The 55201-nt window shown below is 60.7% G+C and carries 60 protein-coding genes and 3 tRNA genes (2 of these 63 cut by a window edge); 21 read left to right on the top strand and 42 right to left on the bottom strand.

The genetic code is table 11. The annotated features are described in order from the left end of the window. Window positions 1–682: the 3' portion of a LysM peptidoglycan-binding domain-containing protein gene (locus BLV09_RS02740; protein ID WP_146686232.1), read on the top strand. It extends 206 nt beyond the left edge of the window; the window shows 682 of its 888 coding nt (coding positions 207–888); the start codon falls outside the window, past its left edge; the stop codon is at window positions 680–682. 538 nt (window positions 683–1220) lie between these two features. Here the strand turns inward: BLV09_RS02740 and BLV09_RS02735 are convergent. The 4 genes from BLV09_RS02735 to BLV09_RS02720 form a co-directional block, all read right to left on the bottom strand. After that, window positions 1221–1514 carry a GYD domain-containing protein gene (locus tag BLV09_RS02735; protein ID WP_100382514.1) on the bottom strand — a complete coding sequence of 98 codons (294 nt, stop codon included), beginning with the start codon at window positions 1512–1514 and terminating at the stop codon, window positions 1221–1223. 65 nt (window positions 1515–1579) lie between these two features. After that, window positions 1580–3010, bottom strand: coding sequence for a type I glutamate--ammonia ligase (gene glnA, locus BLV09_RS02730; RefSeq protein ID WP_146686231.1), 1431 nt, complete (start codon window positions 3008–3010; stop codon window positions 1580–1582). A 137-nt stretch (window positions 3011–3147) separates the two neighbouring features. Then, complete coding sequence (locus tag BLV09_RS02725; protein ID WP_100382515.1) at window positions 3148–3330, bottom strand: hypothetical protein; 183 nt, start codon at window positions 3328–3330, stop codon at window positions 3148–3150. Window positions 3331–3617: 287 nt separating this feature from the next. Then, on the bottom strand, window positions 3618–6401 hold the full coding sequence (locus BLV09_RS02720) for a UPF0182 family membrane protein (protein WP_146686230.1): 2784 nt from the start codon (window positions 6399–6401) through the stop codon (window positions 3618–3620). Window positions 6402–7163: 762 nt separating this feature from the next. Here BLV09_RS02720 and BLV09_RS02710 point away from each other — a divergent pair. Next, on the top strand, window positions 7164–8405 hold the full coding sequence (locus tag BLV09_RS02710; protein WP_244548949.1) for a complex I NDUFA9 subunit family protein: 1242 nt from the start codon (window positions 7164–7166) through the stop codon (window positions 8403–8405). A gap of 55 nt (window positions 8406–8460) precedes the next feature. Here the strand turns inward: BLV09_RS02710 and BLV09_RS02705 are convergent, their stop codons facing one another. From BLV09_RS02705 to BLV09_RS02690, 4 genes are all read right to left on the bottom strand, one after another. Beyond that, window positions 8461–10215 carry a hydantoinase B/oxoprolinase family protein gene (locus tag BLV09_RS02705; protein WP_146686229.1) on the bottom strand — a complete coding sequence of 585 codons (1755 nt, stop codon included), beginning with the start codon at window positions 10213–10215 and terminating at the stop codon, window positions 8461–8463. Beyond that, a complete protein-coding gene (locus tag BLV09_RS02700) occupies window positions 10212–12347 on the bottom strand; it encodes a hydantoinase/oxoprolinase family protein (protein ID WP_146686228.1) in 2136 nt (711 codons plus the stop codon). Before BLV09_RS02700 ends, BLV09_RS02705 begins: the two co-directional genes overlap by 4 nt. Before the next feature lie 86 nt (window positions 12348–12433). Beyond that, window positions 12434–13309 carry a fumarylacetoacetate hydrolase family protein gene (locus BLV09_RS02695; protein ID WP_146686227.1) on the bottom strand — a complete coding sequence of 292 codons (876 nt, stop codon included), beginning with the start codon at window positions 13307–13309 and terminating at the stop codon, window positions 12434–12436. Window positions 13310–13431: 122 nt separating this feature from the next. Then, the gene (locus tag BLV09_RS02690) at window positions 13432–14400 is read right to left on the bottom strand and encodes a Bug family tripartite tricarboxylate transporter substrate binding protein (RefSeq protein ID WP_146686226.1); all 969 of its coding nucleotides are present in this window, start codon (window positions 14398–14400) and stop codon (window positions 13432–13434) included. Window positions 14401–14539: 139 nt separating this feature from the next. Here BLV09_RS02690 and BLV09_RS02685 point away from each other — a divergent pair, with 139 nt between their 5' ends. Beyond that, window positions 14540–15472 carry a LysR family transcriptional regulator gene (locus tag BLV09_RS02685; RefSeq protein WP_100382521.1) on the top strand — a complete coding sequence of 311 codons (933 nt, stop codon included), beginning with the start codon at window positions 14540–14542 and terminating at the stop codon, window positions 15470–15472. Between the two features lie 185 nt (window positions 15473–15657). Here BLV09_RS02685 and BLV09_RS02680 read toward each other — a convergent pair. After that, window positions 15658–15731, bottom strand: a tRNA-Gly gene (locus tag BLV09_RS02680). 656 nt (window positions 15732–16387) lie between these two features. Between BLV09_RS02680 and BLV09_RS02675 the strand changes: the two genes are divergently transcribed. After that, window positions 16388–16591 (top strand): cold-shock protein, encoded by a 204-nt coding sequence (locus tag BLV09_RS02675; RefSeq protein ID WP_100386944.1) that lies wholly within the window; start codon window positions 16388–16390, stop codon window positions 16589–16591. 183 nt (window positions 16592–16774) lie between these two features. On the opposite strand, the gene BLV09_RS02670 is transcribed toward BLV09_RS02675, so the two are convergent. From BLV09_RS02670 to BLV09_RS02655, 3 genes are all read right to left on the bottom strand, one after another. After that, the gene (locus BLV09_RS02670; RefSeq protein ID WP_100386945.1) at window positions 16775–17026 is read right to left on the bottom strand and encodes a PilZ domain-containing protein; all 252 of its coding nucleotides are present in this window, start codon (window positions 17024–17026) and stop codon (window positions 16775–16777) included. A gap of 63 nt (window positions 17027–17089) precedes the next feature. Next, a complete protein-coding gene (locus tag BLV09_RS02665) occupies window positions 17090–17278 on the bottom strand; it encodes a hypothetical protein (protein ID WP_100382526.1) in 189 nt (62 codons plus the stop codon). Window positions 17279–18007: 729 nt separating this feature from the next. Further along, on the bottom strand, window positions 18008–18220 hold the full coding sequence (locus tag BLV09_RS02655) for a PRC-barrel domain-containing protein (RefSeq protein ID WP_146686224.1): 213 nt from the start codon (window positions 18218–18220) through the stop codon (window positions 18008–18010). 480 nt (window positions 18221–18700) lie between these two features. Here BLV09_RS02655 and BLV09_RS36945 point away from each other — a divergent pair, with 480 nt between their 5' ends. Then, complete coding sequence (locus BLV09_RS36945; protein ID WP_167558602.1) at window positions 18701–19165, top strand: hypothetical protein; 465 nt, start codon at window positions 18701–18703, stop codon at window positions 19163–19165. A 494-nt stretch (window positions 19166–19659) separates the two neighbouring features. Here the strand turns inward: BLV09_RS36945 and BLV09_RS02645 are convergent, their stop codons facing one another. Together BLV09_RS02645 and BLV09_RS02635 are read right to left on the bottom strand one after the other, a co-directional pair. Then, on the bottom strand, window positions 19660–20001 hold the full coding sequence (locus tag BLV09_RS02645; RefSeq protein ID WP_146686223.1) for a hypothetical protein: 342 nt from the start codon (window positions 19999–20001) through the stop codon (window positions 19660–19662). A 472-nt stretch (window positions 20002–20473) separates the two neighbouring features. Then, window positions 20474–20559: transfer RNA gene (locus tag BLV09_RS02635), tRNA-Tyr, on the bottom strand. Window positions 20560–20762: 203 nt separating this feature from the next. Here BLV09_RS02635 and rlmB point away from each other — a divergent pair. Further along, window positions 20763–21587 (top strand): 23S rRNA (guanosine(2251)-2'-O)-methyltransferase RlmB, encoded by an 825-nt coding sequence (rlmB, locus tag BLV09_RS02630; RefSeq protein WP_146686221.1) that lies wholly within the window; start codon window positions 20763–20765, stop codon window positions 21585–21587. 134 nt (window positions 21588–21721) lie between these two features. Here rlmB and BLV09_RS02625 read toward each other — a convergent pair whose 3' ends face one another. Together BLV09_RS02625 and BLV09_RS02620 are read right to left on the bottom strand one after the other, a co-directional pair. Next, window positions 21722–22267 (bottom strand): hypothetical protein, encoded by a 546-nt coding sequence (locus BLV09_RS02625; RefSeq protein WP_146686220.1) that lies wholly within the window; start codon window positions 22265–22267, stop codon window positions 21722–21724. 37 nt (window positions 22268–22304) lie between these two features. Beyond that, complete coding sequence (locus BLV09_RS02620) at window positions 22305–22811, bottom strand: hypothetical protein (protein WP_244548948.1); 507 nt, start codon at window positions 22809–22811, stop codon at window positions 22305–22307. Between the two features lie 420 nt (window positions 22812–23231). Here BLV09_RS02620 and BLV09_RS02615 point away from each other — a divergent pair, with 420 nt between their 5' ends. After that, a complete protein-coding gene (locus BLV09_RS02615; protein WP_146686219.1) occupies window positions 23232–23783 on the top strand; it encodes a hypothetical protein in 552 nt (183 codons plus the stop codon). Between the two features lie 110 nt (window positions 23784–23893). Here the strand turns inward: BLV09_RS02615 and BLV09_RS02610 are convergent, their stop codons facing one another. Then, window positions 23894–24181, bottom strand: coding sequence for a hypothetical protein (locus tag BLV09_RS02610; RefSeq protein ID WP_146686218.1), 288 nt, complete (start codon window positions 24179–24181; stop codon window positions 23894–23896). A gap of 211 nt (window positions 24182–24392) precedes the next feature. On the opposite strand from BLV09_RS02610, the gene BLV09_RS02605 reads away from it, so the two are divergent. The 3 genes from BLV09_RS02605 (at window position 24393) to BLV09_RS02595 (ending at window position 25365) form a co-directional block, all read left to right on the top strand. Then, window positions 24393–24467, top strand: a tRNA-Thr gene (locus tag BLV09_RS02605). A 125-nt stretch (window positions 24468–24592) separates the two neighbouring features. Next, window positions 24593–24787 (top strand): hypothetical protein, encoded by a 195-nt coding sequence (locus BLV09_RS02600; protein WP_146686217.1) that lies wholly within the window; start codon window positions 24593–24595, stop codon window positions 24785–24787. Window positions 24788–25137: 350 nt separating this feature from the next. Beyond that, window positions 25138–25365 carry a hypothetical protein gene (locus BLV09_RS02595; protein WP_146686216.1) on the top strand — a complete coding sequence of 76 codons (228 nt, stop codon included), beginning with the start codon at window positions 25138–25140 and terminating at the stop codon, window positions 25363–25365. A 141-nt stretch (window positions 25366–25506) separates the two neighbouring features. On the opposite strand, the gene BLV09_RS36940 is transcribed toward BLV09_RS02595, so the two are convergent. Together BLV09_RS36940 and BLV09_RS02590 are read right to left on the bottom strand one after the other, a co-directional pair. Next, window positions 25507–25671 carry a hypothetical protein gene (locus BLV09_RS36940; RefSeq protein WP_167558601.1) on the bottom strand — a complete coding sequence of 55 codons (165 nt, stop codon included), beginning with the start codon at window positions 25669–25671 and terminating at the stop codon, window positions 25507–25509. Window positions 25672–25844: 173 nt separating this feature from the next. After that, window positions 25845–26552, bottom strand: a complete 708-nt coding sequence (locus tag BLV09_RS02590) for a TetR/AcrR family transcriptional regulator (RefSeq protein WP_146686215.1) — start codon at window positions 26550–26552, stop codon at window positions 25845–25847. A gap of 237 nt (window positions 26553–26789) precedes the next feature. Between BLV09_RS02590 and BLV09_RS02585 the strand changes: the two genes are divergently transcribed. Beyond that, entirely contained in the window at window positions 26790–27794 is a 1005-nt protein-coding gene (locus BLV09_RS02585) for an FAD-dependent oxidoreductase (protein ID WP_349536714.1), read from the top strand. 51 nt (window positions 27795–27845) lie between these two features. On the opposite strand, the gene minE is transcribed toward BLV09_RS02585, so the two are convergent. Genes minE through minC form a run of 3 tightly spaced genes read right to left on the bottom strand, consistent with a single transcriptional unit; the run spans window position 27846 to window position 29653 of the window. After that, the gene (minE, locus tag BLV09_RS02580; protein ID WP_174556519.1) at window positions 27846–28139 is read right to left on the bottom strand and encodes a cell division topological specificity factor MinE; all 294 of its coding nucleotides are present in this window, start codon (window positions 28137–28139) and stop codon (window positions 27846–27848) included. Beyond that, window positions 28136–28951 (bottom strand): septum site-determining protein MinD, encoded by an 816-nt coding sequence (minD, locus tag BLV09_RS02575; RefSeq protein ID WP_100382543.1) that lies wholly within the window; start codon window positions 28949–28951, stop codon window positions 28136–28138. The genes minE and minD overlap by 4 nt, the downstream gene beginning before the upstream one ends. Before the next feature lie 18 nt (window positions 28952–28969). Then, complete coding sequence (minC, locus tag BLV09_RS02570; RefSeq protein WP_100382544.1) at window positions 28970–29653, bottom strand: septum site-determining protein MinC; 684 nt, start codon at window positions 29651–29653, stop codon at window positions 28970–28972. 666 nt (window positions 29654–30319) lie between these two features. Between minC and BLV09_RS02565 the strand changes: the two genes are divergently transcribed. Continuing rightward, on the top strand, window positions 30320–31324 hold the full coding sequence (locus BLV09_RS02565) for a hypothetical protein (RefSeq protein WP_146686214.1): 1005 nt from the start codon (window positions 30320–30322) through the stop codon (window positions 31322–31324). A gap of 171 nt (window positions 31325–31495) precedes the next feature. Here the strand turns inward: BLV09_RS02565 and BLV09_RS02560 are convergent, their stop codons facing one another. Next, entirely contained in the window at window positions 31496–32341 is an 846-nt protein-coding gene (locus BLV09_RS02560; protein ID WP_146686213.1) for an alpha/beta fold hydrolase, read from the bottom strand. After that, window positions 32338–32706 (bottom strand): hypothetical protein, encoded by a 369-nt coding sequence (locus BLV09_RS02555; protein WP_100382548.1) that lies wholly within the window; start codon window positions 32704–32706, stop codon window positions 32338–32340. Before BLV09_RS02555 ends, BLV09_RS02560 begins: the two co-directional genes overlap by 4 nt. 396 nt (window positions 32707–33102) lie before the next feature. On the opposite strand from BLV09_RS02555, the gene BLV09_RS02550 reads away from it, so the two are divergent. Further along, on the top strand, window positions 33103–33357 hold the full coding sequence (locus BLV09_RS02550) for a hypothetical protein (protein ID WP_146686212.1): 255 nt from the start codon (window positions 33103–33105) through the stop codon (window positions 33355–33357). Window positions 33358–33497: 140 nt separating this feature from the next. Here the strand turns inward: BLV09_RS02550 and BLV09_RS02545 are convergent, their stop codons facing one another. The 4 genes from BLV09_RS02545 to BLV09_RS02530 all read right to left on the bottom strand — a co-directional run bounded on the left by BLV09_RS02545 (window position 33498) and on the right by BLV09_RS02530 (window position 35777). After that, entirely contained in the window at window positions 33498–33737 is a 240-nt protein-coding gene (locus BLV09_RS02545; protein ID WP_146686211.1) for a DUF6719 family protein, read from the bottom strand. A gap of 185 nt (window positions 33738–33922) precedes the next feature. After that, window positions 33923–34636, bottom strand: coding sequence for an outer membrane protein (locus BLV09_RS02540; protein WP_100386946.1), 714 nt, complete (start codon window positions 34634–34636; stop codon window positions 33923–33925). A gap of 262 nt (window positions 34637–34898) precedes the next feature. Beyond that, window positions 34899–35321: a hypothetical protein gene (locus BLV09_RS02535; RefSeq protein ID WP_100382551.1), complete on the bottom strand. Its 423-nt coding sequence runs from the start codon at window positions 35319–35321 to the stop codon at window positions 34899–34901. A gap of 186 nt (window positions 35322–35507) precedes the next feature. Beyond that, window positions 35508–35777: a His-rich protein BRANT gene (locus BLV09_RS02530; RefSeq protein ID WP_174556518.1), complete on the bottom strand. Its 270-nt coding sequence runs from the start codon at window positions 35775–35777 to the stop codon at window positions 35508–35510. A gap of 278 nt (window positions 35778–36055) precedes the next feature. Here BLV09_RS02530 and BLV09_RS02525 point away from each other — a divergent pair, with 278 nt between their 5' ends. Then, window positions 36056–36604, top strand: a complete 549-nt coding sequence (locus tag BLV09_RS02525; RefSeq protein WP_100382552.1) for a tetratricopeptide repeat protein — start codon at window positions 36056–36058, stop codon at window positions 36602–36604. Between the two features lie 139 nt (window positions 36605–36743). After that, a complete protein-coding gene (locus tag BLV09_RS02520) occupies window positions 36744–38132 on the top strand; it encodes a serine hydrolase domain-containing protein (protein WP_146686209.1) in 1389 nt (462 codons plus the stop codon). A gap of 46 nt (window positions 38133–38178) precedes the next feature. Here the strand turns inward: BLV09_RS02520 and BLV09_RS02515 are convergent, their stop codons facing one another. Further along, a complete protein-coding gene (locus BLV09_RS02515) occupies window positions 38179–39750 on the bottom strand; it encodes a S10 family peptidase (protein WP_146686208.1) in 1572 nt (523 codons plus the stop codon). 273 nt (window positions 39751–40023) lie between these two features. Between BLV09_RS02515 and BLV09_RS02510 the strand changes: the two genes are divergently transcribed. From BLV09_RS02510 to BLV09_RS02500, 3 genes are all read left to right on the top strand, one after another. Then, entirely contained in the window at window positions 40024–40803 is a 780-nt protein-coding gene (locus BLV09_RS02510; RefSeq protein ID WP_146686207.1) for an NAD kinase, read from the top strand. Window positions 40804–41034: 231 nt separating this feature from the next. Further along, complete coding sequence (locus BLV09_RS02505; RefSeq protein WP_100382556.1) at window positions 41035–41580, top strand: response regulator; 546 nt, start codon at window positions 41035–41037, stop codon at window positions 41578–41580. 23 nt (window positions 41581–41603) lie between these two features. Continuing rightward, window positions 41604–42182: an Hpt domain-containing protein gene (locus BLV09_RS02500; RefSeq protein WP_100382557.1), complete on the top strand. Its 579-nt coding sequence runs from the start codon at window positions 41604–41606 to the stop codon at window positions 42180–42182. A 94-nt stretch (window positions 42183–42276) separates the two neighbouring features. Here BLV09_RS02500 and BLV09_RS02495 read toward each other — a convergent pair whose 3' ends face one another. The 10 genes from BLV09_RS02495 to folE form a co-directional block, all read right to left on the bottom strand. Then, complete coding sequence (locus BLV09_RS02495; protein WP_146686206.1) at window positions 42277–43452, bottom strand: DUF2336 domain-containing protein; 1176 nt, start codon at window positions 43450–43452, stop codon at window positions 42277–42279. 216 nt (window positions 43453–43668) lie between these two features. Then, a complete protein-coding gene (locus BLV09_RS02490) occupies window positions 43669–44697 on the bottom strand; it encodes a transglycosylase SLT domain-containing protein (RefSeq protein ID WP_146686205.1) in 1029 nt (342 codons plus the stop codon). Between the two features lie 139 nt (window positions 44698–44836). Beyond that, the gene (locus tag BLV09_RS02485; RefSeq protein ID WP_146686204.1) at window positions 44837–45628 is read right to left on the bottom strand and encodes a c-type cytochrome; all 792 of its coding nucleotides are present in this window, start codon (window positions 45626–45628) and stop codon (window positions 44837–44839) included. Continuing rightward, window positions 45625–47250, bottom strand: a complete 1626-nt coding sequence (locus BLV09_RS02480; RefSeq protein WP_146686203.1) for a b(o/a)3-type cytochrome-c oxidase subunit 1 — start codon at window positions 47248–47250, stop codon at window positions 45625–45627. The genes BLV09_RS02485 and BLV09_RS02480 overlap by 4 nt, the downstream gene beginning before the upstream one ends. After that, window positions 47240–47803, bottom strand: coding sequence for a cytochrome C oxidase subunit II (locus BLV09_RS02475; RefSeq protein WP_100382562.1), 564 nt, complete (start codon window positions 47801–47803; stop codon window positions 47240–47242). The genes BLV09_RS02480 and BLV09_RS02475 overlap by 11 nt, the downstream gene beginning before the upstream one ends. 2 nt (window positions 47804–47805) lie before the next feature. Further along, complete coding sequence (locus BLV09_RS36935) at window positions 47806–47982, bottom strand: hypothetical protein (RefSeq protein ID WP_167558600.1); 177 nt, start codon at window positions 47980–47982, stop codon at window positions 47806–47808. A gap of 8 nt (window positions 47983–47990) precedes the next feature. Beyond that, on the bottom strand, window positions 47991–49181 hold the full coding sequence (locus BLV09_RS02470) for a cytochrome c (protein WP_146686202.1): 1191 nt from the start codon (window positions 49179–49181) through the stop codon (window positions 47991–47993). An 85-nt stretch (window positions 49182–49266) separates the two neighbouring features. Next, window positions 49267–49878, bottom strand: a complete 612-nt coding sequence (locus BLV09_RS02465) for a c-type cytochrome (RefSeq protein ID WP_146690960.1) — start codon at window positions 49876–49878, stop codon at window positions 49267–49269. 219 nt (window positions 49879–50097) lie between these two features. Continuing rightward, window positions 50098–50526, bottom strand: coding sequence for a phosphoribosyl-AMP cyclohydrolase (hisI, locus tag BLV09_RS02460; protein ID WP_167558598.1), 429 nt, complete (start codon window positions 50524–50526; stop codon window positions 50098–50100). A gap of 33 nt (window positions 50527–50559) precedes the next feature. Then, window positions 50560–51300, bottom strand: coding sequence for a GTP cyclohydrolase I FolE (gene folE / locus BLV09_RS02455; protein WP_100382563.1), 741 nt, complete (start codon window positions 51298–51300; stop codon window positions 50560–50562). Window positions 51301–51533: 233 nt separating this feature from the next. Here folE and BLV09_RS02450 point away from each other — a divergent pair, with 233 nt between their 5' ends. Next, window positions 51534–52013: an iron-sulfur cluster assembly scaffold protein gene (locus BLV09_RS02450; protein WP_100382564.1), complete on the top strand. Its 480-nt coding sequence runs from the start codon at window positions 51534–51536 to the stop codon at window positions 52011–52013. Window positions 52014–52031: 18 nt separating this feature from the next. Here the strand turns inward: BLV09_RS02450 and BLV09_RS02445 are convergent, their stop codons facing one another. Then, window positions 52032–52952 (bottom strand): hypothetical protein, encoded by a 921-nt coding sequence (locus BLV09_RS02445; protein ID WP_146686201.1) that lies wholly within the window; start codon window positions 52950–52952, stop codon window positions 52032–52034. Window positions 52953–53198: 246 nt separating this feature from the next. Here BLV09_RS02445 and yidD point away from each other — a divergent pair, with 246 nt between their 5' ends. Beyond that, window positions 53199–53543, top strand: a complete 345-nt coding sequence (gene yidD, locus BLV09_RS02440; RefSeq protein WP_146690958.1) for a membrane protein insertion efficiency factor YidD — start codon at window positions 53199–53201, stop codon at window positions 53541–53543. Between the two features lie 152 nt (window positions 53544–53695). Further along, window positions 53696–53863 (top strand): hypothetical protein, encoded by a 168-nt coding sequence (locus tag BLV09_RS36930; protein WP_167558597.1) that lies wholly within the window; start codon window positions 53696–53698, stop codon window positions 53861–53863. A 33-nt stretch (window positions 53864–53896) separates the two neighbouring features. Here the strand turns inward: BLV09_RS36930 and BLV09_RS02435 are convergent, their stop codons facing one another. Both BLV09_RS02435 and BLV09_RS02430 read right to left on the bottom strand, forming a co-directional pair. Then, a complete protein-coding gene (locus tag BLV09_RS02435; RefSeq protein WP_146686200.1) occupies window positions 53897–55123 on the bottom strand; it encodes a hypothetical protein in 1227 nt (408 codons plus the stop codon). Between the two features lie 2 nt (window positions 55124–55125). Further along, window positions 55126–55201, bottom strand: partial view of an APC family permease gene (locus BLV09_RS02430; protein WP_146686199.1) — the final stretch only. Its footprint extends 1292 nt past the window's final position; 76 of the gene's 1368 nt are visible here — the last part of the coding sequence; its start codon lies beyond the right edge, outside the window; it ends in the stop codon at window positions 55126–55128.

Below are 55201 nucleotides of genomic sequence, written 5' to 3'. Positions count from 1 at the left end.
GCCGGACACCGATGAGTCCGTGCCCGTCTTCGACATTGCCCGCATTGAGCGAACGGGTGACGCGGTCATCGCCGGCAGGGCTGCGCCGGGCGCGGTCGTGGAACTGTTGCGCAACGGCGAGCGCCATGATCAAGCGGTCGCAGATCAAACCGGGCAATTCGTCATGGTCCCTCCCCGGCTTCCTCCCGGAGACTATGAGCTGACATTGAGGTCCAGACAGCCGGACGGCAAGCAGGCAACATCCAAACAGAGCGTGGTAGTTGCGCTAGGCGAGTCTAGCTCCGGCGCGATCCGATCGAGCGCCGAGGCGCCTTTCAATGTTCCGGAAGCGGTGGTGGCAAACCCTTCCGTGCTGGATCAGACCGTTGGGTCTTCTCAAGCGCACCAATCTTCCCAGCCTCCTTTTCAAATTGCAAAGCGGCAGGACACAGCCATTTCACAGGTGCCGCACGCGACTGCCACCAACCCCCTGCCAGGCGGAAGCTCACCGTCCGCCGTGGTCGTGCCCAGGACGGCAACCACAATCGTATCCCGTGGCGACAGCCTCTGGCGCATCAGCCGTGTCATCTACGGTACGGGCTTGCGATACGCCGCCGTTTACAAAGCGAACCGGGAGCTGATTCGAAATCCAAATCGTATTTATCCCGGCCAGCTCTTTGTCCTTCCTATGAAAGCGCGCTGAAAAGTGGCGACAATTCCAGCGCCTGCATGAGGGATGGTTACGCACCTTTTTACGCGCGGTCGACCATCGCGGCTCGCCATCGCCACGCGACGGCGTCGCTGGATCGGGCGCGGAACACAACGAAGAGGGGCCGCTCTCAAATAGATCATCCGGCGCTTGCGGGGGCGACCCTTTCGATGCCGTAGGGGCGTACGGTGAGAGTTCACGGAAATTAGCATCATAACTCTTCCGGGTTTGATCCCGGCTGTGTAAAAACTCAAAAATTCAAAAGACGACGAGAATAATTTCCGAAACAATCGCATCCGAACAAGCCCGCGAAGTTTCGCAGACCAGAAGCGAAACTTGGTGGAATGCTCATTCTACCATTATCGCGGCGCCGCTGCGTTTTTACACAGCCAAGACCTTCACCGGACATTCGACCAGTTAGACCCGTGCCGTAAAATCGCTTACGCTCGGGCGATAGCTTCGGCCGGCCGGTCCACTCGGACAGCCGTTCCGACCCGACCGAATCCTCGCTGCAATTGTGTGCGTGAGCCGACTAGCCCAGCGAGTTGATGATTTCCCGATAAGCCGCCTCGGGAAACGCTTTCAGCGTGCGCGTCCGGATATTTCCCAGCATGCCCATCTGCAGGCTGAAACGTGCCGCCACAGCGTCGTCCGGAGCTTCGAAGATCGCGACCATGTCATAGTCGCCCATAGTCAGGTAGAAGGATTTGAACTCGCCGCTCATATCCTTGAGGGCTTTCTTCGCAGCATCCAGACGACGTGGCGAGTCCTTCGCCTTCAGGATCCCTTGCTCGGTCCAATTTGCAAGCATGACGTATGTGGTCATGATCGTCCTCCTTCCGGGGTCCTGCCCCGGATAATCTCCGGGGCAGGCTTGCCCCGGAACACGCGCTAGATGTCGTAATAGAGATGAAACTCGTGAGGATGCGGACGCAGCCGGATGGCATCGACCTCCTTTGTTCGCTTGTAGTCGAGCCAGGTTTCGATCACGTCGCGGGTGAACACATCGCCGCGCAGCAGGAACGCGTGATCGCGTTCGAGTGCGTCAAGCGCCTGATCCAGCGATCCAGGCGTCGACTTCACGTCCTTCGCCTCGGCAGGCGGGAGATCATAAAGATTCTTGTCGATCGGCCTGCCCGGGTCGATCTTGTTGTCGATGCCGTCAAGGCCCGCCATCAGCATAGCGGAGAAGGCAAGGTACGGATTGCAGGAAGGATCCGGCGAACGAAACTCGACGCGCTTTGCCCGCGGGTTCGGCGAATACATCGGAATCCGGCAGCAGGCCGAGCGATTGCGCTGGGAATAGACCAGGTTGATCGGCGCTTCGTAGCCCGGCACCAGACGGCGATAGGAGTTGGTGGTCGGGGCGCAAAAGCCGCATAACGCCCAAGCGTGGCTCAACAGCCCGCCGATGTAATAGCGACCAAGTTCGCTCAGTTGGGCGTAGTCCGCCTCACCGTAGAACAGATTGGTCTCGCCGTTCCACAGACTCTGATGAACGTGCATTCCCGAGGCGTTGTCCTCGAACAGCGGTTTGGGCATGAACGTCGCCGTCATGCCGTTTTGGCGGGCGGTATTCTTCACCACGTATTTGTAAATCATCAGGTTATCGGCCATCCGGGTGAGCGTGGTGAAGCGCATGTCGATTTCGTTTTGGCCGCCGGTCGCGACTTCATGATGATGGGCTTCGATCGCAATTCCGAGCGACTCCATCGTCAGCACCATCTCGGTGCGGAGATCCTGCATGCTGTCGGTCGGAGGAACCGGAAAATATCCTTCTTTCGGACGCGGCTTGTGGCCCAGATTCGGCGCTTCCTTCGTGCCGGTGTTCCAACTGCCCTCGCCGGAATCGATTTCGTGGAAGGCGTAGTTGATGCCCTGTCCGTAGCGCACGTCGTTGAACACGAAGAACTCCGCCTCCGGGCCGAACTGGCTGGTATTGGCGCGGCCAGTGCTCTTCAGGTGAGTCTCGGCCTTCTGCGCGATGTAGCGGGCGTCACGGCTATAGGATTGACCGGTAACGGGATCCCTGATGTTGCAAATCAGGACCAACGTCTTCGTCGGGGTGAATGGGTCGACAAAGGCGGTCGTCGGGTCCGGAACGACCAGCATGTCGCTTTCCTGGATCTCCTGGAATCCGCGGATCGATGAGCCGTCGAACCCGATACCTGCATCGAGAGCATCGATATTAGCTGCACTCGGCGGCACGGAAAAATGCTGCCAGACCCCCGGCAAGTCGGTGAACCGCAGATCAATCATCTCGACCTTCTCGTCTTTTATCGCCTTCAGGAGATCTTCGGCTGTCGCACAATTCGGAACCATGGCTTCGCTCCTGTATCCGAGAGGGCGCGCGCCGCGGCCAAGCTGCTGGGGACGAATTTGGCCATGTCCCACCCTCGGCGCCGCCGTTGGCGGCGCCCGCACGCAGACACGCCTTCGTCACGCGCGATCCGTCAGCTTCAGCTTTGGTGAGGCCCGCGCATGATTTTCATGGCGTCTTCGACATGCCTCCAGGTTCTGGCCAATTCCACCTCGCCCTTTGCTTCAAGGTCGATGGCGTTCTGGGCGGCTTCCGCAATGGCCTTCGCGCCGTGTGCTTCCAGCAACTGTCGCGCAAAGCTTTGGATTTCGATTTCTCGCATGGCGCCATGCTCCTCACTTCTGCACGACCGTCAATTCCAGCCGGGCAGCAGAACCGTAGACGTCCATCAAGCGTATACAGTCTGCATCCTGACGCGGCACGTTTGCAAGAGCTCTCTTCCAGGTCTTTGCCGCAAGAAACCGGACGCCGGCAACCATACCGCGACCAGGATGTCGTAAGTCCTTTGCGCCAGATCGAGCGCAGACGCTGCTGGCATGCACTCATTGCCGTGTCCGCAATTTGCACTCCTCAGGTTCAGAGGTGTCGCAAGAATGCATATTCCGGGTCTTAGTGGCCGGTGGATTGCCGGCTCATTTTTTCCAAGATGTCGCGCAGTGCGTCGAACTGGTTGCCGAAGCCTTGCCAATCTCCGGCCTTTAATCGCTCCACCGCCTGATTGTAGCGATCGAGCGCCTGCTGTGGCTGACTTCCCGCCGGGCTCGCGAGGCGCATCTCCTCTGCGGTGCTTGATATCGCCGGCCCAGCACCGGATTCTGTGAACAGTGCCGCCAAGGCCTCGGCAAGCGTCTCCTTCATCACGACATGTTCACCGTAGGCCGCGATCACGCGTTTCAGCTCCGGCAGGTGCCCTTGCTGCGCTCGCAAATAGAGTGGCGATACGTAAAGGATCGAGTTCTCGATCGGGATCACAAGCAGGTTCCCGCGTATCACCCGCGAACCCATCTGATTCCACAGCGTGAGTTGCTGCGAAATCTCCGTATTCTGATTGATCCGCGCCTCGATCTGGAACGGCCCGTAGACGAGTTTCTCCTTGGGAAATTCGTAGACGATCAGCTTGCCGTAGTCGGGCGGGTCGCAGCGCGCGGCGAGCCACGCAATCATGTTGTCGCGGCGGCTGGGTACCATGGGAAGCATGAGGAAGAATTCGGCCTGCGGTTCGCCGGGAAGCCGCATGATGATGTAATAAGGGGTCATCGGTGAGATGCCGTCGTCGCCCGGCTGACGCGGGAATTGCCAGAGATCCTCGCGGTTGTAGAAAACGTCGGCGGCTTCCATGTGATAGGTTTGATACAGCCGCGCCTGAATCAGGAACAGATCCTCTGGATACCGAATGTGCTTCTGCAAGTCCGACGGCATAGCCGTGAACGGTTTGAACAAGGTTGGAAAGATGCGCTGGTAGGTCGCCGCAATCGGGTCGCCGGGGTCAATCAGATAGAAGTCGATGGTCCCGTTATAGGCATCGACGGTAACCTTCACAGAATTGCGAATGTAGTTGAGGTCGAGATCTTGCGCAGGCTGCGCAGAGGGAAAATAGGAGCTCGTCGTGTAGGCGTCCTGCATCCAGAACATCCGCCCATTGCTGATAACCAGATAGGGGTCATGATCAAGCCTGAGGAACGGAGCGATCGTGCGCACCCGTTCCAGGATATTGCGCCGGATCATGATTCGGCTGTCGGTCGTGATGTAGCTTGAGAGAAGCACGTTTGGGTCATTGAAGTAGTAGGCGAACAGCATTCTCGAAGCCGCCGTTCCGATCGGAACGCCGCCGGCGCCGTCATAGGTCGCGTAGACGTTGTCTTTCCCTTTCGGATAATCGAACTCTGGTGTGCTTCCCTTGACGATGACGTAGTCGTCACTCTCTTCGCCAAAGTAGATGCGTGGTTCGTCGATTTTGGGACCTCCGTCTGCAACAGGAGGAATATCCCGCAAATAGAAGAACGGAAGTCCTTCAGTGCTCTTGCGGGTGACCGGGCTCATCACCGCGCCATTGCCGTGAGTGAACAGCAGGTGGCGGTTGACCCAGGTCTGGGCGTTCGGCGGCAGCAAGGAGGGCCGCAGTTCGCGAGCCGACAGCATCACGCTTTGGTAGGAACCGTCGAGCCAGTAGCGATCGACGTCAAGATCATGGAATTTGTAGTAGGTGCGGATCTCTTGCAGTTGGGCGTAGGTATCCGACAAGGGCTGCCAATCCCACAGCCTGATATTTTCGATTGTCGCCTTGTTGGCCTCCAGCGTCTTGAAGGTAAGCTTCTGTTCGGCAGCAAACGGCTTGGCCACGATCTGATCGAGATTGTAGGCCTGTCTAGTGAGCGCGATGTTGCGTTCGATGTAGGGCTTTTCCAGCTGCAACTCGGTTGGTTTGACGAACAACTGCCGGAACAGCACAGGGATTGCGCCGGACAGCACAAAAGATCCGATGCCAACGAGTAAGAACGCCGCGGTAGGAAGCCGGTAAGTTCGCACCCGGAGGTTTGCCCACGCGGCGAACGCAGCGATGATCGAAAGCCCGATCATCAGCCACAGACCCGGTAGCCCCACATGTACATCAGTGTAGCTTGCGCCGACGACTACGCCGTTGTCGCCGTAGAGCAGCAGATAGCGGTCGAGACCATAGGACCACGCCTTCACCGCGAAGAGAAGACCGACCAGCGCTGAGCCGTGAGCGATCACTGTCGGCGACATCGATCGGTGGTGAACGGAGTATTCGATGTCGCCGTGCACCCAGTAGATCGTTCCGGCGAAAAGAGCGCTCAGAACGAGTGTGAGCAGCATCCAGTTCTTGATGAGGATATAGGCTGGCAGCGAGAAGATATAGAAGCCGATGTCCTTGTTGTAGAGCGGATCGTCTGCGCCATATGGCACGTGATAGAGAAACTGCAGGAAGATGCCCCAATTGCCGGCTTCTGCTGCGGCGACCAGCAGAGCGAGTAAACCTGCACCACCTGCGATAACCCGGGGCCACGGCAGTCGATCACGCATCAGCGTGAATAGATTGGGCGGCGGCGCAAAGCGCGCGGGTTGCCACCCGGAGGCGGCGACGGCTTGTGCCGGCTGCCACCGGGCAAAGCGCACCGCGACCAATCCGTTCAGCCAAAGGATGACGGCAGTCGCGGTCAAAACGGCGAAAAAGATGGCGGCTTTGGCGCCGATCGTCGTCAAAAAAACCTGCAGATAACCGATAGAGGAAAACCACAGCCAATCGATCAGGAAGTTGCTCGCGAACCCGAGCAGGATCAGGCAAATCCCGGCGACGAGGGCCGCAATGATCGACCCGACCACGGCGTTTTGCCTTGGTGCCGTCCGCCCGAGTCCGGTGATCCCGATCGTCATGGTTTGATGATAGCGGAAATGAGGGACGCTTGCCGTTTGATTCGTGGTGGGGGGTCGTGCGTCAAGGCAGTGGATGCGCGGGCTCGAAGTCCCGTCGCCGCGACGGCGGAACTCATGAAGCTGTTTCCACCTCGCGGCCGTCAGCAATCGAGCGAGATGCAGAACGGAAACAGGAGTAACGCGGCAACGACCGTCACCTGCACGGCGGAGACGCCGGCATTTTTACCCGGTTCCGTCGCGCGGCCAGTTATGCCGCACAACAGCACGTGACCCGACCGGAAGCGACCGCCTCGTGATTGCCCTGCAGGACCGGCTGGTGAAGGAGATGCGGCTATCCGGCATCGGTACGATACCATCCCGGCGGGCAACGCGTTGCTTCCGGCATTCCTGGACAAGTACAACGAGCGCTTTGCCAAAGCGCCTCTTGAGGATCGCGATGTTCACCGTCCCAGCTGACCGGGCATGACGACCTCGACGACGCCTTTGCCCGGAAGGAAGAGCGCACGGTCTCAATGAACCTAACGCTGCAATACGATCAGGTGCAGTTCATTCTTGAACCAAATTGAGGATTTTCGTTGCCGCGCTCTGTCGCAGTTCGCGCGTGAGTGATTGTTCAACCACGGGGGAGCATGGGATGGGCTTTTCTCAAGCAATCATTTGACGATTTCGAACCATCTTGCCCTCTCGCGCCGAAGCTTTGGGCGGGTTATCAATATCAAGCCGCAACGCAATCACCCATAAAACCACCAGCAAGGTAGGATCATGTTCAAGCACCTGCTCATTGAGCTCCTTGGTCACGTATCCGGTCTCAGCGATGCACAACTGAGGCAAATGGAGAAATCGTTGCCGGCGAGCAAGGCGCTGATCGATCTTCTCATTAGGGCACAGCCATTCATCGAACAGGCGCAAAAGCTGTACGCGGAAGCTGAGCCGCTGATCGATGAAGCAAGGAAAGAGTTGCAGACTGTCGGCCCCGCGGTACAAATTTTGATCGATGCTATCGGGCATCATGTCAACAAAGGTAGTTCGCCGGCGGAGGCCGCAGAGGCAGTCCGCACCGCACTTAACGGCTCGATCAAGAGCGTCACCCAGGATCCTTGGATCGATCCGCAAATGAGCTGCGTGACTGTGTTCGGGGGAACTGGCTTTGTCGGCCGTCGCATTGTGCGCTATTTGCGTGAGTCCGGCGCCACGGTGCGCGTCGCCTCGCGGCATCCTAGGCCGGCTGAGGGCGACGGCGTCGAACAGATCGCCGCCGACGCACATGACGAGCGCTCGGTAGAGGCCGCCGTTGCGGGCGCCGATGGCGTGGTCAACGCGATTAGCCTGTACGTCGAGCACGGAAGCGACACATTCCATTCTGTGCACGTCGAAACGGCCGCTAGGATCGCGAGCGCAGCGCGGCGGGTCGGGGCCAAACGGCTAGTTCACCTATCGGGAATCGGCGCCGATGCGGCCTCGTCTTCGCCCTATATTCGCAGTCGCGGCGAAGGCGAGATGGCCGTGCAGGCCGCATTCCCTAGCGCTGTCATCATCCGCCCGGCGGTGATGTTTGCGTCGGACGACGGCTTTCTCACGACGATTCTCAGGCTGCTTCGGGTCCTGCCGGCTTATCCGATATTCGGCGACGGCAGGACGAGGCTCCAGCCGGCGTACGCGGATGACGTTGCTGCGGCGATTACCCAAGTTCTGCGGCAGAGCAGAAAGCCGTACCCTATCTATGAACTGGCCGGCCCGCGCGTCTATTCATACGAGGAGTTGTTGCGGACCATTGCCCGTCGCTCAGGTTTGCGGCCAGTGCTGATGCGGATGCCGTTTGCCTTGTGGGAAGCACTTGCCGGCGTCGCTGAGAGGTTGCCGCATCCGCCCCTCACCCGCAATCAGGTCGAGCTTATGTTGATAGACACCACGGCCTCGGACAACTTGCCGGGGTTTGGCGTGCTCGGCATTTCGCCGCGATCGCTCGAAGAAGAACTCGAAGCGATGCTCAAGCAAACCAACTGAGGAAACTCAGCAAACTGCGCAACAGTTCTGGCGAAGCGAGCAGCCATCGGTTGATTTACGGCCGGGCTCCACGGCGTTCCGCAGTGGCTTGCTCGTCGAGCCTCCCTGCACCGGTCAAAACCACGCCGTAATCCCGTTGCGCCCGCTCGCCACTCACATAGCCAAGCTCGACATCGCGAACCACATCTTCGATCGGGCGTTCGAGTGGATCGCCACAGCCGCCGCCGCCAGCGGTCAAGAAGGTGACTTGCGTTCCCTGCTTGATCGGCACCTGGGTGACCTTCGTGATCGACGTTGACGACCGGTCAGGTAAGACGACAGTGACAGAACCCACTTCGGCGGGTTTGCCTCCAAACAGACCCCACGGCGCGCAGGTCGTACGTTCCCAGGCGGTGGTGAGGTTGGCATCATCCAGCACCGTACAGCGCCGAACCGTTCCGAGGCCACCGCGATGCTTTCCGGCGCCGCCGGAATCCTGCCGGAGCGACACCTCCTCTATCCTGATCGGATAAAGTGCCTCCACGATCTCGACGGGGATGTCCTTGCAGTCGCCATGTGACATCGTCTTGAACGGTCCGCTACCGTCCGCCCTGAGGGAAGCGCCCCAGCCCCCGTGGGCGGTGTCGTTATAATTCCAGAGCTTGCCGTTGGCACGCCGCCCGGTGAACTGGATGGAATTCTGCGCGGCGTGGTGCGCCGCAGCGACGTTGTCCGGGACGGCCTCGCCAAATGCCTTGATCAATCCATCGATGACGGTAGCCATGATCACGTTGAATCGAGCCATCGGCGCGTTCTCGCCAGCACTCAGGATCTTGCCCGGCGGCAAGATCACCTTCAGCGGACGAAAACATCCCTCATCCGAATGCAGATCGGGAATCAACGCGTATTTGTACGCGACTTTCGCCGCGGTGATTCCGCCTCCGATCATGCCGGCGTTGTAGGGGCCCTTGACCTGGTTGACGATGTCGGTGAAGTCGATCGTGACTTCGTCTCCCCGGATGTGCACCTTGAAATTGAACGGCAACCTGCGATCAAGCTCGATGCCGTCATTGTCGAGCCAACACGACGCTTCGTAGGTCCCGTCGGGTACCTTCTCGATACGCTTGCGCGCCAGCATTTCGGAGCGCACCCAGCGCTCGTCGATCGTAGCGCGGATCGTATCCCAGCCGTATCGCGCCATCATTTCCTTAAGGCGCTGCTCGCCCAATCGGCACGCCGCAAGCTGAGCCTGGAGATCGCCGATGGTAATTTCCGGAATACGGCTGTTCTTGGCGATAAGCCGCAAAATCTGACTGTCGTCATGGCCCGCGTCGCAGAACTTAAGCGCGGGAAACTGGATGCCTTCCTGAAAGATTTCCGTACTGCTGCTCGTCATCATCGAGCCGAAGACCGCGCCGCCAATGTCGGTCCAATGCGCGCGCACCGTGATGAACGCGATGAGGTCTTCGCCGTTTTCTCCGAATACCGGAGTATACATGGTCACGTTATTGAGGTGCTGACCGCTCGCCTCAGGATCGTTGGTAACGAAGGCATCGCCGGGGCGAATCGTCTCGATCGGATGCGCTTCGAGCACGGACTTCAACGGAGCGCCGATGTCGGCCAGAAAAATCGGCAATCCGCCGGTTCCCTGACAGATCAATTGGCCGTCTGCGGCAACGATGCCGACCGCAAAATCCTTATACTCATAGATCATGAGGCTGTAGGACGTTCGGGTCAGATTGGTTTCGAGTTCGCTCGCGATGGCGCGAAGCAGAAAGTCGATGACCTCGAACGTGATCGGATCGGTGCGCAGTTTGGCTTGCTTGTTCATTGCGCTTCCGCTCCCGCTTTCTCCGGCTGCCGATCCGAGACAGTATGCCTGGACGCCACATGAATGATGAGATTTCCGAGGTCGTCGATCTCGCCGCGATCTCCCGGCGCGATCACGGTGGTGGAGCCCGTTTCGACGACGATGGTCGGACCCGCGAACTTCTGGCCAGCCGCAAACGCTTCACGCTGATACACTGGACAATCGACCCAGCCGGACTCATCGAAGAAGGCCTGCCGTGTCGCAACCGGTTTCGCCGGCGCGGTCGCCTTGGGACGAAAGCTTTCGAGGCGCGGCTTGTCGACCAGACCGTCGAGTACGACACGCAACGTCACAAGTTGCAGTTTGCCGCGTGGGTCGGCGTGGCCATAACGCTGGGCGTACATCTCCATGAAGGTCTTGTGCAACACGGCCTTTGCATCCGCGGACGAGAACCCGCGAGGCGCTGGCACCCTGACCGTATGCTCCTGGCCGGCGTACCGGACATCGATGAATCGGGATATCTCGATGGTCTCAAGCCGCGGCGCGGCGTCGCGCAGCCGCTTCCTGGCTGCCTCCTCCATCGATCGAAACTGCGCCTCGATATCCAGATTATCGGCGGTTTCCAAATCGGCAATGTAGGTCTGGGCATTGTCGAAACGAATATCGGCAAGCAGCATGCCCCATGCAGAAAAATGACCGGGCAACGGTGGCACCAGGACCGTCGGGATCGATAGTTCCCGCGCGATGGCGCTGGCGTGAAGCGGCCCTGCACCGCCGCTGACGATGAGAACGAAATCGCGCGGATCGTGGCCACGCTCGATGCTGATGCGCCGGACCGCCGCGGACATCGTCACCACCGCTAGCCGAATGATCCCGCTTGCGATCTGAACATCCGGAAGGCCGAGCGGTGCTGCGATCTTGTCGTGGATCGCACGCTTTGCTGCCTCGGTGTCCAATGCCATTTCACCGCCGAGCAACCCGCTCGGCGCCAGTCGACCAAGGGCGGCATTGGCATCGGTGATCGTCGGCTCGGTACCGCCCCGGCCGTAGCAGACTGGACCAGGTTCCGCGCCGGCGCTGCGCGGACCCACCTTCAGGGAGCCCGCAGGATCGAGATAAGCGATACTTCCGCCACCCGCGCCGACTTCGATGATATCCACCACGGGCACCTGAACGGGATACCCCTGCTCGTAGCCGCCGACATAATAGATGTCAGCGATCTCGATGCGCCCCTTGTTGATGAGCGTGCACTTGGCTGTTGTGCCGCCCATGTCGAACGAAATGGCATTGTCGTAGCCAAGCTTGCGCGTTAGCGCCGCTGCGGCCACGGCTCCCGCGACCGGTCCTGACTCCAATAGATAGACCGGATGTTGCGCGGCCAATTCTCCCGTCATCACTCCGCCGTTCGATTCCATCAGAAGCAGCGTGCCGCCGAGGCCCGCCTTTGTCAGCCTGGCCTGAAGAGATTCCAGATAACGCTCCATTCGCGGACCGACATAGGCATTCGCCACGGCCGTCGATGTTCGTTCGTGCTCTCGCCATTCACGGGAGAGTTCGTGCGACAGGGACACGAAATGAGAGGATCGCGAGCGGAGGTGTTCCCCGACGGCGCGCTCGTGCTGCGGATTGCGATAAGCATGCAACAGGCACACTGCTATCGCCTCGACGCCTTGCGCGGTCAATTCACGCAATATCCCGTCCAGCTCATCGAAAAGGACGGGCGCGATCTCATTTCCCTGACCATCCATCCGCGCGCTAATTTCAAAGCGAAGGTCGCGAGGCACCAGCGGCGGCAGGCGCTGGTAGAAAAGGTTGAATGAATCCGGCCGGTTTCCACGGCCGAGTTCAAGAATGTCGCGGAAGCCTCTAGTTGTGATCAGCGCGGTCTTCGCGCCGCTACGCTCGAGAGCGGTGTTAATAGCGGTCGTTGTGCCGTGCTTTACGTATTGTGCTTCGGATAACTTTGCCGAAACCTGATCGAACGACTGGAATATTCCGGCTGGGATATCCCGCGGAGTGGTCAGCACCTTGGCGGTTCGAACCTCGCTGGTGCGTGCATCGTAAACAACCAGGTCGGTAAACGTGCCGCCAACATCAACGCCGACCGAAATCGATTGATCGTCAGACCGCATGGTCTTGTCCTTGGGTGGCATTGCTTGGTTTTCTCTCCCGATCCGCGCGACGTGCACGATCACCAGTTACTTAAATTTGGGGCTGAAGTCGCCGGAGCGTTGCGATCCTAGATCCGCTCGTCCTCGATCACATTGCGCAAAGTGCCGATACCTTCAATGATGACCTCGGCGACATCTCCCGGTTTCATGAACACCTGTGGATCCCGCGCAAAACCGACCCCGCCCATCGTTCCGCTTGCGATCAAATCGCCGGCGCGCAGCGGCATCCATTCCGTCACATATTCGATTACTTGCGCCACGGAGTGGATCATGTCCTTGGTATTGGCCTTCTGCATGGTCTTGCCGTTGAGACGCATTTCAATATCAAGATTTTCAGGATTCTTGATTTCATCCGCTGTCACGATCCATGGACCGGTCGCGCCTGTCTTCTCAAAGTTCTTGCCGGGATTGATTTGTCGGCTGTGCTTCTGATAGTCGCGCAGGCACGCCTCGTTGAGACACGAATATCCGAACACGAAATCAAGCGCCTTGTTTGCCGGCACATAGCGACCAGTGTCCTTGCCGATAACCGCGAGCAATTCGGCCTCGTAATCAAGCTGGGTCGAGACCTTGGGCCGAAAGATCGGCTGTCCGTGGGCGGTAAGGGATTCCGGCCAACGAGCAAAAATCATTGGTCGCTCAAATCCCTTGTCCGCACGGTTGAGCTGACGGTTCGCTTCGCTGATATGGTCATGGTAATTAAGACCAACGCATATGATGCGGCTTGGATTGGGCACCATCGGCAACAATTTCAGATCGTTATAGTCGAAATCCCCAGGCTCGTTCTCGACGATCGACTTCGCAATGGGCAAGCCATCTCCCGCAATGAAATCGATGATTGTCGGATACATGCCTCCCAACCGCGAACCAAGATCCACAACCTTGGAACCTTTCACCGCTCCGTAGTGACACGAACCGCCGTGTTCGAAACTTACTAGCTTCATTTTTCCGTTCCCTCATTGATGCATCAGGATGCAGTTTAATTCGTCATTGCCGACTGATCAGCCATTTGCAACTTACGTATCGACGCCGGAAGGCGACAGATGCGCGTCCATCGCCTGACATCTCACTCCCGCTGGATGCCGGCTTGCTCGATCACGTCGTGATATTTCTTTACCTCGGCCGTCATGAAATCACGCAGTTCGTCGGGCGTACTCGGCGCCGGCTCGAACCCTTGTGCTTCATATGAATTCTTTACATCGGGCGACTGCAGCGCAGTGGCGATGGAACGGTTGATGAAGTCTACCAACTCCGGCGGCGTATTCGCAGGCGCTAGAATCGAACTCCAGTTCGTGACCTCAAAGCCCTTCTGAATGGTCTCATCAAACGTAGGGACGTCCGGTAGCTGCGAAAACCGTTTCGCTGTCGTCACGGCCAACGCTTTCAGCGAGCCAGCTTTGATGTTTGGCAACGCGCTGACGTCACCCAGGCTGAATTCGACGAAGTTTCCCAGCAACGCCGTCATCGCGGGCGCAGAGCCCTTGAAGGGCACGTGTCGTACGTCGATCTTGGTCGCCGCCACCATCATCTCCGCAGCGAGATGCGGGCCGGCGCCGATGCCCGAGGTGCTGTAGTTTAATTTCCCTGGCTTGGCGCGGGCCAGGGCAAGGAAGTCCGCGACCGAATTAACTCCCAACGATGGATTGACCATCAAGATAAACGGGGAAGTTGCAACACGCGAGATCGGTGAAAAGCTCTTAACTGCGTCGTATCTGACGCTGCTGTAGAGACTGGGCGAAATAGTGTGCGAGGTTCCAGCCAGGTACAGCGTGTAGCCGTCAGGCGGCGAACTCGCCACGTAGGCCGCGCCGATCGTCGTACCCGCACCTGGTTTGTCCTCGACGATGACCTGCTGCTTCCAGATTTTGCTCAGTTCTTCGGCAAGCGTTCGTGCTTGTGCGCCTGCCGATCCGCCAGGTGCGTAAGGCACGATGAGACGCACGACTCTTGTAGGAAAATCCAGGGCCTGCGCCTTTGATATAAAGCCGCACAACATCGCAGCGGACAGCAGTATTCGACCGAACTTGGCGAGCATCGTCCTCCCCTATCTTCATGGTCCACCGCTCGATGAGGCGACGGTTGGTTTCCGAAGCCGTACCCCCATATTTTGATACCGTCCAATATATGTTATACGGCCCGTTGATACCTTTTTGGTATGCTGGATCAGAAATTCCATGGACCTCCGACGTCTGCGCTATTTCGTGGCTGTTGCTGAAGAAGCAAACATCGGCCGCGCGGCCACTCGATTGAATATGGCGCAGCCCCCGCTGACGAGGCAGATACAGCAACTCGAAACAGAGGTCGGTACCCCCCTGTTTCAGCGGACGCGCAAGGGGGTCCGAATGACAAACGCCGGCCAAGTGCTGTTTGAGGAAGCGCGCAACATCCTGGCGCTTGCAACACGGGCCCAGGAGCGCACGAAGCTGGCGGGCCTCGGGCAATCGGGCCGATTGGATATCGGCCTCTTCGGTTCAAATATCCTGGCCGTACCGCAACTACTTCATACCTTCAGGATGCAATTCCCCGACATCGACGTCATCGTCCACGCGATGAACAAGGAAAAGCAACTCGAGGCACTCTACGACCGGCGCGTAACCGTCGGATTCAACCTTCTAGGACTGAAACTGGCCGGAATCGCCAACGAAAAAGTAAGGAGCGAGCCGTTGGTAGTTGCCATCAACGAGACCGATCCTTTGTCAAAGCGGTCTTCCATTTCGCTTAAGCAAATTTCCGATCGGCCGATGGTGATCTTCGCGAGCGGCCCAAGACCGAACTTGATGGACATGATATTTGCGCTTTGTCTTGAGGAGGGTTTTCAACCCGCAATCTCTCAAGAAGTGGTCGACTCCGTAACCGCCGTCGCTCTGGTCGCTGCGGGTTTCGGCGTGTCGCTGGTCCCGGCCACCGTCTCACAGTTGAGCCTGCCAGGAGTAGCCTTTCTACGCTTGAACAGATCGCCACCTGTAACGGTCGACTTCAACTGCATCTATCGCCGCGATGACACGTCACCGATTTTACAGGCGTTCCTTGATACGATCCGCTTGATGAGGAAAACGCGTACTAACCTATTACTACCGCGGTCGGTTTTGCGAAACGCGACCAGGTGACAATGGATTATCCTCGAGCAAGCTCCGGGCATTCTTGCAATGTCCGATCACATATTAATGGCCGTCGACGGCAGATTTCTAGCTGGATGAACAAGCAGGCGACCATAAAGTGAACATTTGTCAGAATGGAAATCGGCAGTTTGTCAGAATGAAAAGTTCTTGACGAGCTAAGTCATTGAAAACTTTGGAGCGGGTGAAGGGAATCGAACCCTCGTATTCAGCTTGGAAGGCTGCTGCTCTACCATTGAGCTACACCCGCATCTGGCTGATCAACTATCACGCCATGCCGACAGCCTCAACCGGTCCCCTGCAATGATTGGGCGTGCCTCATGGCTGCACTCGATTGGCCACACCCAGGCATCCTCAGGGGTTGCTGTTCCAATCCGCTTCCACAGGAAACCCACCCCTTAACATGAGGCGATTCGCTGCCTATACTGACGTTTCCATCAACAATGAAAGGAGGTGATCCAGTGTCTCTTACCAAGCGCTGTCACCTCGCTGGGATCGCCCGCTAAGCTTGTTTGAGCTTCGCAACGGGGCGCTCTCAGCCCTGGACCAGCGAGTACAAGGATTGGGGCGCGACGGGGAAACCCGTCGCGCCTTTTATTTTTCCGATCAAACCGCGAACAGATTGACCGACGGCGGGGGCGCGCCCCGCGGCAGGTTTCGACGATGCGTCCGCCGCCGTTGCAGGCCGCCTAAAAGGGTCCGCCGGTTCTCCGCTGCGTCCATAAGCGGCATTTCGCCGTAGTGCTCCGGGCAGACCTTGGTGTTATCGCTACCCGTTCGCATCTGAGGCCATTCTCATGGTGCGGAGAAGTAACTTAAGCCCGCCCCGCGAGGGGCGGGTTTTTCTTGCGGTGCGCTACGCCGCCATCTAGGTTGTCGCCGTTGTTTCAAAGGGAGAGCAGAGACGTGGCGACAGGTACTGTGAAGTGGTTCAATGCAACGAAGGGGTTTGGATTTATTCAGCCCGATAATGGCGGGAAAGACGTGTTCGTTCACATCTCTGCTGTGGAAAAGGCCGGCCTGAGCAGCCTCAATGAGGGTGCCAAGGTGAGCTACGAAGAGAAGGAAAATCGCGGCAAAACGTCAGCGGAAAATCTAAGGGTCGGATAGCCCAAGCAACCATCCGGCGTTTTCACCAAGCCAGACAATGTCGGATGGAACTGTTGCCAGCCGGGGGCATTACCTCAGCGGCGACGGAATCTTGCGAGGAGCGGGACAGACGCCACCAGAGGCCATGCGGCGTAACGCCCGCGTGGCCTTAGTTGTTTCGGCACGGCTTTCGCCTCCGAAACATCAATCGAAAGCCACGCCCATGCGCCGTTCCCTGCGCCAGACGATGTGGCAGGGCCGATTTATGCCGTCGGATGGGACAATCAGCTTGAACCGGTCAGGGATGAAGAGCGGGGTCACCACCTCGAGGGCAGCCCCGGTATCAGAGAGATTGCGCACGGTGCAATCGATCGCCCCGCCGCCGAAACTGATGGATCCGGCTTTGAGGACGCGGCGACGCGGCGCGATTCTGTGTTCATCTGCCATCGGAAACATTGTCGACCAGCTTTGACCGGCGACCAAGAAGCCACCGGCGAATCCGAAAAGTAGCCTCTCGCCCTAAGCCGTAACGTCGACAAGCCCTGTGCTCGTGGACGAGGACGATGTTTGTGCCTTTTCGGCTTGCGTTACTGCAACCTGGTCCGCCGCGATGATATCTGCCGCGGCCTTGGCTGCTTGATCGGCGGCGAGTTTTGCCTGCGCCTGCGCCAAAGTAGCCTGAGGATTTGCGCTGCTGATGGAAGTCACGATTTGATCTCGGTCGTGCCGCTCGCGCCGGATTCGCCGGCAAACAATTTGCGGAAGATGTCATGGAAAATATGAACGCCAATCCTAAAGGGAACCTTGAACCCTAGTTGAACTCGGTTGCTTTTTTGTTTCGTTTCATTTCCGGCTGGCGCAAACGCGTAAGGACGCCCCGAAGCTCCGGTCATCCCGGAAGGGCCGCTATACCTGCCCATGATCAAGCTGACCGAGACGTGCGGCCGCGCGCGACCTGCGTCGCGCCAGGATCTCGGCGGCGGGTGAGCCGGGGCATGATTCCGCCGATTTGAACGAAGGTGAAGCCGCTGCAGCTTGGGGCCAAGGCCGCCCGTATGCACATGATCAGCCGATAGCCCTTTGCGCAATACCAACCGGAGCAAATGCGATGCGATCTGCTTTGGCCTTAGGCCTCTTGATCACTTTGTGCGCTTCTGCCGACGCCGCGACGGTGCATCGCTTCAAACGGCCCGGGATCCACTTGCGCACGCACCAACGTGTAGGTCCCGGCCAACATGTGACCGCCCCGACAGGCTTCGCGATTCCTGGCTGGACCGACGAACAGACCCAACAGTGGCTGGACAACGCAAGCCGCGGCTCTCACGAAGGTTGATGGGTGCGCCTCGCCGCCGGGCGGCACTTCGGCGAGCTCCAACCTTAAACGCGCACCGGGGGCGCTATCGCGCGGCGACAGCGAGCGTGTCTTTTTCGACCGTCTCATTCCGCCTGCGCGAACTTGATGGTTGAGACGGGCCATTTTCCATCGTGGCCTCGGATGGAGATTCGCAGTCCGTGCATTTCGTCAAGCCAGACGCTCTCCACCGTACCGGCCTTTCCGTCGCTGAGGACCACGGCCTTGCCGACAAGTTCGGCATGGGCTTGCTCGAACTCGCCGAGGATCGTGGTCGCGCGGACCTTTGCAGTTGGCATGGGTGAGCCGATTCAAAAGGTGAGCCGGGCCGCCCGCCGGACTTCAGAGCTGTCGCATCAATGCAGGATCATGGCTGCCGATGCGCCTGTAAGAACGATGACGCTTACGATGGCTGTCGCAATAAAAACCAGGTCGACATTCGTCATGAGGCCAACCCTTCAAGCTGGGCATCGCATGCAGCGATGCGGCGGTTGATAGGCCAACAGCCTCGGCTTTTGTCATCGGGCTGTGGCAACCCAAAGGCCTTAATGTGGCGGCTGCGGGCGCGGATGTTGGCAAAAAGAGCCCGCCGGCCATGCCGGCGGGTTTTGACTGAGCGGGAGCGGGTGGACCTAATCTGGACCCAAGCAATTCGAGATTGGGTTGGATCAAACGGGACACTTCCGCGTTATGGCTGGCAGAACCCCCTGTAGTTGGCCCTGCCCGTCCCCCCCATCGAGCCTCAAGCTATTCCCCGCCTCAATAGAAAGTAAAAGGACATGCTCATGCGACCATGGATCTATGCCGTAACGACTTCGCTTGCCCTGCTAGGCGCCGTCGGACAGGCCAACGCTCTGCCCGTCGACCGCTTCACGCCGACGGCAATCCCCAGTGATTTGGAGCAGACCCAGTTCATCTACGGCGGCCGAAACTACTGCTGGTACGACGACGGCTGGCGTGGCCCCGGCTACTATTGGTGCGGCTACGCCTTCCGCCGCGGCCTGGGCTGGGGTGGCGGCGCCGGATGGCATGGCTGGGGACATGGCGGAGGCCGAGTGGTCGGGCGCCCCGGCGGACGCCCGGGTGGTCACCCCGGTGGCGGAAGACCCGGCGGAGGCCACCCAGGTGGAGGACATCCTGGTGGAGGACATCCTGGCGGCGGCCACGGCGGTGGTGGCCACGGCGGCGGTGGCGGCCACGGAGGCGGTGGGCACGGAGGCGGCGGCCACGGAGGTCACCACTAGAGCAAGGCGACGGCCTCAAGCCCGATCGCAGTGTGAAGCCCGCCGGTTACGCCGGCGGGTTTTTCGATTCAATCGAACGCCATGCCCATGCGGACGCTTTTCGTCCGGCGTCATGCGAAGAGCGGCCAAACCACCGATCTTGGGATCATGACCTCTACCGCAACGTGAAGCAAAGCGACGAGCAAGCCGCCGGCTTCATCACTTCCGCCTGCCCAAGCGGTGACTATACAGGCCGATGATAAGCAGGCCGCCCGCGAGAGCGGCGGATAGCAGTGCGTCGCTACGGACGGCGTGGCGAGGTAATCCGAATTCATTGTGGAAGACATACGCGAGCCAAATCGCGGCGACTGCGGCGGTCACGGTGAACAAGGCCAGCCTGGCAAGGATTTGCTTCATCGGGCAAGTATGCCCGGTCAGCAGCCCGCGATCCAGCCCGGCGCGCAGCCTGGACTCCGCGCTAAGGCACATCGCCATCAAAGCTCAAGTGCGGGTGGCTATGACTGGCCGTCGTCGCTTATGCGGACCAGCACGAACTCCAACTTCAAACCCGGCGATTGCTTTGCAAAGCCAGTGCCGGAAGCGCACGCGCCGCCGTCCGAGTAGCCAGCGACGGTGATATCAACTTCGTCCATCCCAAACACGCCGGGCGGACCCGGCGCTATTCGCTTGGCGAATACCGTAGCCTTGAACCGCTCGCCGTCTTGCTCCCAATGTCCGGCGTAAGTGAACGTGCTATCACCCCCGCTCAGCTTGCCATTGGGGCCAAAATCCACCACCCCAGCGCCCTCGCCGATCGGCGTTTTAAACCACGCGGAATATTTGCCTTCGGTGAGCACCCGAACAAGCTCCAAGCTATCGCGCTAGCGAGGCTGTCTGAGCGGCCTCGGGCTTCATGCAGTGCCGTGCGGCCTCAACCTCGGCATCGCTGGCACCCTTGCTTCGAGCATATTGCTCGGCGGCAGAGGCCGAATAAAGCGCAACGTAATACCGAACCATCGTGCAGGACATGCGATGGAGGATGCCGGTCCGTTCACCGGCAAATGCGTTCGTGGACAGTCCCAAAACAACCGCCAAGACGCTAACCATGCGAACGACCATCTCCGGTCCGCCCCAATTTGCTGCACCCTCACGTAAAGCTGCGAATATCCGAACGGTTCCACCCCTATTCACCCGCGCCGGAGCAGAGGTACGATCGCTTGGCGCGTCGGGCGGGGACTTCAAGGAGCGAATTGCTTCCCACAGGCTTCCCAAGCCTGGGAAGCAGAATTCGATTGGGAAGCAGAGATAAGGGTAAGTTATTGAAATAATTGGTGGGGGAAGAAGGACTCGAACCTTCGAAGTCATAAGACGGCTGATTTACAGTCAGCTCCCTTTGCCACTCGGGACACTCCCCCGCTCAACAGCATCGATAGCGCATCCACCGAAACGGCGGCGGACAGGACCACGGATGACGTAGAACCGGCCGCCGATGGCGAGCGTCCGGTCGGGCGCGTTTATGCGGGAAGCGCCATGGCAAAGTCAACCAATGGCAAACAGCAATATGGGCCATCGGCTGGTCCAAATTGCCATTATTCGGAACCCGTGAGACAAGCCTTTCATGGGTGATCGTGATCGAAAGCAGCAATTCCGCCGCGGCGGCGGCAAACCAGCGGAAAAGCGCCACGAATCGGGCCGTCCGGCCTGGCGCGACCGCGGTATGTCGGCCGACGGGCCGATTATCCTCTATGGCTGGCACACCGTGGCGGCGGCGCTTGCCAACCCGCAGCGGACGATTCGCAAGCTGTGGCTGTCTGAAAACGCCGCGCGGCGCCTGGCCGACGAGAATATCGACACCCGCGTGACGCCGGAGATCGTGCGGCCGGCGCTGATCGACCAGCGTCTCGGCCCCGACGCGGTGCATCAGGGCCTGCTGGCCGAGGCCGATCCCCTGCCCTCGCCTGACATCGATGAGCTGCCCCAGGAGGGCATCGTGCTGGTGCTCGACCAGATCACCGATCCGCACAATGTCGGTGCCATCCTGCGCTCGGCGGCGGCGTTCGCGGTTAAGGCCATCGTCACCACGGCGCGTCACAGCCCGGAGGCGACCGGCGTGCTGGCGAAATCCGCCTCAGGCGCGCTGGAGCTGGTGCCGCTGGTCACGGTGCAGAATCTTGCCCGCGCGCTGACTGAAATGAATGACCAGGGTTTCATGACGGTCGGCCTTGATAGCCAGGGTAGCGAGGATCTTGGCGCGGTGACCTTGCGGCAGCCTCTGGCGCTGGTCCTGGGCGCGGAAGGCAAGGGCTTGCGGCAATTGACGCGTGAGACCTGCAGCGTGGTGGCGCGGCTCGATATGCCCGGCGAAATCAAAAGCCTGAACGTCTCGAACGCCGCCGTGCTCGCGCTCTATATCGGCGCCAGCCGGCTCGGCCTGATGGGCTGAAGGCTCCTCAAATGCAACGCCCGCTCGCGGTGATCGCGAACGGGCGTCGATCGTATTCAGAAGTGGGCTTTATTTTTTGACGGGTTTTCTTCGCGCGAACCGGCAACCCCTTCGCTCGAAAACGCTTAAGCTGATCAGTAGTAGCGGCGATGCGTGTTGTAGCGATAGCTGTAACGATGCGGCGCCCCGTCGTAGCCGTAACGGATGCTGCGATGGTGCCAATACCGATAGCCGCTATGGGCGTGCCACGAATGCCCGTGATAGCGGTAGATCACTGGCCCTGAAGCGTTCGGCGCACCGTCGTAGTAATGGCTGGTGGCGTTTGCGTAACGGCCGCCATCGTAGCCATAGTAGTAAGGGTTGTGGCGATACGCATGCCAGCCGAGCGCGCTTTCCTGATAGGTCGGGAACGGCGCGAACTCACCGGGACCGGTATAGGTCGGGCCCTGGTCGACATAGTAATATTGCGGCATCGCAACGGCAGCGTGGTGATATTGCTCGACCGGATCGGACAGCCGCTCATAGCCCCAGCCGCCGCATCCCGTGTTGCACCCCGAATAGACCGGGACCGGAGCGTAGTACGCGCAGGAGCCGTAGCCGAATCCGCACGCCATGGCCGGCGCGGCACTTGCGGCCATCATCGCGACGGCCGCCGCCAATCCTGAAATCATCTGACGCATTACTCTCTCCTGTCGATGTTTTTTTGTTGTGGTCGATTTACTTCGGAAGCTTCCGCGGCCTTTCTAGCGGCTGTGGTTGAGGTTCGCCGCGTTGACGTTCGGGCTCCCGCATCGTGCCTGCCCCACCGTTCGGTGGCGCCACGATCACCTGCGGCGGATAAAACGGCACCTCAGGCTGCGTCTTCGGCGGCGGAGCTGACTGCGCGGACCAGGATTGATGATAGCTCTCCGCCGGTTTCGGCAGGGTACGGTTCGACGGCGGATCGATTTCAAGACGCCCATAGCCCGGCGTGCGGCCAAGCGTCGGATAATAGTGACCGACAGGCGGCTCGGGCTCGACGGGACGACCACCATAGACGGTGGGCTGCATGGGGTTGCCCTTGCCCAGTCCCCATTCGCCTTCGACGACCGCATAGGATGCGTCGACGCCATTGATGATGATGGGAACGCCGGGACGGCCGGGAATGACGATGTTGAACCCCTCGCTGGCGCAAGCCGGCAGCGCCGTTACGATCAGAATGGCCAGTGCGAGTCCAGCGCGCATTGCTTGAAGTCCCGATTTGTCAGGCAGCCTAGCCCAAGGTCCGAACCGAAGGGTTAAGGCTGCGGCCGAAACCGCCGGTAAGCCTAATGTGCAAGCTTCGGCGCTCGCTCAATTGCCACTGATCGCGCTATCGAAACGTTAACGGCCGCGACGTTTACGCCAACGCCTGGCCGCGACAGCGCCGGCCTCATGCGCTCAGCAAACCCTCTTGGTCATCGGCGGAGATGGAACTTCACGTCGGTTTGAACATCGCGAAAAACGAATTCGGAACCTCCGTTGTCGCAGCCGGTTCTGCTTCGGCGACGTTTGCGCAACCTGACGTCGGCTTCAACAAACCTTGCGCGGAAAAATCGGCACACCTCTCAAAATGGCGATCCGAACCGCGCTTAGCCTCGTGCCTCAGCACAACGGAGAAAGCTCATGACAAAGCTCAAACTTCTCGGCGCCGCCGCCGTGGTTCTTTCATCGGCACTGGCGAGCCCGGTAATGGCGCAGCAGGTGATTACCAACCCCGGCAAGTGCGCGCAGTTCTACCCGAACGCCAATTGCCAGAATACGGGCCCCGGCAACCCCTACACCGGAGACTACCAGCGCCGCTCCGCCTACCGGACCAGTCAGAACGATTGGAATAATAACGGCTGGAACAACAATGGCTGGAACAACGGCTGGCACGATTCCTGGAACGATAACGGTTGGAACCGCCGCCATGATTCAGGCTTCGCGCCGGGCGATGTCGCAGCCGGCGTGGTCGGGGGCGCAGCAGCCACAGCCGATGCCGCGGTGGGTACGGCCGGCGCGATTGCCACAGCGCCGTTCCACCGTGACTCCTATGCCTATTATAACAACGGCTACAACAATGGCTGGGACAATAACGGCTGGAATAACCAGACCTACGCCCAGCGCAACGGCTTCGTCTGTCAGCCCGGGACGTGGTTCAAGGGCGAAGACGGCCGCAGGCACCCCTGCCAGTAAGTCATCGGCGAATTAGCCTTCCGAGTGAGCTTGGATATCACGAAGGCGAAAATGAAAAAGGCGGCTCCGGCCGCCTTTTTTTCATGTCCAGTCCGTGTCCGCGTATGGGATCATCGACCAGCGCAGGTCTTCAGATACTGTGTGCGCGCATCCCTTTCGGCGCCGGTGGCGTCAAGCGACGCACCAAGGCACCACTCGTAATGGACCGGAAACTCGGTCGACCAGCGCGCTCCCTGCAAGCCTGCGCCGCAGCGGGAGTTTTCCAATGCCCCGCGCACCTGCACGAGTGCGGCCCGGGCATATTGCTTGCAAAACGCCGGATCCGCGGCGCGGGCGCCGGTTAGTCCGGAGATGACAGGCAGCGACAGGACGGCAACGAAAACCAGCCTGCCGATCATCTTGCATCTCCTCAACCACCCTTGATTCCGCCGGCGGAATGTAGCATCCCGCGCCATCAAGGACATGCCTTCGGGGCGCGTTTCGTGCCTGTAGCCCTTGGCAAGCAACTCTGGTATTTGACGGCGCATCTTGCGGTCGGTAGCGATCGCAGGAGACAGCAAAGTGACAGAACTTCTCCAGATATCGACTGATATCGAGATGGTTTTGTTGGCCGGTTTAGCTCAGCGGTAGAGCAGCGGTTTTGTAAACCGAAGGTCGGGAGTTCAATCCTCTCAACCGGCACCAGCTGTTTAGCCGGCAATGCCCGCGTCGCCGCAGCCCCGTCGGAGCCGCCAATCAGACTGGCGTTGCGCGGAAGGTTCAAGACTTATTCCCGCTGAAGGAACGTAAGACGTGCTATTGGCAACCGAATGGAAACTGAAAAGAACACCAGCCGATCAAACGTACATCACCTCAAGCGCCCGAAGCGGCGTCTCAGTCGCCCGCGCGTGGTAATGGGCTTGTTGTTGATCGTGGCCATTCCGATCTTCATCGGTCTTGCCAATAAGGTGGTTCATGAAAATGCAGAGGTCATCAGGCAGGGTTTCGGTCAGCAGGTGCGCTGAAGCTCATCCTGCTGATTTTGCATCATCGCATCTAACCCAACGAAAAAGCCGCAGGCATTTTCGCGCTGCGGCTCACCGGGTTAGAAAATTGATTGTTTATGAAATTCGCCCCCGCCCGGTAACGAAAAGCTAAAGCCACCTTGCGCCTGACGTAAATGGAAATACGCCGGTTCCGTGGCAGGAACAAAAATTTAGTTGCTGGGCGGCAACAGCCGGTCCCGCCACGTCAGGCATCCGCTCTCTGTCAATTCCCTGTGGAACACTTCGGTGCCCCTCCGAAAGTAGGAAAAAGTTAACCTTTGGCGGCCGATACGATCCTCCCCGGTAATCCGGGCAACGGATTGGCCCCCATGAACAACAACAGAAATGATCTCGTCCCGATGGCCATTGCCGCGCTGATCGCGGCGGCCGGTGTCGTTGCCATCTTTCTGATGGACTTCCGAACTGACGGTAATTCGCAAGGCGCCGACGGGATGATCACGGCGTCGGTGGTGTCGAGAGCTGGCGCGGTCGCAACTCCGTCAGAGCCGGCACCTCACGTGGCCGCACCACAAACCATGTCGGCCAGGACACCTTAATAAATTTCGCAAATAGATTTCGCGGCTTGCGGGCACCGCAACGCGCGACATTGTGAACGCTGCGTGATGGTCGAATTCCGCAATGCACACTACCTCAGCTGCAGTGAGGTAACAGAGTTCACGCACATGCATCGGAACAGCTCATTCATACCCGTGATCGTAGCCCTGATTGTCGCGGTCGTGGGTCAGGGCATTATCCTTTTCGGCGACTTTGGACCGTCCAATCACCAGCGTGGCAGCGGGATGATCACCGCCGCAGCGGTAACGAGGGCCGGCGCGATCGAGATACCTGAGGGACCGTGACACGCACAAAGCCCCGCTCAAATTAAAAGCACCCAGCCCCCGAAGGATTTCTCGTTTCCGATGTGGTCAGCGCCGAACAGGCTCTCTGGCGACCAGTTGTACGACCCGAGCCGGCGCCCAGCCGTCGCCCGCGTTTTCTCTTGTCTTGAACGCGTTGCGGACGCGTATTGAGGCACCTACACCAGATCGATGCGATCGGTCCGCAAACCCCTGATACCTCTGAGGATGAGATCGATCCCGGCGAGAAAATCCATTCGGTCGTCGTGCGCGCGCAACTGTCCGGCTACGCTGCGTGTGAACGGGTACTGATCCGGATCGAGCTGAGACCAGGCGGTCGACACCGCCTCCAGGAAGTCGGATCTGTCGACGCCTCGCGTCCGGGCGAGTTGCCCGTTGGCCGCGTTCTGCCCACCGACGCCAAGGATGTAGTTCAGCAACGCCCCCACCGTTGCCCACTGTTCTTGGTCCGGCACGCCAAGCGCGCGAACCTGCTGGGCTATGGCTTCGAGAATCCGCACCATGGGCAACTGTCCGGGGGCACGTGTGAGTGCCGAGCCAACCCACGGATGCGCGTCGATCGCGTCGAACATGCCCAGCGCGAGGGCGCGAATGGTTGCCTCCGGCGTCGCGCCGACCAAGGGCGCGTTCATCGTGCGGGCGACGATAGCGTCGCAGGCGGCGGTCAGCAGCTCGCTCTTGTTGGCGATGTGCCAATAAATAGCACCAGGGCCCGTGGCGAGCCGTTCGGACAGGGTGCGGAATGTCAGACCGTCCTCTCCACTGCTGTCCAGGATCGCGATCGCCGCTTCAATAATGCGATCCCGCGAGAGCGCTTCCTCCCGTCGTCGCGTGGCATGTGATTTTTTGAGTGATTTTTTGACCATGCTTCATCTTGACATATATGGAACGCCGTTCCAAGCCGTATGGAATGACGTTCCATAACCCTCTCCGCGAGTTCCCGGTGGCGGCCTCGGACCACGAAGGAATCAGGATAAATACTCCAATCGCGATCATCGGTGCCGGGCTTGGTAGCCTGACACTTGCCCGCGTCCTCCACATCAACGGTATTGCAGCGACAATCTACGAAGCGGAAACCTCGGCGAGCGCGCGCGCAGGGGGGCTTGCTCGATATTCACGAATACAATGGGCAGCTCGCACTCAAGGCAGCGGGACTCTTCGAAGAGTTCCTCGGGATCATCCTCGCTGGCGCTGAGGCGCAGCGGGTACTCGACAAGGACGGCAACGTCCTGCTTGACGAGCCCGACAAGGGCAACGGCGGCCGACCTGAGGTACACCGAGGAGACCTTCGCCGGATTCTGCTCGACTCACTTCCTGCCGACACGATTTGCTGGGGGCACAAGGTCACAGCGGTGTCTCCGCTCGGCGGCGGGCGGCACGCGCTGACCTTCGATGACGGTTCGACAGTGACGACCGACCTTCTCGTCGGCGCGGACGGCGCCTGGTCCAAAGTTCGTCCACTTCTTTCCGAGGCAAAACCGGCCTATGTCGGCACGTCATTCATCGAGACCTACCTGTTTGATAGCGACACCCGTTACAAGGCGAGCGCGGAAGCGGTTGGCGGTTGCACGCTGATGGCGATTGCGCCGGGCAAAGGCATCCTCGCGCACCGCGAGGCCAATGGCGCGCTGCATGCCTACGCGGCGTTGAACAAGCCGGAGGACTGGATGGCCCGCATCGACTTCTCCAACCCGGTGACGGCGTTGGCCCGCGTCGCCGCGGAATTCGACGGCTGGGCTCCGGAGTTGACAGCACTCATCACCAAAAGTGAGACCGACCCTGTGCCTCGCCCTATCCATGCGCTCCCGGTCGAGCACAGATGGGACCGCGTACCTGGGGTGACACTGCTCGGCGATGCCGCGCACCTGATGTCGCCGTTCGCTGGCGAAGGGGCCAACCTCGCCATGTACGATGGCGCTGAACTCGGGAAGGCCATCGCCGCCAACCCCGGTGATGTTGAGGCCGCGCTTATCGCATATGAAAAGGACCTCTTTCCCCGTAGCGCGTCCACTGCTGCGGAGTCGGACCGGAACCTCAAGCTGTTCTTCGACGACAATGCGCCTCAGAGCGCGGTTGACCTGTTCACCAATTACCAGCCCGTCAAGTAGCTGCGCTGCAAACGACCTCGCGAAGCGTCACGTCCGACAGCCTCCTAGAAGCTAGGCAAGTGCATTCGCCGGCAATCGCGTCCGTTGATCAAATCCGTTCGGCAGTTCGATATCGACCTCAAGCGTCGATACGCTTTTGCCGCGGTCCATTTTGACATGAACCTTTTCCGGATCGAGCATGACATGCCGCGAGACCACGGCAAGGATCTCTTCCCGCAGAATCCCCACCAGATCCGGCTGGCCGCGCATTCCTCGTTCATGCGCCAGCAGGATCTGCAACCGTTCCCGCGCGACAGGCGCGGACCCGGTGCGGCGGCCGAGGAGCCGCAACAGGTTCATGCTCATGCGGCCCTCCGTCCAAGCAAGCGATCCATGAAGCCCTTGCGCTCGCTCGGCACTATCATGGCAATAGTCTCCCCGTTCAGACGCCGGGCGGCATCGATATACGCCCGGGCCGGCGCGCTGGCAGCGTTGTTGAGGGTGACGGGCGAGCCCACATTTGATGCCTTCAGCACATCCTGGCTTTCCGGAATGATGCCCAGAAGCGGGGTAGCGAGGATTTCGAGAATATCATCGATGCTGAGCATCTCTCCACGCGATGCACGGGCCGTATCATAGCGGGTGATCAAGACGTGCTTCTTCACCTGCTCGCCCTTCTCCGCCTTGACGGTTTTCGAGTCGAGCATCCCGATGATCCGGTCGGAATCCCTCACCGACGATACTTCGGGATTGGTCACGATAACCGCTTCGTCGGCATACCGCATCGCAAGTGTCGCCCCTCGCTCGATGCCCGCGGGGCTGTCGCAGAGGATCCAATCGAATTTGGTTCGCAGATCCGCGATGATGCGCCGGACCCCCTCGTCGGTCAGGGCATCCTTGTCTCTGGTTTGCGATGCGGGCAGCAGCCACAGATTCTCGAGGCGCTTGTCCCGGATCAGGGCCTGCGAAAGCTTCGCAACCCCCTGCACCACGTTGATGAGGTCGAACACCACCCGTCGCTCTGCGCCCATGACCAAATCGAGGTTGCGCAGCCCGACGTCGAAGTCCACGACAACGACTCGTTCCCCGCTTTGGGCGAGCGCCGCACCGAGTGCAGCGGTTGAAGTGGTCTTTCCAACGCCGCCTTTGCCTGACGTCACCACCAAGACTTTGGCCATACTATCCTCCTTCGCCGCTTAGTTCAGCGGTGTGATTTTCATGACGTTGCCGTCAAGCCAGGCTTGAGCTGGCTGATTTCGTAGCGCGGCGTCGATTTCGTCCGCGGTCTGGTAGTACCCGTCGATCGCAAGCAGCTCTGCTTCGATCTTCTGGCAGTAAATTCGCGCCGTTGAGTTGCCGTTGACGCCGGCCATGGCGCGGCCGCGAAGCGTCCCGTAAACATGGATCGAGCCGCCCGCGACGATCTCGGCGCCTGATCCGACCGAGCCCAACACGGTTACGTCGCCTTCGGTAAACACGATGGACTGTCCCGACCGGACCGGGCTCTCGAGCAGCAGCGACGCCGGGTGCGCTTTGGTTTTCGGCTTGCTGTCCTCGATCGAACAATGGCGTCCGCCCGTCAGCACCGGCGGCATGCTTGAATCGAGTTGACCTTCGTTCACGCCCTCGACGCCGAGAACGCGGATATTCCGCTCTTGAAGACTGGAGATCAGGTGAGCAATGGCGGATTGGCTGAGCTCGACCGCCGAGAGATCGAGCACCACCGGCCGGCCGGTGAAAAATCCCGGCGAACGCGTCAGCGTCGTGTCCAATTCCTCAAGCCAGCCCATGATCGGCACGACCGGCGAAAACACAAAGGCGACAAAAGACCGGCCGTGAAAGCGTAGTAGCTGACGTTGTGGCTCCGCCTTTGCGCTCATGACCGCCGACTCGCTGTCCCGAATTGGTTAATTCGTTAAGGATTGGGCGATCTTGGTTAACGAACCGTTAATAATATTGCGGTTCGGTCAGGCGCCCCGGACAACGGTCACGTTCATCCACCAAGCGAACAACGCGTGGCACTCGGTTAGCCCTGCAGCACAATGCTTTTGAGCTCGCCGCGTCACGTGCGCGGTTCCCGTGAAGGGCCGATTGCCGCAGGGCCACTGCGATGTCAAAAAAATGCAACGCAACGCTTCGACGTCCTTCCAGGTTCCGGCGGTCGGCGGCCGCGGAACTTTAGTCTAATTTCGGCCACAATGGCGTGCACCTTCCAGTTGCAAGTCTAGTTATCGGCTGATTACTTAATCGGTCGCGACCTTTGCCGATGGGGACGTAGGCGATGGAAGGGCTATGGACAGGGCGGCTGCGAGATATTTCTCGCGGGCCTAGGCCGGTTGTATTGTGCAGTGCTTGCTCGATTCAACCGTCGCGACGCTTTGGCCCCACTACCAGTTCAACCCGACGTCAGATATCCCTGCCATTTGAAGCGTCTAGCTGCCGCGCAGCTCTCTCCCCCCGCCTACCCAGACCAAGTCCACAGCTTCCTTGATTGCAGAGTTGATCGGCCTCCGCTGCGTAACGGCCGAGTGTTGTAGGAGTTGCATATGAGTACCCTGGATCCGCCAGAAGATCTTGATCCCAATAATCCGCAATACTATGCGCCGCGCTGGTTACGTGCGCGTCCCGACGACTTTCCAGCCACCCAGCCGTTGTCCGAAGAAGAAGAGCGGGCAAGGCGAGCAGATTTTGGGAGCTGGCGGCGTGTTCACGATGCCGCGGAACTGGAGCGCGCCGTGGCGGAAGCCCTGCGACGGCCGCAAGAGCCCGTCTCCGCGCACGAGTTCTTGCCCGCCTATGAGGCAGAAGTTTTCCCACGCGAGCGGACCGGAAAACCCGCCGTGTTCGGCGTCGCGGCGCGGTTTACCGCCGCCATCTGCGTGGCCGCCGGCGTGGCGTCTTTTTTCGTCATTATGGTTCCGGCGTCGCGAGACCTGGCGCGCCCTGCTGACGGTGGCGGCGCCTCGTACCTGTCTGCATTTCTTCAATCGGTAAAAACCACCGTTAGTCCAATTTCTCAAAGGCAGATGACGCCGGCCATCGTCGCCCGGGACGATGCGAGCGCCATCAGCGAACCGGCACCGCCCAGCGCCAACGTCACGGCACCGACACCGACGCCGAGCGCAGCGGTCGTTCCGAGCGTTGTTCCGGCAAGCCCGCCATTGACGACGGCTGTCGTTCCCGATGCGGCTGCAAAAGTTCAGACGGCAATGGCCGAATTGCCCACCGCCTCCACTGCCGCGCCACAAAATCCGGTGCGGCAACTCCCCCCAGCCGAGATCGCAGCCCTCATCAAGCGCGGCGAGGAACTGGCGACCAATGGTGACTTTGCGGCCGCGCGCCTGCTGTTTCAGCGTGCAGCCGAAGCGCATGACGCACGGGCGGCATTTGCTCTGGCTGCGACCTTCGACCCGATCGTGATCAACCAGGTCGGCGCCAACCCCTCCTTGCAGGATGTTGCGCGCGCACGGACCTGGTACCAGAGAGCGTCGGATTGGGGCTCGGCCGAAGCGCCGAAGGAGCTTGAAGCACTGGTCAGCACGGGCCGATAACCCGCGCAGATAACCCGCTCCAAAGTTGATGCCAGCGACCGCCACGCTGCGCGTCCGGCGTAAACCCGCCTGCCTGATTTGCTGAAAAGTGGGATCAGCCTTCCCTCGCGGCAAGCCCAGCGTTTGCACGCAGACCATGGGCGATAAGACGTTGAAGCCCGAAGCACCGAGCTATCCTGCGATCTTCGCCAGCACCGGCAGCAAATGTTTCAGAAACTCGCCCGGGTTCTCGCTCATCGGAAAATGGCCGAGGCCTTTCATGATGGTTACCTCGCTGCCGGGAATGCTTTTGGCGACAGCGAGGGTTTCTTCCGGCGTGCAGGAATAATCGTATTCGCCTGACAGCAGAAACAGCGGACAGCGGCGGGAGTCGATCTGCTCGACGCGGCTCCTGATGTCGCCGTCAAGCTTGTAGAAATACAGATCGCCTTTGAAGACGCCTGGCCCGCCCTGCATGTAATGCCACAGCGTCTCCCAGCGCGCGTCGTCGGGCGCGTCAGGCCCGACCAATCCGGAGACGATGGCGGCCGAAACTTCGCCGCCATGAACGTCAGGACGGTGCAGGAAATTCAGGTCGTAATAGGGATCGACATGCGCGCCGGCCTGCAGGCCAATGATGGCGCGGAACGCTTCCGGATGTTCCAGCGCCAGATGGAGCGCGATGCGTCCACCGATCGAGCAGCCGATCAGGATCGGCCGGTCCAGTTCGAGCGCGGCCATGATCTCGAGGATCATGCTCGTGTATTGCGCCGAGGTGAGCTGATATTCCTCATTGTGCCAGCCTGACGGCGGCGACGACTTGCCATGCCAGGGCATGTCGAAAGCGATGACGCGATGGCGGGAGGTGACCCGTTCGTCGTTCATCAGCGCGCGGTATTGCCGCCCGTCGGCGCCGGCGGTGTGCAGACAAAGCAGCGGGGTGCCCTTGCCTGCTTCCTCGACATAGATGCGATGATGCCGGCCGAACAGGTCGAGATGCATATAGCGGCCGGTGATCGGCTCGAATTGCGCGCTCATGCCGCAACTCCCGTTGGGCGCAGCTTGGCCAGCGCCTCCTTGAAATAGCGAAGGTTGGCCATGAAGATCTGCAAATTGCCTTCGGCCCTGAGCACACGCCGCTTGATCAGCGCCATCAAATCATTGGAGCCCGGTGGCGGCCGGCTGGTCCAGAATTTTGCCCATTCGTCTTCGGGCGCACGCAGGGCAAATGAAGACGACGGCATGACGAACGGCCCTGACGTCACCGATACGACCCAGCCCTCGTAGATCGCGATCAGCCAGGCGGTCTGGCCCACTTCCAGCAGGAATGTCGTGGTCAGATAGCGTCCGCGCCTGACCAGCGCTTCATCGGCATTGACCCGCTGTTTCAGCGCCTCGATCATTCCGGCCTCCCCCAGCCCCTGCTGCTTTTTGGCATGATGGGTGGATTGGGCGCGGCGTCAACCGCCTACAGCCAGGCGCATACCAGCACCAGATTGGCCACACACGCCCCCAGCAGCGCCACCGCCAGGACGATGGGCAGGCGTTCGCAGGAGGTCTGAAGGATCGTTCCCGTCATGGCAAAAACATCGGGCGATTCTAGCCCGGGAGTCTCGGGGATTATTTTTGGCGGGATTCAGGACTCGTTTACGACTCAGGGACTCCCGACCAGAAGTCCGCCCCCTCCGCGCCTTAAAATTGCTCACCAAATCGTTCACTTGGCCGTGAACCGCTTGGCAGCGCCAAGCTGAAACCTGATCCCGCCGCCCGCGTTGGGGTGGTTGAGTGGAGCCTATCGAATGCCCTACGCGCTGTTTTGCCACGAGGCCAGGCTGAGCAAGACCTATCCCACCGAGGCGGACGTCTGGAAGCTCGCCCGGCAAAGCGGGTTGGTGGTCGACGCGGTATCCGAAGAGGAAAAGCCGGCGCCACGGCCGGTGCTGGACAATGACTACGAGATCAGGCCTTGCCGCCCGGACCCGCAGGAAGATCCCGTCGAAAACCGGGCTGAAGCCGAGCGGGACGCGCCGCTGGAATTTCAGTTGCGTTCCTAGGTGCGGCCAGAGCTCTTCGCTGGCGCCCTTCGGTCGCCGCCTCTGCCTGCATGACAAAAAGCTGAGATTTCGCCGGAAAGGGCTTGGTTTGACGCGTTTTTTCCTGGCGCGAACCGTTACCTGCTTCGCCAGAAAATGCTTTAGGGCGTTGCCACCGCCAGCGACGCCTGCTCGGCGGCGAGCGTCACGCAGGCTTTCCTGCGATGCAGTCCCCTGATGGCGCCCGTCACCTTGAGGACCTGGCCGTAAGGACAGGAAGCGTCCTGCACGAAGGCGACCTCGTAAGGCGCGAGGAACAGCGGCTCTGATTTCAGGATGGTTTGAGCAAAACACGGCAGGGCAACCGCAGAAAAAATCAGCCCTATCGCAAAAGCACGCATGTTTATTGTCCACCAACCGGCAACGGCACAATAGTCGATCGCGCGTAAAAGTTTCGCCGACGACAAAAATTATTTTTGGCCAAAAATAATTGGTCGCGCGCGCGATCACCATCACCCCAAGATCACCATCACGCCAAAAAAAGGCCGGCGGGAGCCGGCCTTTTTCGTCGTGAAGCAAATCCGGATCAGTACCGCGCAGCGACCGGGCCACCCCAGCCGAAGCGGTAGTTCAGGCCGGCCTTGACGGTATGCTCGTCGTCCCGGAATCTGGACCCAACGATTTCAGCGGGGCCGCCGGTGAAGGTGGTGCTGCCGAAATTATAGTACTGGTATTCGACCTTGGCCGACCAGTTCGGAGCGAACATGTATTCGAGGCCGGCGCCCACCGTATAGCCATCCCGATGGCTGCCGTCGGTGGTGAACGCGACCGGCGTACCGGCGAAGCTGACACCGACGTTGGGATTATCACGCCAGGCATAACCGCCCTTGGCGTACAGCAGCGCCGGACCCCAGGTGTAACCGAACCGGCCGGTGACCGAACCGAGCTGATCGGTGTTGCCGGTCACGACCGTGCCGGCCGGGAATGTCAGGCCAGCACCGCTGTTGCCGGCGAGCCAATCGTACTGGGCTTCAGCACCAATCACCCAGTTCGTTGCAAACTGATAATCAAAGCCGCCCTGGACGCCGCCCATAAACCGGCCGTCACTGCCCTGCAGGCTGTTGTTGCCAGCGAACGCGCCGCCGATGTTGCCGCCGATATAGAAGCCGGTCCAGTTATAGACCGCTTCCGGCGCCGTGTAGGCAGGAGCCTTGGTGTAGGTCCGCGCGGGCAGATCAGCCGCGAATGCCGGAGCCGCGAATGCGATCAAGGCGGCCGTACCGAGCAAAAGTTTTTTCATAAGTGGATCCCCGTTATCGTCGTTGTGACCCTCATCAAACAACGTGGCCTCAATTTGGTTGCTTCGCGGCAATGCTCATGCGCCCATCGTTCCCGACTGTGACAGCGCTGCAACAAAGCCGTTTTGTTCCCGTGATTTCATTTTTCGCCGCTAAATGCGACGCTTCGCACCTAAGTGCTAGGTCTTCAGTTTAAAGTTCCGGTTCAGACCCTCGCTGAAAAGTGATTAAAAGCCTGCCGAAACCGGCCGGGATGCGCAAATGTCAGCGCGTCAGCTTTTCCAGTTCCGGGAACGGCGCATAGGCCGCGCCGGCGCAGATTTCGCCCGCCTTCTCGACGATATGGTCCAGCCGGCCATCGACATAGACGATGGCGCGCTCGCGGGCCTCGAGATAGCTGCCGTCGGTATCGCGCGGGGAAAACCGCAGGCAACTGACATAGCGCAGCCGCCCGCCGACGGTACGTTGCACCGGCTCGGCCATGACGGCGTCATGCACACCAACGGGATTGTTGAGGTAGGTCTTCATGAACGCCAGCAATTCGGCATGGTAATTGGCCGGGAATGGCTGGTTGGCGACGCCGCGATCGTCGGTATAGCTGATGCTGCCCCCATCGCCGCTGCCCGCACAGGCCGCAAGCGCGACAGACAGCAGCAGGATCGCCGCGCACTTTGTAGATGTCCCCAAGCGCAACTCGTCTTCTGGTGGTTTGTTGGACGAATCCTAGACCGTCCACCGGCGAAATGGAATTCGCCTCTCGGCTACTGAAAAGGCGCCGGCCCGCAGCCATTGGGGAAGCAATGGTGCGGGCCGTGCCTGATAACCGAGGGAGCGGCGGGGCAATGTGGAACAAACCGCGCCCGCGGCTCAATATCAGCCGCGCTTGATCGCGGGCGTAACGTGCTTGACCGTGACCTTCGAGAAGTGGCGGGTCTTGAGCGCACCCATCTTCTTGTGGAAGTGGTGATGGCTGTAGTGCCTGTGATGATGCCGGCCCATTTTGGCGTTGGCATTCAGCACGTTTCGCTTCATCTGCTCGGTCTTGACGGCGGGCGCGTGGGTGGTCTTGAGAGCGCCGGTCGCCATGGCAGGCGCGGCGAGAACGGAAACGGCGAGCAACGCGGCCGAAATTGTCTTAAACATGGTGGTCTCCTGGTCCCTTGGGATCACGAGGTGGCCGGTCGGATGGCCGGGCTCGTCGATCATGCAGGCAACACTAGTTTCCCCGCGCTGAACCCATTCTGAAGCGCGGCGACGGACTTCGTTCATCTGCATGAAGGGTTCGTCATATTCCGGACCGGATGCTCGTCGACGATGTCCGCAAATTATGACGCCGCGCACGGGAATGTCAGCTCGCGCCAGGTGTTCACATCGACAGGCTTCGGTGTAGGATCGTCGCATTGGAAAATCGGGAGAGATGCATGCGCAAATCTGCGATCAAGCTTTTGATGTTGGCTGCCGTCTCAATGGCGCTGGTTACAGCGCCGGTGATCAGATCAGTCGCCTATGCCGCGGGCGACGAAAATCCGTCTCCGCCGGCATCGGATACCAAGAAGGGAAAGAAGAAGAGCAACAAGAGCTCCAGCCTCAACGATCCCCGTTTCGTTGCGGGCTATCATACGGCTTACGCGACCGTCTATGATCGTCACGATTACACATCCGCGATCGATCAGCTGAAGGCGCTTGGCCACGACGAAAATGCCGCCGTCGCCAATCTGATCGGCTACTCCTACCGCAAGCTGGGCGACTACAAGCTCTCGCAAGTCTGGTACGAGCGCGCGCTCCAGGCCGATCCTGATCACGTCAAGACCTGGCAGTATTACGGGCTGTGGCAGCTCGAACAGGGCAACCGCGAACAGGCGCAGTATCATCTGAACAAGATCGCTTCGCTGGTCGGCACCAACAGCGAGGAATATCGTTCGCTCGCTGAGGCGATGGAAAAACCGCCTGGTACCGGCCTCGTCTACTGATTTACTAGTTCAGGCCCAGTCGAACAACCGGCACCGCCCTCGGGGTTGTGCCGGTTTCGTTTTGTCGGTTAGCATTTCCACGACATACTCGTTGAAATTTTCAAAACATCCGATCGCGACCTGACATCTGGTGGGGCACATGGAGCCTTGGCTGCAATTCGCGGCAGAATACATTGCTAGCTGGATCGAATTTCAATTGCGAGCCTCGCAACAGCCCGGCTGCATCGTCGCGATCGCGCATCGCGGCAAGGTCGTTACCGAATACGCGCTCGGCTACGCCAACCTCGACAGCGGCGAAAAGCTGACACCGCGCCACCGATTTCGGATCGCATCGCATTCCAAGAGTTTTACCGCGGCCGGAATCATGAAGCTCCGCGAGTGGCGCAAATTGCGGCTGGACGATCCCATCGGCCAATATGTGAAGGGCCTGCATCCGCAAGTCGCGGAAACGACGATCATGCAGCTTCTTTCGCACAGCGCCGGCATCACCCGCGACGGCGCCGACGCCGGTCAATTCACCGACAGACGCCCCTACCTCAACCAAGAGGAATTGATGGCGGACCTTAAGCTGCCTCTGGTGATCGAGCCCGGCTCCCGCCTCAAATATTCGAACCACGGATTTGGATTGCTCGGCCTTGCGATCGAAGCGATCACCGGGGAGCCTTATCGCGACTGGATCGAGCGCGAGATCATCGACGCCGCAGGCCTGCGCGAGACCACGGCGAACATGCCGATCGCCAAAGACATTCCGTTCGCGCGCGGCCACACCCCTCGGCTTCCTTTGGGCCGGCGCGCGGTCATTCCCGGCGACAATTCGGCCCATGCGATCACGCCGGCCGGCGGCTTCGTCAGCACGGCGGCTGATACAGCCCGCTTCTTCGCGCAACTGGCGCCCAATGCGAAGCACAGTGTGCTCTCCGCCACCAGCCGCCGGGAGATGACCCGGAAGCATTGGCGCAATCCGCACGCAAGTCTGGAAGGATATTACGGGCTCGGGATCATGAGCGGCAACACCGGCGGCTGGGACTGGTTCGGCCACAGCGGAGGATTCCAGGGTTATATCTCGCGAACCTGCGTCATCCCCGCCCGCGAGCTGGCGATTACCATCCTGACCAATTCCACCGACGGCTGGGCCGGGTTTTGGCTGGATGGCGCCATGCACATCTCGCGCACCTTCGCGACAGGCGGCGCGCCCAAGCGGCGGGTTCGCGATTGGACCGGACGGTGGTGGAGTCAGTGGGGGGCGGTCGATCTGGTGCCGATCGGAAATCTCGTGATTGCCGCCAATCCGCACGCCATCAATCCGTTCATGGACGCCTCCGAAATCGAGGTCACGGGCCGCGATGCCGGCCGGATATCGCTGGCGGGCGGCTATGGCAGCCACGGCGAACCCGCGCGCCGCACGCGCAACAAGGCGGGCACCATCACCGATATCTGGCTTGCCGGCTCCAACCTGAAACCGGAAAAAGCCGTGGCTGCGGAGATCGATCGCAGATACGCGCCACACAAGCCGCGCCCTGCCCGCTAACGGGTCTGCGATGTGCGCTCTGCGGCCGAAGGATTTTCGGCCGGCTTCATTTCATCAGCGCCTCGACCTCGGTCCGAAACGCCTGGCGCGAAGCGTCACGCGAATAGAACATGTGTCCGCCGGGATAAACCACGAGCTTCACGCGCTCCGGGGAAGCATAGGCCGGTAGCTGATCGAGCAGGATTTGCGAACCGAAATACGGCGTGGCGAGATCGAACAGCCCGTGCCCGACCAACAATTTCAGTTTGGGGTCGAGCGCGAGAATCTGCCGCAGCTGGGAAATCGACTCCACCGGATTGATGCCGTGGCCGAAATTCCAGGCCTTATTCACGGCCTCGCTGAGCAATTGGTAGGAGCCGTCCGGCCGCCAGTTGAGCTTGCGCGTGGTGAGATCGACCGCCGCACTGGTCAGGGGCGCGACCAAGGGTTCGCCGGACGGATCGTTGAAATGATAGAAGCTCGAGTCCGGATCGGGATCGAAGCCCATCACCGACGCGTCGTAGCGTCCCGTCACCTTGCCGTCTTTCCGGTCGAACTCGCGGCGGAATTCGGCGATGTCGAAGCGCCCGGCCAGTCTTCGGCTTACCGTTTGATCTATCCCGGTCAGGACAGCCACCTTGTCGGCAAGACGCGTGGTGGCGTCTTTATCTGCCTGACCCTTGATGAGATCGGTCAGAAAATCGCCGCGCGCATAGGCTTCGACATCGGTCATGTCGGCGCGGGTGACGGGGGCTTTTGCTTCGCGCGCCACCGCCGTCATGGTGGGTAGGCTGGCGACATATTGCAGGAGGCTGGAGCCCGTGAATTCGCGGAAGTCGAGCACGGGAGACATCAGGATGAGACCCTTCACGCCGACGCCCTGCTGGACCTGCAGCTCGCGCACCACCTTCGGCCCGCGGATGCCGCCATAGCTTTCGCCGGCAACGAATTTCGGTGATAGCAAGCGGCCGGACTTTTCCAGCCAGCGGCGGATCGTCACCGCGATCGAATTGACGTCACCATCGGTCGAGAAAAACCGCTTGCGCACGTCTTCGTCGGTCGCGACGAAACGGCTATAGCCGGTGCCGACGGGATCGATGAAGACGAGATCGGTAAAGTCGAGCCAGGTATCGGCGTTGGGCTCGAGATTGGGCGACGCAGAAGAGACCGCAGCGTCTCCAGCGATCGGCAGCCGCCAAGGTCCGACATTGCCGAGTTGCAGATAGGCCGATGCCGCGCCAGGCCCACCATTGAAAAGGAACGTCACCGGCCGCGTGACGGGATCGGCACCGTCGAGCTGATAGGCCGTGTAGGCGATATCGGCCTGCGGCTCGCCCTTCTGGTTGAACAGGCGGATCGAGCCGGCCGTCGCCGAAAAGGCAAGCGTGCGCCCGGGAAGAATCACGGTCTGTTTGGTGGTGGAGTCAGGCGGAAGGCGATGCTGTTCGGCGGCAGCCGGCGAAGCCGGAGTGCTGGCGCGGCCGCCTTTTGCCTCAGACTTCGGGGCCGATGGCGTCGCACTCGGTGATGGTTCAGACGGCTGCGGCGCATCCTGGGCACGGGCGCCCATCACAAAAGAGACCGTCAGCAGCGCAAGGACAAGGCCGGCGTGACGCGGGGTGACGAAGGCTGTGGCCATGTCCGTTCTTCTCCCTGCCCCGGGTTTCGTCCTTGTTTAGTCCTTGGCCCCGATCCAGTCGGTGTAGCCGTCTTTAGCCCGGGTTCTGCTCAAAATTGCGACAGCCCGGCGCCGTTGGCAAGCTCATGGCCCGCGTTAACATTGATCTTAAAGACATTGTGCGAACAGTGACATTCCCTGAAACGGTTGGCTATCTCGACAAGGACAGCCCAGGTCGTATAGACGACGCCTGCGCATCTTCTCCCATCCGCGCGAGTATGAGCCCGCGATCCCATGACCACATCCAAGCGATATGACCGGATCGCGTTCGTCGCGAGCGCCAGCACAGAGGCCCAGCAGGCGCTCGCGCAACTGGAAAAAATATACGGCAACAACGATCCCGCCGGTGCCGATGTCGTGGTGGCGCTCGGCGGCGACGGACTGATGCTGCAGACGCTGCACCAGCATATGCATTCGGGCAAGCCGATCTACGGCATGCATCGCGGCACCGTCGGATTTCTGATGAACGAATACGGCACGCACGACCTGCACACGCGCCTGGCGGCAGCGCGGGAATCCTTGATCCATCCGCTTTTAATGCGCGCCACCGACGTCCACGACAAGGTGCATCTGCATCACGCCATCAACGAAGTCGCGCTGTTCCGCCAGACCTATCAGGCGGCACGCCTGAAGATCCTGATCGACGAGCGCGAACGCATGGCGGAGCTAATCGCCGATGGCGTGCTGGTCTCGACCCCTGCGGGATCGACCGCCTACAATCTTTCCGCACAGGGGCCGATCCTGCCGATCAACGCTGCGCTGTTGGCGCTGACGCCGATCAGCGCGTTCCGCCCCCGGCGCTGGCGCGGCGCCCTGCTCCCCGACACCGCCTTCGTCGTCATCGAAGTGCTCGAGGACGAGAAACGCCCGGTCGCGGCCGTCGCCGATCACGACGAGGTACGCGATGTCCGCCGGGTCGAGGTGCTTTCCGACAAGACCATTTCGATGCGGATGCTGTTCGATCCCGGCCACAGCCTGGAAGAGCGCATTCTGAGCGAGCAATTCGGCCACTAGGGCGTGGTCCCGAAAAGTGGAAACCGGTTTTCGGACGAGATCATGCCCAAACACAATATAAAGCGATGAGTGTGGCTCAGCGGAGCTGAAGCAGACTCATTGCGGGGCGGCGCGCGTGTCGCCTTTGGCGAAAGCCGGCAAAAAGCGCGATCGCAACCATTCATTAACGCGGGCGGGATATGGTTAACGCGGGGTATACCGAGCGGTTCGGTACCCGCTTAGAGCCGCGCCATGTTCCGCATTGATTTCAACAAGCTGCGATTTCTCGTGTGCGACGACAATCCGCATATGCGCCGCATATTGCGCACGCTGCTGCATTCGTTCGGCGCGCGCGAGGTTTACGAATCCGAGGACGGCGCGACCGCGCTGGAAATGTACACTCATTACGTCCCGGACATCGTCATCACCGACTGGTCGATGCCGATTTTCGACGGCCTTGAGCTGGCGCAGATGATCCGGCAGCCGGAGTCCAAGGGTAACCCCTACGCGCCGATCATCATGCTGACCGGCCATTCCGAGAAGCGCCGCGTCACCGTGGCGCGCGATGCCGGCGTAACCGAGTTTCTGGCCAAACCGATCTCGGCCAAGGGACTCTATCAGCGCATCATGAACGTCGTCGCCAATCCGCGCCCGTTCATCAAGACCAAGACCTATTTCGGCCCGGACCGCCGGCGCAACACCACCAACGCCTATATCGGTCCCGAGCGCCGTGTCGGCGGCGAGATGGAAGTGATGCAGCAGCCCTCACTGCTCGACAAGGCTCGCTCGCCCATCTAGCAACGCGCCTCAAGGAGGCTACCATGGCAAAAGACAAGCGCGCGACGCTCGAGATCAAGGCCTTTGCCGACCATCACGTGATCACGCAGCCCAATCCCCTGCGCAAGGTGCTGCGACGCGTCGCCGAAACCGATCTCGACGATCCGGTTGCGCGCGCGGAAAAGGCTTTGGCCGATCTCTCCGGCGAATTCAAAAACTGGATGACGATCGAAGCCGATCGGCTCGCCGCGGCGTATGCAGCGATCCTCAAGGACGGTTTTACCGAAGCGACCAGCGAAGAACTCTTTCGCGCCGCGCATGACATCAAGGGCGACGCCGCCACGTTCGGGTACCCTTCCGCCGCCGCGGCCGCCGAAAGCCTGTGCCGGATCATCGAGCACGCCCCGCTTCTCCACAAGGTTCCGGCCGAGCTGATCGTGCATCACATCAACGCCATTCAGGCGATCGTGCTCGAGCGCACCAAGCTCGACACCATCAGCACGGCCAACGAACTGAGCCGGCGGTTGCGCCGCGTTGCCGACGAGTATCTCACCCGCGTCAATCGCAATCGGCCCGAGCACCTCGAAGCAATCTTGTCCCCCAGCATCGTGCCGGCGGAATAAGGTAAGATCTTTCTCAGTCCAGTCGTAGCTTGCGAAAGCGGGCGCCATAATCCCCGCGCGACGACGTGTGAGCAGTGTTGGTCGCTAGGGTTACTTACGCCGCGATCAGGTCGTATTGCATCGGCGCAATCGCTTCGTCTGCAACCAGCTCGTCGCAGAACATGCGCGCTTCTTCCCGCGCCGACTCCGTCGCGAAGCGCCGCAACAGAATCAACAGCGGCTCGGCGGCATGGCGATCGGTTTCGCAATGCGTCAGCACGCGTTCGACCATCTGCCGCCGCAATCTTGCCGCGCCGTCGACGGTGTCGACAAATCCCGCTTCATGGCTGGCTTCGAGCGCGACGCGGAACGCGGCGAAGGTCGATTCCGGCAAGCCTGCGCGTATCAGTATGGCCTGCAGGCTAGCGCCGCCACGATCATGGAGCAGCAAGGAGACGCGCGCCAACGGCAAGCCTGACAGTTCCGCCAAGGCGTGATCGAACAGCTCGATATTGCCCGACAACAGCGCACGCAGGATCAATCCGGCCGTGAGCTGGCCGGTGGCGCGCAGATGCCGCACCAGCCCGCCCATGTCGTCGCCGCGCGACATGGCTGCGATGTTCACTGTCGAGCGATCGCGCGCTTCGGTCGCGACCCGCTCCGCCCGGTCGGCACTCAGCCAGTTCCGGCCGACGACGAATTGCGCCAGCGTATCCGAAAGTTTGGCCACGAGCGCGGCGCGTGTTGCGGCGGGCAAATCTTCCATCAACAGCATCGATTCCCGGATCGCGGCGAGATGACCGTGCCGCTCGACAATGCGGTCCCAGGAAAACGATGCGAGTTCGGCGTGAGGATTTTCGATCAGCTCAAGTGCGGCCGAGGCGGCGCCGACTTCGGCGATCGCGGCCGACACCGAAGGCGGAAGATTGATCCGCCGCGCGATCGCGCATTGCGTTTCGGAATTGCCTGTCGCGACGATGTCGACGAGGTCGGCGTCGATCAAAAGCGGTGAATGTTCGAGTACCGGAAGCGCCACCGACGGCTGGTCGACTGACAGCGCCTGGACGATGGCTGCGGGCGCATTGGTGCTGCGCGCAAACACTTCGGCCATGGCCTGACGCACCAGCGGAGATGTGTCGTCGAGCAACATCAGAAGCGCGCCTTCGGCGGCGGCGCGATCCTCGTCGGTCAAATCCGAAATTAGCCAGGCCCGCGCCAGAGCTCGCGTGGCCTCTGCCCGCTCGCCTGCCGGAGCGGTCCTTACCCAACTGATGAACTGCCGAACGATCATGGTCCTGCCGGCTTACGCAACTTGAGACGACACCATGACGCGGTGCCACTGTCAGACAAAATAAACCACGACGCTTAACAAAGCGTTCACCATAAGCGGCTGGTTTTATTGACGTTTTGTTAAGGGTGCTGAGAGCGGCGGGGAATTCGCGTTGCGCGCGCAATCTCGCACCGAGCAACCGTGCCCGTCCGGCGACATTGAAATACGTGCGAGAAATTAGCTGCTGAAAGCGCCGCTGCGGTCGCTGAACAGATCGAGCGCCTGCGATGCGGCGACGCTGGCTGGCGTCGTGGACGATGAACCCGCCGATGCGGCCGAGGCCAGCGACGAAGCGCCCCATAATTTCTGGATCGTGGGCGAGATCGGCTGGGTCCGTTCATCGACCTGGAACAGCGAGCGGAAGCTCGTCCCAGTGAGCTGCGAAGTGTTGGTCGTTGATGAAGCGGACGCCGTTTTGACTGATGTAGCTGATGTGGCGCTTGGAAAGCTCGACAGATAGGCGGCATTGTCCATCGCAGCAGAGGCCGGTACCGCGCTCGCAACGGCCGTATTCGTCGACGTATCGCCCACCGATGCCATCGCGCTGCGTGTCGCCGACGAATTGGCCGCGCTGGCGTAACGCGACGTCAGCACCGAATAGACGTCAGAGACGGAACGCGCGCGCCCCGTGCTGTCATAGAAGATCGAGCGGTTCGCAGCGGCGGCGTTCGGAAACAGCGCGGCGCCCGATGCCTGCGGATTATCTTCGGCATTTGAGATCAGTTTTGCCGCACCGCTGACGCCCATGAAATGGGCCATATAGAGTTCACCGTCGGTCGGCCGGCGGCCGATCATGCCGGTGAGCTTGAAACTGTTGGACTGCGTCAGAACCCCTGCCATCGCCGAGCTGGCGACGGGATCGTCCCGCAGCTTCATGATCTCGGTTCGCGCATTGGGGTCGCTGACCGAGTAGTCGCCGGATGAGGATTTGGTGATGGCGTCGGCGTATTTGCCATAGCCGAGCAACGAGCCCGCTTCCTTCACGGTGCCGAGCCAGGTCTGCTGGATGAATTGAAACAACCCGCTCGCCGACGAGGTCGACGCGCTCGCCTTCGGATTGAAGTCGGATTCCATCTTCGCGGTGGTCAGAAGATATTGGAAGCTGGTGCCGGTGGTGCTGGCGGCCTGCTGGATCGCACCGGCAATCCGCGCACGCGAAGGGTCGGCCCCTGCCGTTGCCGTGGCGCTTGAAGTGTCGACAGTCATGTGTTGGTGCCCCGCTCCCCGCGAAACGCCCGCCCGGCCGATTTGAAGCGCCCTTCTCCCAAAAGGCGCTCATGCCACGGTCACACTGCGGCGGTTATGGTTAATGGCGGGTTAAGACGGGAACAGGCGCCGCCGCCCGTCAGGGCTGGGCTTCGTAATAGTTGGCGACTTCGTCGATTTCTTCCGCTGTCATTTGCCGGGCGACATTGCGCATCTGCTGGCTGATGTCGTTTCGCCTGATGTCCGAGGCGAAGGCTTTCAGCTGCGCCTTGATGTAGATGGCCGATTGGCCACCGAGCCACGGACTGCCCGCCTTGTTGTCGATATCGCCGTGGCACGAACCGCAGGGCGCGATATTCCGCATCGGCGCGCCGGTCGTCACGATCTGAGGGGTCGCGAGATCCGCGTTCAGATGGTTCGACGGCACGCGCGGCAGGAAGGCGTAATAAGCCGCGAGATCCAGCATATCCTGGTTGCTCATATTGGCCGCAAACGGGCTCATGATTGCGTTGACCCTTGCACCGCTCTTGAAATCGTTCAGCTCCTTGTAGGTCACGGCGGCAAACTGGCCGGCGAGGTTTGGCGAGTTGGCATCACTCACGCCTTGCGGCCCGTGACAGATCGCGCAGCGTTGCGCCAGGGTCGCGCCCCGCCCGATCGACACCTGATCCGGCCGCGTCAGCATCTCCGATGTCACGATGACACCGGAGGTTTTGAAATCGGGCCGCTGCGAAGCAGTCTGCGGCGCCGCGCGCGGCACGCCGGCAGCACTGCAAATCGCGTCCCACACGCCGCTCAGCTTGAGGTCTGGCTGCGCCAGCGGCAGCCAGATCAAACCCGCGAGCGCCGCAAGCACGACGATGGCCCCCGTAATACCTACGCTGGCGCCGAACCAGGGATTGCGGAACGAGAAAAGCGGCTGGTCGCTCATCGGCTGGCTCCGACATAGACCGCCGGAACGCTGGTTTCCTTCAGCACCATCAGCTGGGCGATCGGGTAGCCGTAATTCACGACCGTGAGGCCGATCATCAAGGCGAGCCAAAGCCCAAAACTGTTGAGGGCGACGGGGAGCCGCGCCGGCATGTAGACCGGTACGCTGAACCGGTACGCGCCTTCCTCGCGGCGCGGCGCCATCTGGCCGCGGATCAGAATGACAAGAAACAAAATGCCTGAACTCAGCAGGATCAGTCCGCCGACCGCGGACATCGAAACCGAAAACGCCTGCGGCAAGATCGCCGGATCGGTGTAGTCGTAAAACGCCATGCGACGCGGCATGCCGAGGATGCCGACATAGTGCCACGGGAAGGTGGTGACGATCATGCCGATGAACCACAGCCAAAGCTGGGTTCGCATCAGGCCAAACGTTTCCAGTGCCCGGCCGGTCAGATGCGGCCACAAATCATAGGCGATCGCGAAATACATGATCACGATCGCGCCGCCGAAAATCAGATGAAAGTGCCCGGTGATCCACTGCGTATTGTGGATGCTGGAATCGAGCTGATAGCTCATGTTGATGAGCCCGCCGGCGCCCCCGAACCCGAGCATGACAAGCGAAAGCGCTGTCGCCAGCATGATCGGGTTTTGCCAGGGCAGCGCCCTCACCCATCCGAATACGCCGTTGCCGCCGCGCAAACGGCTGGCGATCTCGGCTGACGCGCAGATGGTGAAAACCGTCAGCAGGGTCGGAAGCGCGACCAGGCCCGTGAACACCGAATGGATGAATTTGAATCCGGCGCCGACTTCCGGGTCGGCGAACAGATGATGCACGCCGATCGGCATCGCCACGACCACAAACAGGATAAAGGAGATCCGCGCCATGGCGTCGCTGTAAAGCCGCCCGCCGATCGCGCGCGGGAAGATCGTGTAATAGGCAATGTAGGTCGGTATCAGCCAGAAATAGACGATCGCGTGCAGCGTCCAGGAGAAGAAGACGCGCGCCAGCCCGGCGTCGATGGTGGACTTCAGCCCGAGCGCCACCGGCAGGATCAAAAAAATGATCTCGAGTGCGGCGCCCACCGACGTCCAGCCCCAGAGATAGGAGCCGGCGACATTGGCGAACATCGCCAGCGGCACCGGCCGGTCCGGGTTCTCGCGCTTCCAGATCGCGAGATTGATCGACATCAGCGCGACCCATATCCATGAGCCGACCACGACCATGACGACGCCGATATAGTAGAAGGGATTGCCGATCATCGGCGGATAGAAAGTATAAAGCACCGACGCGAGCCCCAGCGAAACCGGGATCATCGCCACCACCGCGCCGACCGCGACCAGCAGAAAGCCTGCCCATGCCCAGCGGCTTCCGACCAGCGGCTTCTCGAGGGCTGCTTCGGTAATGGCATAACCGAAGCCCATCGCAATCAGGGTCGGAAACACATAGCCCATCGCCGAGCCGTGCGCGGTGACCGAGCGATAATAGAATTCCGGATTGAAGTGCCAGGGGTTGAGCGGGCTGCGGACGAACATCTGCCAGGCCCCCAGCATCAGCGCGAGACCGAACACCGCAAAGGCGAGCCAGAAATGCGCCAATATCAGCCGCTTGTTAATCAACACAGGTCAGCCTCCGTCGCGCCGCCATCATGTTGAGAAAGGTAGTCTTGTCGACCACCTTGACCTTGCCCCACATGCCCTGATGACCGATGCCGCAAAATTCCTGGCACGGCATGACATGCTCGCCCGGCGCGTTAAAGCGTATCGGCAGCTCCGAGACATAGCCCGGCACCAGCATGGTGTTGATATTGGTGCCCTCGATCAGCAGCCCGTGAACCACATCGGCGCTGGTGGCGCGCAATGTCACCGGCGTTTCCGCGGGCACCACGACGCATTGCGGGGTGAATGAATATTGCTGCCCGATCGCGCGCACCGTCACCGAGCCGTCGGCCTCGACGGCGCTGCCGAGATTGCTTTCGATGAATTCACCGGACAGATGCAGCGTCTTGGGATCGGCGGTCTCGACATGGCCCTGCGGCATCGTGGCCTGATGAATGCCGATGAACGCCGCCATACCCACCAGCACGCCGACGATCACGATCGACAAAGTCGCCCATCGCCGCTCGATGCGGGCGGCGACGGCTTCGCCGATATTGTGGTCGGTCCCGGTCGTCATCGTCAGGCGCTCCGCGGCAGGAAGACCAGGAGATAAAACGCAAACCACAACGCGATCACGACGGCCGTTGCGATGCCCGCCACTGCTATAGCGCCGCGTGGGCCCGAGCTGACGATGGCCTCGACGGTCTCGGCTTCGCCATGCCGTGGGGCCGTTTCCGGCGAGGATGAATTGATCATGACGCGCCTCAGTTCAGCGTTGCCGCGCGCAGCTCATTGGCTTGCCGCGCCGAGACCGGGTCGCCGCGATTGCCCCACGAGGTCCGGATGTAAGTCACGACGGCTGCGACCTCGTCGTCCGATAATCGTTGCGCAAAGGGCGGCATCCCATAGGGCCTCGGATTTCCGGCCGTGCCCGGCGGGTAGCCGCCATTGAGCACCATCCGGATTGCGTTGACCGCAGACGACATCTGGATCGACTGGTTGCCGGCCAGCGGTGGATAATGCGGCGGCATGCCCAGGCCCGTCGCCCCGTGGCAACCTGCGCATTCCCGGTCGTAGATCGGTTTTCCGAAGCTCAGCAGCAGGCTGCTTTCAGCCGAAGGCAAAGGCGACGCAGGCTTCTCCGGCGAGGTGCCTTGCGCCAGGCTCTTCAAATAGACCGCCATCGCACGGATATCGCCGTCATCGAGGTATTGCAGGCTGTTGTAGACCACCTCCGCCATCGGGCCATAGACGACGCCGCGACTGGATATGCCGGTTCGCAGGTAGGCCGTGATCTCCTCGATGGTCCAGTCGCCAAGCCCCGCTTCCTTGTTCGACGTAAGCGAGGGCGCATACCAATTCTGCATCGGTATCAGCCCGCCCTCGAACGCCTGCGAGTCAGAACTTCCGCCGAGCGCGTTGATCGCGGTGTGGCACATCCCGCAATGGCCGAGGCCTTCGACCAAATAGGCGCCGCGATTCCAGTCGGCCGATTTGGTCGAATCCGGCTTGTACTCGCCGTCCCTGAAGAACAGCGTGCGCCAGCCGATGATGAGAGAGCGGTTGTTGTAGGGAAACCGCAGATCGTGCTCGCGGTTCAGCTGCTTCACCGGCGGGATCGAGCGCAGATAGGCGTAGATCGCGTCGCTGTCTTCACGCGTCACCTTGGTGTAGGACGCAAACGGCATCGCCGGATAAACCAGTCCGCCATCGGGAAAACGCCCGTTATGCATCATCGTGTAGAATTGGTCTGACGTCCATGTACCGATCCCGGTTTGCGGATCGGGCGTGATGTTCGATGTATAGAGCGTGCCGAACGGGGTCACCATCGGAAGGCCACCGGCAAAGATCTTGCCCTCGCGCGCCGTATGACAGGCGATGCAATCGCCGGCCCGAGCGAGATATTCGCCCCTGGCAATCAGCGCCGGATCCTGCTTCGGGGATTGTTGCGCCATAGCCCCGATCGCGCTGATCAACAGAGACGACGCCGCCAAGACCGGAAGCAGTTTTCTCAAGGTTCGCGACATCTGCACGATCCCTTCAATGCGGTTCGCTGCCGCACGAGAGCGGCATCGGCAGGCTCCCACGCGGCGCGAATGACGGATCTGCCGGCGCCGGCAGCGATGAGAGATAAGCGGCGACCGCCTTGACGTCGTCTTCCGTCAGCAGGCCCGCGACAATCTGCATGCAGTCCGGCGCGGCAGCGGTCCGCGTGCCATAGCGCCATCCGCCGAGCTGTGCACTGATATAGGCCGCGCGCAGGCCGAGCAGGCCGGGGATCGCCGGCTCCATTCCGGTAAAGCCCGGATTGTGACAGCCCGCGCAAGCCGGAATGCCGTGCCGCGGATCGCCGTTTTTGACCAGCGATTCGCCTCGCGCCAGGATCTCCTTGCTGACGCTGGGGATGGCAGGCGCCGGAAACGGCGGTCGCAACGATGCAAAATACTCTGCGATCTCTTTCAGATAGGCGTCGGGGAGAAATTCCAGCAGGTAATTCATCGGCGGGTATTTGCGGCGCCCGTCCCTGAACGCCACAAGCTGGTTATAGAGATAACCGGCCGGCTTTCCTGCAAGCCGTGGGAAATAGGCGTCGTTCGTGCCCTCGCCCTGCGCGCCGTGGCAGGATGCACAGGCGAGAACGCGCGCGGCCATCGTATCGGGCGCGACCGCGTCAGCCGTTGCCGTCTGCGCTCGCGCGACGCCGAACGGCAGCGCGATCACAACAAGAAAAACAAATATCGCTCGAAAATGTAACGTCACCGCGACCGCCCCAGTTCGACGACGAGACGGAATCCTCGCACATCGCGCCGATGGAGGCAACGAAGCTCGGTGATCGAAGCCCTGCTATCCGCGCATGGATCGAAATTGAATCTACTTGCGATAGATCGCCGCCGGGTCGAACATCCGATCCGCGTCGACGAATGATAATTGCGCGCCGCCCTCGCCGTTTGTCACCGCGCGATAGAAGCAGGAGCGACGGCCGGTGTGACAGGCGGCGCCTGTCTGCTCGACGCGGATCCACACGGCGTCCTGATCGCAATCCATCCGCATATCGACCACGCGCTGGGTGTGACCGGACGTTTCGCCCTTGCGCCACAGCGCGTTGCGTGAGCGACTGAAATACCAGGCCTCCCCGCTTTCGATGGTCTTGCGCAGGGCTTCGTCATTCATATGGGCGACCATCAGCACATCGCCGGTGGCGGCATCCGTGGCGACGCAGGTCACAAGCCCCGACGCATCGAATTTGGGCCGGAACGCCAGCCCCTCTTCGCGGTCATTGATATCAGCAGATGTGGACACCGAAACGGCCCTCGTAGTTCAGGCGAGGGTCCGTTAGCGCTGCGGCCCTCGTAGCATGGACAGGAAACGCGCCTGCTCCGTCGGATTGTCGCGGAACATGCCGGTAAAGCGGCTGGTGAACGTCGTCGCGCCGTGCTTGGCGACGCCACGCACCGACATGCAGGTATGCTCTGCCTCGATCATCACTGCAACGCCACGAGGCTTGAGGATCTCGTCGATCGCAGCCGCGATCTGCGCGGTGAGATGTTCCTGGGTCTGCAGGCGGCGCGCAAAGATATCGGTGAGACGCGCCAGCTTCGACAATCCCACGACCCGCTCCACCGGCGTATAGGCGATATGCGCCTTGCCGTAGAACGGCATCATGTGGTGCTCGCATTGCGAGGTGAATTCGATATCGCGAATCAGGACGAAATCGTCATAGCCCGCGGTCTCGCCAAAGGTCCGGTCGAGGACTTCGGCCGGGCACTGATGATAGCCCTGATAAAGCTCGTCGTAGGCTTCCACCACCCGGCGCGGCGTATCGATCAGGCCCTCGCGGTCGGGGTTTTCGCCGATATAGCTGAGTAACGTCAGTACCGCCTGCTCAGCCTCCGCGCGCGAGGGGCGCGGCTGATCGGCACGTACCGCGGCGGCCAGAAATTCGGAAGGATCGAGCTCTGCGGGACGGGTATCCAGAATCTTCGATTCCGGTGCCTTCGTCTCTGTAGATTTGGCGTCTGAGGATTTGGCGTCCGAAGGCTTGTTCGGGCGGAGGGATTTAATCAATGCGTCCATGTCAACTCCGTTCGACCGGTCTTTGGACCGGAGTGTCACCGGCAGACGGGGCGGCTTGCCGCCGGACGCCTGAGTACCAGGGTATTAAGACCGAAACGGCCGGGCTGGTTTCCATTTCTCTGGCCGCTTCAGGAAACGGCCGGGCTGTATTTCCACCGTTTCGACCCATATATAGGACCGTAGACCGGGCTCGCCAAGGGCGATCACACCGGGTAGCGCGAGACCTCAATCTTATGCTGAACGACATCTACAACAAGCGCATCATCGAACTGGCCGGCAATATCCCCCGCTTGGGACGGCTCTCCGCACCCGACGCCAGCGCGACCGCCCATTCCAAACTGTGCGGCTCGACCGTCAAGATCGACCTCAAAATGGACGGGCCTGTCGTCACCGACTTCGCGCATGATGTGAAGGCCTGCGCGCTCGGTCAGGCCTCGTCCTCGATCATGGCAAGCCACGTCGTCGGCTCGACCGCGAGCGAATTGCGCGAGTTGCGCGAAACCGTTCGCAAGATGTTGAAGGAAAACGGCGCGCCGCCGCAGGGCAAATGGGCCGACATCGCGCTGCTCGAACCGGTGCGCGACTATAAGGCGCGACATGCCTCGACCATGCTGACCTTCGATGCCGTGGTCGATGCGATCGGCCAGATCGAGGCCAAGACCTCTGACAAGACCGAAGACAAAGCAAAACAGCCGGTTGCTGCGCAAAGCTGACGGCAACGATGAGCGCCGCTACTTCACCGGCGCCGTCGCGACGACACCGGTCGGAACGGTGGCTTCCGCCGTCTTGGTCGACTTCGCCGGCTGCGACGTCGCCTCACCCTGCACGGCGCTGCTGACGAAGCGATCCTGGACTTGCTTGGTCGCGAGCTCGGCCACTGGCGTAGCAGCGTCGGGCTTGGGCAGTACCTTGGGCAGCACCTCGGCCACCGCGTCGGTCGTGACGAGATTGGTCAGCCGCAACTCTGCCGGCGACAATTCATGCAGGTCTTCCCACGGCGGCACGCTCAGCGACAGCGACAGCAGATCACCGGCGCCGCCCATGTCGAACGTGTATTTGGCGAGGCGGCCGACGTCGCGTTCGACAATCATCAAATCCTGCGCACTGTAAGTCGCGGCCTTGGCATCGTCGGCACGGTCGCCCATCCAGATCTGATGCACCCTGACATGCGCGCCCTCGGGCACGTAGCGTGTCTTGCCTGACAGCAGCAGGAAAACGCACATCGACTCGCAATAGGCTTGCGGCGCAACGCTCGCGTGATCGCCCTGCGCGGTGTGATCGAGAACGCTGATGCCCACCGTTGTCAGCAACCCGAGACCGCGCCAGCGCCGTCCGAGCGCGATGGCGTCGTTGACCGACCCTCCGCTGGAATCCAGCACCACCGTGGCGCCCGCAAGCTGGCGTCCGCGCGCGAATTCATCGAAGTCCTTGGGGCTTTCCTGGGTCACGATGCCGACCGCGCTGATCCAGCCGTGGCAATTGGGCTCGCACGCGATCCAGCTAAAATGCATCGGTAGTTTCCGCTCTTCGAGCGTGACAGCGCCCTGAGCGGAATCACCAAGCGCCGCCGTGATGCCGGGCAGTGCGACAGAAAGGGCAACGGCGCCGAGTAGCGCCCAGCCGCGAACGTTAAGCGACCTTACGAACCTCAATTTGGTCCCTTCCCCACAAGCCCCAAAACAAGCAGTGGCAATGGCCCCGTTTCAACGCCATATGATTCTGTCATACCGACGTTATGAAAAGGGTAACCGCGCGAGTCTTCATCGTCCATAGAACCTTTGCTGCACTGCCACCCAAACCATGCGATATTTCCCAAAGTGTGGCGCTTTTACCGAATCCCTGTGGTTCCATGAAATGGAACCGTGCAAACATCTGCGTATGACTGCGGCACGCCGCCCATGAAATATTCATCGTCACATTCTTCGGCCTGTCCGGATTGCGCGGGCACAATGCGACGGCTGCCGCGCAACGCGGGGCGCGCGCTGATCTGGACCTATCGGCACACGCTGTCGCCGCTGGTCGGTTACAACTGCCGTCATCTGCCGACCTGTTCGGTTTATGCCGACGAAGCGATCGAGCGCTTCGGATTATGGGGCGGCGGATGGATGACGCTAGCCCGGCTGCTGCGCTGCCAACCCTGGGGCACGTCCGGAATCGACAACGTGCCGCTGACAAGACCGCCGGGCGCGCGATGGTATTTGCCATGGCGGTTCGCGCGCTGGCGCGGCGTCAACGCGCCCTAGCGTTTGATCAATTCCGCCGATCAGACGCGTCGAGACTATGCCCTGACGATCTTGCTGCGCTGCTTCCAAGCGGAAGGCGCATTGCTGCCACGCGCGGAACCGCGGCGGTCCGCACGCATTGGTTTAGTGCTTCCGCTTAGGAGACAAAAACAATGCGCTGGAAAATCAGCCACAGAGGTCACGATCCCCGGCAGATCGATCTGATCGCGATACTCGCCTTGATCATCGTGATTATAGCCGCCTGCAGATTCTACAGCGACAACCCCACCCCGCCGAGTACCACGGCCTTCATCGTCCCGAGCCAAAACGTTCATTGGTGAGGTCAAGGGCGCGGAGCGAAAAAGCCACAGGCGTTACCGGCCAAAAGGCCAGAAACTCCCGGGTCGATCATAGACCTGCGGACGCGTCCGCGGCGGACGCTGCGGCTTCTGCGGCGGCTCGGCTGGCGATGGCTCGGCCGGTGGCGTGGCTTCAACGCTGCCCGGGGTGTCAGACGCAAGCTTGACCGACAACAGCAGGTTCGATTCAAACGATCGCCAGCGATAGCCGATGCCGAAATCGATCGGCTGGCTGCGCTGGAACAGTTCGGCATAATTCGGCTGATACATTCGCGGGAATTTCGCGATCGGGCCGGCATAGTGGCCGAACGGAAAAAATCGCCACCTCCTCGGATCATAATCACCCAGCGGAATGCCGGAATCGTCCTGGATGATCGTGGCGCTGTTGGCGAGCAGGAAATCACGCACGGTGGTGAAACTGCGCGCGTGCAGCAGATAGGACGCGCTCTTGATCAGGCTGTTGCCGGGTGCAAGCATCGCGCAAAATTTGAGGAAGCCGCTGGTTCGGACACTATTATTGGAAAGATCCGTGCTGAAATAATACAGCGTCTTTTCGACACCATCGCTGCCGGCGAACCTGATCTTTACGCCGCGGGCGGCATTCTTGCCGGCACTCTCGCTGGCGGAATGCTCGATGCCCTGATCGTCGAGCGTGATCGGTTCGACACTGTGGATGGTCTTTCCGGAACGCGCCAGGAAAACATAGAGGATCGGCAAAGTGCCGCTCAGCTCCCCCTCGCGCAGATCGGCTTTCATGTGCTTGGTGATGAAGAAGCTGAAATTCAGGATCGAGCTCATGGAGTGCTCGACATCATAGAGCGTGTAGTAGATGCCATCGGACCGCAATCGCGTCAGGTCCGGCACCGAGCCGACCGGCTCGAGCGCGCTCAGCACATAGGTCGTTGCCTTTGAATAAAACGCCTCCGCGTAGAGAAAATCCGGTCCGCTGAACATGTAAAACATGGTCGGCCGCGGCGCGGCCAGATTGGCGGCGGCCCAGGTGCGGATTTTCGAAAGCTGGCGTTGTTCGAGCTGCCCGAACGCAGCGTCGAAGAAGCGTGAATGACGTTGCCACGTGGGATCTTTGGTCAGGGGTGTCAGTGGCGATTCGGCTGACGGCGGCATGCCCGCGAGAAACCGCGCGGCATCATCGGCGGTCGCAGTATCGGCGGCGCGCACCGGGATCGCAGCCGCGAGCAACATGACGACAGCGACCACGGCAATTTTTCTGAACTGAAGCATTTCTAGTTGCAGTCTGCAGATGCGGTGGGCGGGGCGGACGGCTTGCGGAAGACGGCGTAAATCAAAAGGCCCGAAATC

The organism is Bradyrhizobium canariense (assembly GCF_900105125.1).
Classification (GTDB): domain Bacteria; phylum Pseudomonadota; class Alphaproteobacteria; order Rhizobiales; family Xanthobacteraceae; genus Bradyrhizobium; species Bradyrhizobium canariense_A.
The sequence above is the reverse complement of the archived record's forward strand: the minus strand, read 5'-3'. Positions and strand labels throughout refer to the sequence as shown.

Bases quoted from the DNA above. Each gene is read 5' to 3' on its own strand.
- BLV09_RS02600 (WP_146686217.1), top strand. From the start codon at position 24,593: ATGGAAACTGAAAAGAACACCAGCCGATCAAACGTACATCACCTCAAG.
- BLV09_RS02735 (WP_100382514.1), bottom strand. From the start codon at position 1,514: ATGACCACATACGTCATGCTTGCAAATTGGACCGAGCAAGGGATCCTG.
- BLV09_RS02725 (WP_100382515.1), bottom strand. From the start codon at position 3,330: ATGCGAGAAATCGAAATCCAAAGCTTTGCGCGACAGTTGCTGGAAGCA.
- BLV09_RS02450 (WP_100382564.1), top strand. From the start codon at position 51,534: ATGCTGAACGACATCTACAACAAGCGCATCATCGAACTGGCCGGCAAT.
- minE (WP_174556519.1), bottom strand. From the start codon at position 28,139: ATGAGCATGAACCTGTTGCGGCTCCTCGGCCGCCGCACCGGGTCCGCG.
- BLV09_RS02520 (WP_146686209.1), top strand. From the start codon at position 36,744: ATGGAGCCTTGGCTGCAATTCGCGGCAGAATACATTGCTAGCTGGATC.
- BLV09_RS36945 (WP_167558602.1), top strand. From the start codon at position 18,701: ATGCTCATGCGACCATGGATCTATGCCGTAACGACTTCGCTTGCCCTG.
- BLV09_RS02620 (WP_244548948.1), bottom strand. From the start codon at position 22,811: ATGCGCGCTGGACTCGCACTGGCCATTCTGATCGTAACGGCGCTGCCG.
- BLV09_RS02670 (WP_100386945.1), bottom strand. From the start codon at position 17,026: ATGTTTCCGATGGCAGATGAACACAGAATCGCGCCGCGTCGCCGCGTC.
- BLV09_RS02505 (WP_100382556.1), top strand. From the start codon at position 41,035: ATGTTCCGCATTGATTTCAACAAGCTGCGATTTCTCGTGTGCGACGAC.
- BLV09_RS02705 (WP_146686229.1), bottom strand. From the start codon at position 10,215: ATGAACAAGCAAGCCAAACTGCGCACCGATCCGATCACGTTCGAGGTC.
- BLV09_RS02610 (WP_146686218.1), bottom strand. From the start codon at position 24,181: ATGATCGGCAGGCTGGTTTTCGTTGCCGTCCTGTCGCTGCCTGTCATC.
- BLV09_RS02540 (WP_100386946.1), bottom strand. From the start codon at position 34,636: ATGAAAAAACTTTTGCTCGGTACGGCCGCCTTGATCGCATTCGCGGCT.
- BLV09_RS02615 (WP_146686219.1), top strand. From the start codon at position 23,232: ATGACAAAGCTCAAACTTCTCGGCGCCGCCGCCGTGGTTCTTTCATCG.
- BLV09_RS02555 (WP_100382548.1), bottom strand. From the start codon at position 32,706: ATGATCGAGGCGCTGAAACAGCGGGTCAATGCCGATGAAGCGCTGGTC.
- BLV09_RS02485 (WP_146686204.1), bottom strand. From the start codon at position 45,628: ATGAGCGACCAGCCGCTTTTCTCGTTCCGCAATCCCTGGTTCGGCGCC.
- BLV09_RS02595 (WP_146686216.1), top strand. From the start codon at position 25,138: ATGAACAACAACAGAAATGATCTCGTCCCGATGGCCATTGCCGCGCTG.
- minD (WP_100382543.1), bottom strand. From the start codon at position 28,951: ATGGCCAAAGTCTTGGTGGTGACGTCAGGCAAAGGCGGCGTTGGAAAG.
- BLV09_RS02530 (WP_174556518.1), bottom strand. From the start codon at position 35,777: ATGTTTAAGACAATTTCGGCCGCGTTGCTCGCCGTTTCCGTTCTCGCC.
- BLV09_RS02490 (WP_146686205.1), bottom strand. From the start codon at position 44,697: ATGACTGTCGACACTTCAAGCGCCACGGCAACGGCAGGGGCCGACCCT.
- glnA (WP_146686231.1), bottom strand. From the start codon at position 3,010: ATGGTTCCGAATTGTGCGACAGCCGAAGATCTCCTGAAGGCGATAAAA.
- BLV09_RS02685 (WP_100382521.1), top strand. From the start codon at position 14,540: ATGGACCTCCGACGTCTGCGCTATTTCGTGGCTGTTGCTGAAGAAGCA.
- BLV09_RS02625 (WP_146686220.1), bottom strand. From the start codon at position 22,267: ATGCGTCAGATGATTTCAGGATTGGCGGCGGCCGTCGCGATGATGGCC.
- BLV09_RS02720 (WP_146686230.1), bottom strand. From the start codon at position 6,401: ATGACGATCGGGATCACCGGACTCGGGCGGACGGCACCAAGGCAAAAC.
- BLV09_RS02500 (WP_100382557.1), top strand. From the start codon at position 41,604: ATGGCAAAAGACAAGCGCGCGACGCTCGAGATCAAGGCCTTTGCCGAC.
- BLV09_RS02695 (WP_146686227.1), bottom strand. From the start codon at position 13,309: ATGAAGCTAGTAAGTTTCGAACACGGCGGTTCGTGTCACTACGGAGCG.
- folE (WP_100382563.1), bottom strand. From the start codon at position 51,300: ATGGACGCATTGATTAAATCCCTCCGCCCGAACAAGCCTTCGGACGCC.
- rlmB (WP_146686221.1), top strand. From the start codon at position 20,763: ATGGGTGATCGTGATCGAAAGCAGCAATTCCGCCGCGGCGGCGGCAAA.
- BLV09_RS02435 (WP_146686200.1), bottom strand. From the start codon at position 55,123: ATGCTTCAGTTCAGAAAAATTGCCGTGGTCGCTGTCGTCATGTTGCTC.
- BLV09_RS02545 (WP_146686211.1), bottom strand. From the start codon at position 33,737: ATGCGTGCTTTTGCGATAGGGCTGATTTTTTCTGCGGTTGCCCTGCCG.
- minC (WP_100382544.1), bottom strand. From the start codon at position 29,653: ATGAGCGCAAAGGCGGAGCCACAACGTCAGCTACTACGCTTTCACGGC.
- BLV09_RS02560 (WP_146686213.1), bottom strand. From the start codon at position 32,341: ATGAGCGCGCAATTCGAGCCGATCACCGGCCGCTATATGCATCTCGAC.
- BLV09_RS02475 (WP_100382562.1), bottom strand. From the start codon at position 47,803: ATGACGACCGGGACCGACCACAATATCGGCGAAGCCGTCGCCGCCCGC.
- BLV09_RS36930 (WP_167558597.1), top strand. From the start codon at position 53,696: ATGCGCTGGAAAATCAGCCACAGAGGTCACGATCCCCGGCAGATCGAT.
- BLV09_RS02565 (WP_146686214.1), top strand. From the start codon at position 30,320: ATGAGTACCCTGGATCCGCCAGAAGATCTTGATCCCAATAATCCGCAA.
- BLV09_RS02590 (WP_146686215.1), bottom strand. From the start codon at position 26,552: ATGGTCAAAAAATCACTCAAAAAATCACATGCCACGCGACGACGGGAG.
- BLV09_RS02495 (WP_146686206.1), bottom strand. From the start codon at position 43,452: ATGATCGTTCGGCAGTTCATCAGTTGGGTAAGGACCGCTCCGGCAGGC.
- BLV09_RS02690 (WP_146686226.1), bottom strand. From the start codon at position 14,400: ATGCTCGCCAAGTTCGGTCGAATACTGCTGTCCGCTGCGATGTTGTGC.
- BLV09_RS02525 (WP_100382552.1), top strand. From the start codon at position 36,056: ATGCGCAAATCTGCGATCAAGCTTTTGATGTTGGCTGCCGTCTCAATG.
- BLV09_RS02515 (WP_146686208.1), bottom strand. From the start codon at position 39,750: ATGGCCACAGCCTTCGTCACCCCGCGTCACGCCGGCCTTGTCCTTGCG.
- BLV09_RS02655 (WP_146686224.1), bottom strand. From the start codon at position 18,220: ATGCCAACTGCAAAGGTCCGCGCGACCACGATCCTCGGCGAGTTCGAG.
- BLV09_RS02710 (WP_244548949.1), top strand. From the start codon at position 7,164: ATGTTCAAGCACCTGCTCATTGAGCTCCTTGGTCACGTATCCGGTCTC.
- BLV09_RS36935 (WP_167558600.1), bottom strand. From the start codon at position 47,982: ATGATCAATTCATCCTCGCCGGAAACGGCCCCACGGCATGGCGAAGCC.
- BLV09_RS02470 (WP_146686202.1), bottom strand. From the start codon at position 49,181: ATGGCGCAACAATCCCCGAAGCAGGATCCGGCGCTGATTGCCAGGGGC.
- BLV09_RS02465 (WP_146690960.1), bottom strand. From the start codon at position 49,878: ATGGCCGCGCGCGTTCTCGCCTGTGCATCCTGCCACGGCGCGCAGGGC.
- BLV09_RS02550 (WP_146686212.1), top strand. From the start codon at position 33,103: ATGCCCTACGCGCTGTTTTGCCACGAGGCCAGGCTGAGCAAGACCTAT.
- yidD (WP_146690958.1), top strand. From the start codon at position 53,199: ATGAAATATTCATCGTCACATTCTTCGGCCTGTCCGGATTGCGCGGGC.
- BLV09_RS02700 (WP_146686228.1), bottom strand. From the start codon at position 12,347: ATGCCACCCAAGGACAAGACCATGCGGTCTGACGATCAATCGATTTCG.
- BLV09_RS02510 (WP_146686207.1), top strand. From the start codon at position 40,024: ATGACCACATCCAAGCGATATGACCGGATCGCGTTCGTCGCGAGCGCC.